Below are 57,671 nucleotides of genomic sequence, written 5' to 3'. Positions count from 1 at the left end.
GCTGCCCGCACCCGAGGCGGCACAGGAGGAGACCGCCGACCACGTCGCGCCGCGCACCCCCACCGAGGAGGTCCTGGCCGCCCTGTGGGAGGAGGTCCTGCACACGCCCGTGGGCGTGACGGACGACTACCTCGCCGTCGGCGGCGACTCCCTGCGCGCCCTGCTCATCGCCTCCCGGGCCAACGACGCCTTCGGCGTGACCCTCACGCCCCGCGACGTCCTGGTCCACCGCACGGTCGCCGCCCTGGCGGACCTGGTGGAGGAACAGGTGCTCAGCGAACTCGAAGCCGCCGCACGCGACGACAGCGACCACGACGAACGGTAAGGACCGCCACGACCATGACGTCCTCGAACGACAAGAGAGACCGCGCCGCGGCCCTGCCGAAGGACCTCCAGGAAGCGCTGCGCCGCCGCCTCGCGGGCCGCGCCCCAGGGGCGGCGGCCGGAAAGCCCGGCCCGTCCGCGGCCCCGGGCGCGCCCGTCGCCCCCCGGGGCATCCCACGCGCGGACCGCACCGCGCCGCTGCCGCTGTCCTTCGCCCAGCAGCGGCTGTGGTTCCTCGACCGGCTGCGGCCCGGCGACGCCCGCTACAACAGCGCGGTCGCGCTGCGGCTCACCGGGCCGCTGGACCACGACGTGCTCTCCCGGGCGATCGACACCGTCGTGGCCCGCCACGAAGCGCTGCGCACCACGTTCGCCGACACCGACGGACGCCCCGTCCAGGTCGTCCACCCGGCCGCGCACGTACCGCTCCAGGTACGGGACGTGACCGCGCCCGACGGCACCCGGGCCGCCGCCAAGGCCGCCCTGGACGCGGCGCTCTCGGCGGAGTACGAACGCCCCTTCGACCTGAGCGCGGGGCCGCTGGTGCGGGCCCTGCTGCTGCGGGAGCCGCACGGGGCCCTTCAGGAGCCGAGCGGACCCTTGGCGGAACCGGATGGTCCCCTTCGGGAGCCTGGGGAGCTTGGAGAGCCTCGGGGCCTTCGGGAGGCGGGCGCCGCCGACACCGCGTACGTCCTGCTCCTGACCGCCCACCACATCGTCACCGACGGCTGGTCGATGGGCGTCGTCCTCGACGAGCTGTGCGCCGCCTACGCCGCCCTGGCCAGGGGTCAGGAACCCGACCTCGCTCCCGTGGCGACGCAGTACCCGGACTTCGCGGCCTGGCAGCGCGAGCAGCTGTCCGGGGCCCGTCTGGAGCGGGACCTCGGCTACTGGACGCGGCAGCTGACCGGTGCCGTGGCGCCACGCCTCCCGCTGGACCGGCCGCGCGGCGGCGAGGAGTCCGGCGCGGGCGCCGTGCACACCTTCACCGTGCCCGCCGCCACCGTGGCCCGGCTGCGCGCCCTCGCCACCGAGCGGCACACCACGCCGTTCACGTCCCTGGTCGCCGGGTGCCAGGCGCTGCTCGCCCGCTGGTCCGGGCAGGACGACATCACCGTCGGCTCCCTGACGCCCGGCCGCTCCCGCACCGACCTGGAGCGGGCCGTCGGCTTCTATGTCAACACCGTGGTGCTGCGCACGCCCGTGGACACCGACGCGTCGTTCCGCGACCTGCTGGGCGCCGCCGCCGACACCGTCAACGGTGCCTTCGCGCACGGCGACACGCCGTTCGAGCGCCTGGTGGAGGCCGTGGGCGCGCCCCGCGAGGCGGGCCGCAACCCGCTGTTCGACGTGATGGTCCTGCTGCACCCGGACCCGCCCGCCGCGTCGTCCCTCGGTGACGTGGCCGTCGCCCCGGCGACCGTGCCACGGCAGGCCGCCACCTTCGACCTGAGCGTGGAGTTCGTCCCCGACGGCGACGGCCTCACCGGACTGCTCGAGTACCGCACCGACCTGTTCGACCAGGCCACCGCCGAGCGCATGGCCGACCAGCTCCTGCGCTTCCTCGACGGTGCCGCCACCGCACCCGACCGCCCCCTGGGCGCGCTGCCCCTGCTCTCCGCGGCCGAGGCACACCGGGTGACCCAGGAGTGGAACGCCACCGACCTGCCGGTCCCCGCCGCCACCTACCCCGAGCTGTTCGCCCGCCAGGCGGCCCGCACCCCGGGCGCCACCGCCCTGGTCGCCGGGGACGAACGTCTCGACTACGCCACGCTCGACGCCCGCGCCGACCGGCTCGCCCGCCACCTCACCGCCCAGGGCGCCGGGCCCGAACGCCTGGTCGCGCTGCGCCTGCCCCGCACCGCCGACATGATCGTGGCGATCCTCGCCGTGTGGAAGTCCGGCGCCGCCTACCTGCCGCTCGACCCGGCGCTGCCCGAGGAACGCGTGCGGTTCCTGCTCGACGACGCCCGGCCCGCCCTGGTCCTGGACGAGGCGGCGCTCGCGGCGGCCCCGCAGAGCGCCCCCGACCCGGCCGCCCCGTCGGCGCCGCCGCTTCCCGACCACATCGCGTACGTCCTCTACACGTCCGGCTCCACCGGCCGCCCCAAGGGCGTCGCCGTGTCCCACCGCTCCGTGGCGCACCTCCTGGCCGGGCACCGCGAGGGCTTCGTCGCCGACGCGGGCGGCGGACCGCTGCGGGTGGCGCTGACCGCGTCGTTCTCCTTCGACACCTCCCTGGAGGGCGTGCTGCTGATGGCCGACGGCCACACGCTGCACCTCGTCGACGAGACGACCCGGCTCGACGCCGCCGCCCTGGTCGAGTACGTCGTCGCCCACCGCGTCGACTTCCTCGACCTCACCCCGTCCTACCTGCGCCAACTGCTGCCCGCCGGGCTGCTCACCGACCCCCGCCACCGCCCCCGCGTGCTGATGCTCGGCGGCGAGGCCATCGGCCCCGGCCTGTGGCGCGACCTCGCCGCCCACCGGGACGTGGCCGCGTACAACTTCTACGGCCCCACCGAGTGCACCGTCGACGCCCTGGCCTGCCGGATCGCGGGCGGGGACCGGCCGCTCGTGGGCCGCCCGCTGCCCAACGTGCGGGCCTACGTCCTCGACCAGCGGCTCCAGCCGGTGCCGCCCGGCGTCGGCGGCGAACTGTACCTGGCGGGCGCCCAGGTGGCCCGCGGCTACGCGGGCCGCCCCGGCCTGACCGGCGCGCGCTTCGTGGCCGACCCGTTCGGGCCGCCCGGCAGCCGCATGTACCGCACCGGGGACCTCGCCCGCTGGACCACCGACGGCCGCCTCGACTACCTCGGCCGCGCCGACGACCAGGTCAAGGTCCGCGGCCACCGCATCGAGCCCGGCGAGATCGAGGCCGCGCTGCTCGACCTGCCGGACGTCTCCGCGGCCGCGGTCGTCGCGGCCCCCGACGCCCACGGCCACCTGCGGCTCGCCGCCTACGTGGTGCCCGCGCCCGCCGCCGCGCCGCCCGCCGCGTCCGCGCTGCGCGCGGCCTGCCGCCGCGTGCTGCCCGACCACATGGTGCCCTCGTCGTTCACCGTCCTGGAGGCCCTGCCGCTGACCACCAGCGGCAAGCTGGACCGCCGCGCCCTGCCCGCGCCGGACCTGGACACCGCGCCGCGCGAGCGGGAGTTCACCGCCCCGCGCACCCCCGACGAGGAGACCCTGGCCCGCATCTGGTCGGAGGTCCTCGGCGTGGCCCGCGTGGGCGTCACCGACAACTTCTTCGAGCTGGGCGGCGACTCCATCCTCAGCATCCAGGCCGTCTCCCGGGCCCGCGCCGCCGGGCTCCGCCTCAGCTCCCAGGACGTCTTCCGCCACCAGACCGTCGCCGACCTGGCCGCCGCCGCGTCCGGCCGCGCCACCGCCGAGCCCGCGCCCCGCGCCCCGCGCGCCGAGGGGCCCGCGCCCCTGACCCCCGTACAGGACTGGTTCTTCACCACCCACGGCCCGCTGCGGCACTTCAGCATGTCGCTCCTGCTCGACCTGCCGTACGACGCCGACGCACCGGCCCTTGAACGGGCACTCGCGGCCCTGGTCGACCACCACCCGGCGCTGCGCACCCGGTTCGTCCGCACGGCGGACGGCTGGGAGCAGCGGCCCGGCGCGGCCCCGGCGGACGGGCCGCTGACCCGGCACGACCTGTCCGGCGCCGCCGACGCCACGGCGGCCCGCGCCGAGGCCGCCGACGCCGCACGGGCCGCCCTCGACCCGGCCACCGGCACCCTGCTGCGCGCCGCCCTGCTGCTGCCCGCGGCCGACGCGCGACCCGTTGCCGACGGGCGGCCCGCGGCTGGGGAGCGGCCCCAACTGTTCCTGACCGTCCACCACTTGGCGGTGGACAGCGTCTCCTGGCGCATCCTCCTCGCCGACCTGGAGCAGGGCTACCGGCAGGCCGCCGCCGGGCAGCCGGTCCGGCTGGAGCCCGCCACCACGCCGTTCACCGCCTGGGCGGCGCACCTGGCCGACCGGGTGCGGGCCGGAGACCTGGACGACGACCTGCCGTACTGGACCGCCGAGGCCGCCCAGGAGCGCACCCCGCTGCCCGTGGACCGGCCCGGCACTCCGCTCGCCGGATCGGTGCGCACCGTCCGCACCCGGGTGGACCGCGCCACCACCGACGCGCTGCTGCGCCGCGTGCCCGGCGTGTACCGCACCCAGGTCAACGACGTGCTGCTGAGCGCCCTCGGCCGGGTCCTCGCCGACTGGGCGGGCAGCGAGCGCATCACCGTCGCCCTGGAGGGGCACGGCCGCGAGGACCTCGGCGACGCGCTCGACGTGTCCCGCACGGTGGGCTGGTTCACCACCCAGTACCCCGTCACGCTCACCCCGGCCGGACCGGCCCACGCACCCGACTGGGGGGCCACGCTCAAGGCGGTCAAGGAGTGCCTGCGGGCCGTGCCCCGGCGCGGCCTCGGCTACGAGGCCCTGGCCCGCCTCGGCTCACCCGACCCGGCCGCCCGCGCACTGCGCGAACTGCCGCTGCCGCAGGTGTCGTTCAACTACCACGGGCAGTGGGACACGGCGGGCGCCGGTGACTTCACCCCGGCCGACGACGTGCCCGGCCGCGACCTGGCCGCCGACGAACCCCTCGACCACCTCCTGGACGTCGCGGCCGTGGTCGCCGACGGCGAGCTGGAGATCACCTGGCACTACAGCGAGCAGGTGCACGACGCCGCCACCGTCGAGGGCCTCGCGGACGCCCTGACGCGGGCGCTCACCGCCGTCACCGAGCACTGCGCCCGCCCGGACGCCGGGGGCCGCACCCCCTCCGACTTCCCGCTGGCCCGCCTCGACCAGGCCGCCGTGGACCGCCTGGTCGGCGACGGCCGCGACGTCACGGACCTGCTGCCGCTGACGCCGCTCCAGGAGGGCATGCTCTTCCACCGCCTGGTCGGCGACGGCGACGACGACGTGTACGTGGACCAGGCCGCCCTGCTCCTGGACGGCGTGGCCGACCCGGTCGCCTTCGCCCGCGCCTGGCAGCGGGTCACGGACCGCACGCCCGCGCTGCGCACCTCGGTGGTCTGGACGGACGTACCCGTACCGCTCCAGGTCGTGCACCAGGACGTCCGCGTGCCGGTCACCCACCTCGACTGGCGCGACCTGGACGCGGACGAGCGCGAGCGGCGCTTCGCCGCACTGCGCGCCGCCGACCTCGCGCGCGGCATCGACCTCACCGCCGCGCCCCCGATGCGGCTCACCCTGGTCCGCCTGCCCGACGCGCGCCTGCACCTGCTGTGGACCTCCCACCATCTGATCCTCGACGGCTGGAGCCTCGCCCAGGTCCTGTCCGAGGTGTGCGAGGAGTACGCGGCGCTCATCCTGGGGCGTGGACGAGCCCGCCGCCGCGCCGCCCCTTCGGCGACTACGTGCGCTGGCTCGCCGAACAGGACGCCGACGCCGCCCGCGCGCACTGGTCCGGCGTCCTCGACGGCTTCGCCACGCCCACGCCGCTGCCCGTGGACCGGCCGCAGCGCGACGCCCACCAGGCCCGCTCCGCCGACGTCCGCACGACCGCCCTCGACGAGGCCGTCTCCGCGCGCCTGGCCCGCACCGCCCGCGCGGCCGGGCTCACCGTCAACACGGTGGTGCAGGGCGCCTGGGCGCTGCTCCTCGCCCGCTACAGCGCCGAACGGGACGTGGTGTTCGGCACCACCGTCTCCGGCCGCCCCGACGACCTGCCCGGCGTCGAGTCGATGGTCGGCATGTTCATCAACACCGTGCCCACCCGCGTCCGCGTCGAGGGCCACCGCACCGCCGCCGACTGGCTGCGTGAACTCCAGGAGGCGCAGGCCGAGTCGCGGCGCTTCGCCGCGGTGTCCCTGGCCGAGCTGACCGGCCTGAGCGACGTGCCGTCCGGCACCCCGCTGTTCCACAGCATGGTCGCCTTCGAGAACTACCCCTTCGACGAGGCCCGCACCGCCGCCTCCGGGGTGCGCCTGCTCGACGTCACCTCCCAGGACGCCACCAACTACCCGCTGGTGCTGCGCGCCTACCTCGGCGACCGCCTCGGCTTCGACCTGGCCTGGGACCCGGACCTGTTCGACACCGGCACCGCCCGGGCGCTCGCCGACCGGCTGTGCCTGCTGCTCGGCGCGCTCGCCGACGGCCTGGACCGGCCGCTGCGCACCCTGGCCTGGACCACCGCCGAGGAACGGCGCTCCCTGGCCGACCACGGCTCGGCCCACGACCGGCCCACCGCCTCCCTGGTGGACCTCTTCGAGGCGCAGGCCGCCCGCACCCCCGACGCCACCGCCGTCACCTGCGGCGGCGACCACCTGGACTACGCCGCCCTCGACGCGGCCGCCGGACGCCTCGCCCACCGCGTCGCCGAGGCGGGCGCCGCACCCGAGCGGTACGTCGCCCTGGCTCTGCCCCGCACCACCGACCTGGTCGTGGCGGTCCTCGCCGTGCTGAAGACGGGCGCCGCCTACCTGCCGATCGACCCCCGGCTGCCCGCCGAACGCGTCGCCCACCTCCTCGACGACGCGGCGCCGGTGCTCCTCGTCACCGTGGGAGAGGACACCGCCGTCGCCGCCGAGAGCGGGGGCGTGCCCGTGCTGCGCCTCGACGACCCCGCCGTCCGCGCCGACCTCGACCACCGCCCGCCCACCGGCCCCGACCCGGCCCGCCGCCCGGGGCCCGAGAGCCCCGCCTACGCCATCTACACCTCCGGCTCCACCGGCCGCCCCAAGGGCGTGGTCGTCCCGCACGCCAACGTGGTGCGCCTGTTCACCCGCACCCAGCAGTGGTTCGGCTTCGACGAGCACGACGTGTGGACGCTGTTCCACTCCTACGCCTTCGACTTCTCCGTGTGGGAGCTGTGGGGGCCGCTGCTGCACGGCGGACGGCTCGTCGTCGTCCCCGACGACACCGCCCGCTCGCCCGAGGACTTCCTGCGCCTGCTCGCCGACGAACGGGTCACCGTCCTCAACCAGACCCCGTCCGCGTTCTACCCGCTGGCCCGCGCCGACGCCGACCTTCCCGACGTCAGCGCCCGCCTCGCCCTGCGCACCGTCGTCTTCGGCGGCGAGGCCCTGGACGTGGGCCGCCTCACCGACTGGTACGCGCGACACGGCGACACCGCGCCGCGGCTGGTCAACATGTACGGCATCACCGAGACCACCGTGCACGTCACCCACGCCCCGCTGACCCGCGCCACGGCCGCCACCGGCGCCGCGAGCCCCATCGGCACCGGCATACCCGACCTGCGCGTGCACCTGCTCGACGACGACCTCGCGCCCGTACCGCCCGGCGCCGTCGGCGAGCTGTACGTGGCGGGCGACGGCGTGGCCCGCGGCTACCTGGGGCGCCCGGCGCTCACCGCGAGCCGCTTCCTCGCCGACCCCTTCGGAGCGCCGGGGGAGCGGATGTACCGCACCGGCGACCGGGCCCGCCGCCGCGCCGACGGCACCCTGGAGTACCTGGGCCGCGCCGACCAGCAGGTGAAGATCCGCGGTTACCGCATCGAACCCGGCGAGGTCGAGGCCGCCCTGCACAGCCATCCGGCCGTGAGCGCCGCCGCCGTCGGCGTCCACGAGGACACCTCCGGGACACGCCGCCTGGTGGCGCACGTCGTCGGCACCGGCGCGGACGCCGAACCGCCCACCGCCGCCGAGCTGCGCGCCCACCTGGAGCGGCTGCTGCCCGCCCACATGGTGCCCGCCGCCTACGTCCCGCTGCCCGCCCTGCCGCTGACCGTCAACGGCAAGCTCGACCGGCGCGCCCTGCCCGCCCCCGGCCCCGACGGCTTCGCCACCGGCACCGCCCGCACCGCCCCGCGCACCGCCGCCGAACGCGCGGTCGCCGCCGCCTGGGCCGACGTCCTGCACACCGGCGGCACTGGCGGCACCGACGGCATCAGCGGCACCGGCGGCGCTGAGAGCACCCACGTCACCGGCATCTGCGTGGAGGACGACTTCTTCGCCCTCGGCGGCGACTCCATCCTCGCCGTCCGCGTCACCTCCCGGCTGCGCGCGGCCTTCGGCACGGACGTCTCCCCGCGCCTGCTGTTCACCCACCCGACCCTCGCCGCCCTGGCCGCCGCCCTCGGCGAACCGGCCGACACCACCGCGGCCGACGTCATCCCCGCCGCCGACCCGGACACCCCGCCACCGCTGTCGTACGCCCAGCAGCGCCTGTGGTTCCTCGACCGCTTCGAGCCGGGCAGCACCGAGTACACGACCCTGTCGGTGCTGCGCCTCGCCGGGCGGCTCGACCGGACGGCCCTGCGAGGCGCCCTGGACGGCCTGGTCGCCCGGCACGAAGCGCTGCGCACCACCTTCGCCGAACAGGACGGCCACGCCCGGCAGGTCGTGCACCCGCCGCACGCCGTGGACCTCCCGGTCACGGACCTCGCCGCCGACCAGCTCGACGCCTTCCTGGAGAGCGTCGCCGCCACCCCCTTCGACCTCGCCGCAGGACCGCTGCTGCGCGCCCGCCTGGCCCGCCTCGCCGACGACGAGCACGTCCTCGTCCTCGCCCTGCACCACATCGTCACCGACGGCTGGTCCCTCGGCGTCCTCGGCCGCGACCTCGCCGAGCTGTACGCGGCAGGCCTCGAAGACCGCCGCCCCGAACTGCCGGAACTGCCCGTCCGGTACGCCGACTACGCCGCCTGGCAGCGCGCCCGCACCGACCAGGCCCGCGCCGACCTCACCTACTGGAAGGACGCGCTGGCGGACCTCCCGCCGCTGGAGCTGCCCACCGACCGGCCCCGCCCCGCCGTGCGCACCCGCGACGGCGCCCTGGTCACCTTCGAGGTGCCCGCCACGCTGACCGAGCGGCTGCGCGAGACGGGCCGCGCCAGCGACGCCACCCTCTACATGACGCTGCTGACCGCCTGCCAGGTGCTGCTGTCCCGCTGGGCGGGCCAGCAGGACATCGCCGTCGGCACCGTCACCGCGGGCCGCGAGCGCCCCGAACTGCACGACGTGGTCGGCATGTTCGTCAACACGCTGGTGCTGCGCGGCCACATCCGCCCCGACCGGCCCTTCCGCGCGCTGCTCGCCGACGCGCGCACCACCGTCCTGGAGGCGTTCGCCCACCAGGAGGCGCCGTTCGAGCAGGTCGTGGACGCCGTGCAGCCCGAGCGCGACACCAGCCGCACCCCGCTGTTCCAGGTGATGGTGGCCCTGCACAACCTGGGCACCGAGGCGCCCCGCCTGCCCGGCCTCGACGTCGAACCGGTGACGACACCGGTCCGCAACGCCACCTTCGACCTCGCCTTCGACTTCGTCGAGCACGACGGCGGCCTCACCGGCCACCTGGAGTACAACACCGGCCTGTTCGACCCCGCCACCGCCGAACGCCTCGCCGGACGCCTGCGGCTGCTCCTCGACGCCGTCGCCGACGACCCGGACCGCGCGGCGGGCGCGCTGCCGCTGATGACGGCCGCCGAGCGCCACCAGGTCCTCCAGCGCTGGCAGGGCGCCCCACTGCCCGCCCCGGAGACCACCTTCCCCGCCCTGTTCGAGGCGCAGGCCGCGCGCACCCCGGACGCCACCGCCCTGGTGGCCCGCGACGCCGCCCTGGACTTCGCGGCCCTCAACGACCGCGCCAACCGCCTGGCCCACCACCTCATCGCCCTGGGCGTGGGACCGGAGCGGACCGTCGCCGTCCGGCTGCCGCGCACCTCGGAGTTGCTGGTCGCCGTGTTCGCCGTCCTCAAGGCGGGCGGCACCCTGCTCTGCCTCGACCCGGAACTCCCCGAGGACCGCGTCACGTTCCTCACCGCCGACGCCGCGCCCCGCACCCACGTGACCGCCGAGACCCTGCGCGCGGTCCCCTGGGAGCGGCTGCCCGCCCACGACCCCACCGACGCCGACCGCCTCCAGGCCCTGCGCCCCGAGCACACCGCGTACGTCATCTACACCTCGGGCTCCACCGGCCGCCCCAAGGGTGTCGCGGTCGAGCACCGCCAGCTCGTCACCCTCTGCCACGACCACCGCGAGGGCCTCGTCGCCCCGCACACCGCCGACGGGCGGCGCCTGAAGGCCGCGCTCAGCGCCTCGTTCTCCTTCGACACCTCCTGGGAGGGGCCGCTCCTGATCGCCCTCGGCCAGGAGGTCCACCTCGTCGACGAGGACACCCGCCGGGACCCGGAGGCCTTCTGCGCCCAGGTCGCCGACCGCGAACTGGACCTCGTCAACGTCACCCCGTCCTTCCTGCGCGAACTCACCGCCGCCGGGCTCCTGGCCCCCGAGCGCCACCGCCTGCGGGTCCTCCTCGTCGGCGGCGAGCCCGTCGGCACCGACACCTGGCGCGACCTGTGCGCGGCCGACGCCGTCGGCGTCACCGCGTACAACGTGTACGGGCCGACCGAGTGCACCGTCGACGCCGTGTACGGCCGCTGCGCCGAGCGGCCCGAGCGCCCCGTCATCGGCCGCCCGGGCCGGGCCCTGCGCGCGTACGTCCTCGACGACGCGCTGCGGCCGGTGCCGCCGGGCACCCCCGGGGAGCTGTACCTGGCCGGAGCCCAGGTGGCCCGCGGCTATCTGAACCGGCCGGGCCTGACCGCCGACCGCTTCCTCGCCGACCCCTTCGGGGCGCCGGGGGAGCGGATGTACCGCACGGGCGACCGGGCCCGCTGGGACGCCGAGGGCCTGCTGGAGTTCCTCGGCCGCGCCGACGAGCAGATCAAGATCCGCGGGTTCCGCATCGAGCCCGGCGAGGTCGAGGCCGCCCTGCTGGCCCACCCGGACGTCGCCGAGGCCGTGGTGACCGCGCGCGAGCACGCCGGGCGCCCGATGCTCGTGGCCCACCTGGTGCCCGCGGCGGACACCGCGCCGACCGCCGACGACCTGCGGGTCGCGCTGCGGCGGACCCTGCCGGACCACATGGTGCCGCAGGCGTTCGTGCCGCTCACCCGCATCCCGCGCACCAGCAGCGGCAAGACCGACCGCCGCGCGCTGCCCGCACCGCCCGCGCAGCCCGACAGCACCACGCCGTACGTGCCGCCACGGCCCGGCACCGAGGAGACCCTGGCCGCCATCTGGGCGCGAGTGCTCGGCGTCGAACGCGTCGGCGCCCGCGACGACTTCTTCGCGCTCGGCGGCGACTCGATCCTCAGCATCCAGATCGTGTCCCGCGCCCGGCAGGCCGGGCTCGCCCTGACCACCAAGGACGTCTTCCGGCACCGCACGGTCGCCGAACTCGCCCTGTGCGCCACCGAAGCGGCGCCCCGCCCGGCCGCCGTCGCCACGGCCCCGCCCGCCGAGGCGCCGCTGGCCCCCATCCAGCGCTGGTACCTCGACGGCCGCCGCCCGGGCGACCCGCTGCGCTTCAGCATGACCCAGCGCCTGGAGCTGGCCCCCGGCACCGACCTCGCCGCGCTGCGCCCAGCCGTCGACGCCGTCGTACGCCACCACGCGGCCCTGCGCACCCGCTTCCGCCCCGGCGCCGATGGCACCTGGCGGCAGGAACTCCTGCCGCAGGCGCCCGCCGAACCGCTCACCCACCACGACGTGACACACCTGGACGGGCCCGCCCTCGAAGCCGAGGTGCAGCGCTCCACGGACGCCGCCCAGGCGGCGCTCGACCCCGCCGCAGGTCGCGTCCTCGCCGTTCTCGTCTTCGACCGGGGGCCGGGCCGGGCGGCCCAACTCGTCGTCACCGTCCACCACTTGGCGATGGACGGCGTGTCCTGGCGCATCCTCCTCGCGGACCTGGACACCGCCCACCGCGCCGCCACCGCCGGACAGCCCGTCGAACTGCCCCCCGTGGGCACCGCGTACGGACACTGGGCGGCCCGCCTCGACGCGCACACCCGCTCCGGTGCCCTGGACGCCGACCTGCCGTACTGGACCCGTACCACCGGCGCCCCGGCCGCGCTGCCCGCCGGGCGGCCCGGGCCCAACACCCACGGCACCGCCGCCACCGTCACCGTCACGCTGGACCCGGACGCCACCGACGCACTGCTGCGGCACGTCCCCGACGTCTACCGCACCCAGGTCAACGACGTGCTGCTCAGCGCCCTGGGCCGGGTGCTCGCCCGCTGGTGCGGGCACGACACCGTCCTCATCGGCGTGGAGGGCCACGGCCGCGAGGACTTCACCGAAGACACCGACGGCACCGGCGGCCCCGGGGACGGCATGGACCTGTCGCGGACCGTCGGCTGGTTCACCGCCGAGTACCCACTCGCCCTCACCGTCGACCCGGACGCGCCCTGGCGCGACACCCTGCGCTCGGTCAAGGAGCAGCTGCGCGCCGTGCCCGGCAACGGCGTGAGCTACGGCGCCCTGCGGCACCTGCTGCCCGAAAGCCCGCTCGCCGACGCCCCCACCCCGCAGGTCGGGTTCAACTACCACGGCCAGTGGGACGCGGGCGGCGGCACCCCGGACGGCCTCTACCGCGCCGCCCTGCCACCGGCGGGCCGCGACACCGACCCCGACGAACCCCGCCCCTACCTGCTCGACATCACCGGCGGCGTCCAGGACGGCCGCCTCGAACTCGGCTTCACCTACCCGGCCGCCGTCTACGACGAGGCCACCGTGCGCGACCTGGCCGAGCGGACGCGCACGGCGCTGCGCGACATCGTGGCGCACTGCGCCGAGCCGGACGCGGGCGGCCGCACCCCGTCCGACTTCCCGCTCGCCGCCCTCACCCAGGACCAGCTCGACCGGCTCGTGGGCGACGGACGGCACGTCGCCGACGTGCTGCCGCTGACGCCCCTGCAGTCCGGCATGCTCTTCCACGGCCTGGTCGACACCGCGGGCGCCTACTTCGACCGCACCGCGGTCCGGCTCTCCGGCGTCGCCGACCCGCGGGCGCTCGCCACGGCCTGGCAGCAGGTCGCCGACCGCACCCCCGCCCTGCGCACCAGCGTCCACTGGCGGGGCCTGCCGCACCCGGTGCAGGTCGTGCACCACCGCGTGGAGCTGCCCGTCACCCACCTGGACTGGCGGGACCTCACCCCCGAGGGGCGGGCCACGGCGACCGAGCGGCTGCTCGCCGAGGACCGCGCCGCGGGCATGGAGCTGACCACCGCCCCGCTCACCCGCCTCACCGTGGCCGCCCTGCCCGGCGACGAGGTGCTGCTGCTGTGGTCGACGCACCACCTGATCCTGGACGGCTGGAGCAGCGGCCAGCTGCTCACCGAGGTGTGCGCGCGCTACGCCGCGCTCACCGGCGGCGCCGACGCCGCCGCGCCCGTGCGGCGGCCGTTCTCCGACTTCCTGCGCTGGCTCACCGACCAGGACGAGGACGCGGCCGAGCGGTACTGGACCGAGACCCTGGCCGGATTCGGCGGGCGCACCCCCCTGCCGTACGACCGGGCCCCCGCCGAGGCGCACCGCGCCCGGTCCGGCGCGGCCGTGCGCCGCGAGCTGACCGAGCCCGTCTCGCGGCGGCTGCGGGAGACCGCGGCGAGCGGCGGCCTGACCGTCAACACCCTGGTGCAGGCGGCCTGGGCGCTGCTGCTCGCCCGCACCAGCGGGCGCCGGGACGTGGTGTTCGGCACGACCGTGTCCGGCCGCCCCGCCGAACTGCCGGGCGTGGACACGATGATCGGCATGTTCATCAACACCGTGCCGACGCGGGTCCGCGTGCCCGACGGCCCCGGCGACGCGAGCGCCGCGGGCGAGGGCGGCGTGGCGGGCTGGCTGCGCGGGCTCCAGGAGCAGCAGGGCGACGCCCGGCGCTTCGACCACCTGGCGCTGCCCCGCATCCAGGCGCTCAGCGAACTCCCGCCGGGCGAGGCCCTGTTCGACAGCATGGTGGTGTTCGAGAACTACCCCGTCGACGAGTCGGCCGTGGCCCGGACGGGCGTGGGCGTGGCGGAGGTGCGCGCCGACGACGCCACCACCTTCCCGCTGTGCCTGCGCGCCCACCTGAGCGACCGGCTCGGCTTCGACCTGGCCTACGACGCCGACCTCTTCGACCGCGCCACCGCCGAGCGCGCCGCGGACCGCCTCACCGCCCTGCTCGCCGCCTTCGCCGACGGCCTCACCGGCGAGGTCGACGACCTCGACCCGCTCACCGCCGACGACCGGGCGCTCCTGGAGCGGTGGAACGCCCCCGCCCGGCAGTCGGCGCCGCACAGCCCGGTCGACCTTTTCGCCGAGCGGGCCCGCCGCACCCCCGACGCGCCCGCGCTGCACGACGGCGACCTGCGGCTCACCTACCGCGAACTCGCCGACTGGTCCGACCGCCTCGCCGCCCACCTGGTCACCCACGGCCTGGCCGCCGAGGACCGGGTCGCGCTGCTCATGGACCGCTCCGCCGCACTCGTCGTCGCCCAGCTCGCCGTGCTCAAGGCGGGCGGCGCCTATGTGCCGCTGGACACCCGCGCCCCCGAGGAGCGACGCCGCGTCCTCCTCGACCAGGCCGGTGTCACGGCACGGCTCACCGCCGAGGACGTCACCGCCGCCCGCACCGCCCCCGCCGAGGGGCCCGCGCTCCCGGCGGCGGCCCCCGACCAGCTCGCCTACGTGATGTTCACCTCCGGCTCCACCGGCCGCCCCAAGGCCGTCGCCGTACGCCACCGCGACGTCGCCGCGCTCGCCACCGACAGCCGCTTCGCCGACGGTGCCTGCGCGCGCGTGCTGCTGCACTCGCCGGTCGCGTTCGACGCCGCCACCTTCGAGGTGTGGGCGCCCCTGCTGACCGGCGGCTGCGTGGTCGTGGCGCCGGGGAGACGGTCGACGCGGCACTGCTGCGCCGCCTGACCGGCCAGGGCGGACACGGCGGCGGCGAAGCCGGTCTGACCGCCCTGTGGCTGACCGCTGGTCTGTTCCGGCTGCTCGCCCAGGACGCGCCGGACTGCTTCGCCGGGCTGCGCCAGGTGTGGACCGGCGGTGACGTGGTGCCCGCCGCGGCCGTCCGCCGGGTCCTCGCCGCCTGCCCCGGCCTGACCGTCGTCGACGGCTACGGCCCCACCGAGGCCACGACCTTCGCGACCTCGTACGCCGTCACCGACCCGGATGCCGTACCCGGCACCGTACCGATCGGGAACCCCCTGGACGACATGCGCGTCCACGTCCTCGACACCCGGCTGCGGCCCGTGCCGCCGGGCTGCGCGGGCGAGCTGTACCTGGCCGGAGAGGGCGTGGCGCGCGGCTACCTCGGCCGCCCCGGAGACACCGCCGCCCGCTTCCTCGCCGACCCTTACGGGCCGCCCGGCACCCGCATGTACCGCACCGGCGACCTGGCGCGCCGGGGGCCCGACGGCGCCGTGGAGTTCCTGGGCCGCGCCGACGACCAGGTGAAGATCCGCGGGTTCCGCGTCGAGCCCGGCGAGGCGGAGGCCGCCCTCGCCGCCCACCCCGGCGTCACCGACGTGACGGTGGTGGCCCGCGAGGACCGGCCCGGCGCCCGCCGCCTGGTGGCCTACCTCGTCGGCCCCGCGGGGAGGACCCCGAGGCGCTGCGGGAGCACGCCCGCCGCACCCTGCCCGACTACCTCGTCCCGTCCGCCTTCGTCGCGCTGCCCGCCCTGCCGCTCAGCGCCAACGGCAAGGTCGACCGGGCCGCCCTCCCCGCCCCGGACCCCGACACCGGCGACGGGCGCGCCCCGTACGCCGCGCCGCGCACCGACGCCGAGCGCCGCACCGCCGCCGTCTTCACCGACGTCCTCGGCGTGGACCGGCCCGGCAGGCACGACGACTTCTTCACCCTCGGCGGCGACTCGATCCTCAGCATCCGCCTCGCCTCCCGCCTGTCCGAGGAGTTCGGCACGGACGTGTCACCGCGCGCGGTGTTCACCCACCCCACCCCGGCCGCGCTCGCCGAACTGCTCGCCGCGCACCCGGCCCAGGGCCGCCCCGCCATCGTCCCGGTCACCCAGGACACGGGCGCCTCCCTGGCCCCCCTCTCCTACGCCCAGCAACGCCTGTGGTTCCTGGAGGAGTTCGCGCCCGGCAGCGCCGAGTACGTCACCGCGCTCGCCCTGCGCCTGCGCGGACACCTCGACACCGGCGCCCTGGCCACCGCCCTGAACGGCCTGGTCGCCCGGCACGCGTCGCTGCGCACCACCTTCGACACCGTCGACGGCCACGGCGTGCAGCGCGTGCACCCGCCGCACGAGGTGCCGCTGCCCCTGCACGACCTGTCCCCCCTGCCCGCGCCGGAGCGCGCGGAGCAGTTGGACGCCCTGCTCACCGCCGAGCGCACCCGCCCCTTCGACCTGCGCGAGGGCCCGCTGCTGCGCACCGCGCTCATCCGCACCGCCGACGACGAGCACGTCCTGGCCCTGACCCTGCACCACATCATCACCGACGGCTGGTCCACGGCCGTCCTCACCGGCGACCTCGCCCACCTCTACCGGGCCGCGGTCGGCGCCACCGGCGAACAGCTGCCGCCGCTGCCGGTGAGCTACGCCGACTACGCGCACTGGCAGCGCACCACGTCCGGCACCGACGGCCAACTCGCCTACTGGAAGGAGCGGCTGGCCGACGTCGAGCCCCTCGACCTGCCCACCGACCGGCCCCGGCCCCCGGTGCGCACCCACAGCGGCGCCACCGCCCGCCTCGCCCTGCCCCCGGGCACGGCCCGCCGCCTCGCCCAGGTCGGCCGGGACCGCGGCGCCACCCTGTTCATGACGCTCGTCGCCGCCACCCAGACGTATCTGGCCCGGCTCTCCGGCGGGCACGACATCGCCGTCGGCACCGTCACGGCGGGCCGCGACCGGGCCGAGGTCCAGCACCTGATCGGGTTCTTCGTCAACACCCTGGTGCTGCGCTCCCGGGTTGACGCCGACCGGCCCTTCCCCGCGTTCCTCACCGACGTACGGCAGACCGTCCTGGACGCCTTCGCCCACCAGGACGTGCCGTTCGAGCAGGTCGTGGACGAGGTCCAGCCGGAGCGCGACACCAGCCGCACCCCGCTGTTCCAGGTCATGGTGGTCCTCCAGAACACCCCGCCCGCCCGCTTCGACCTGCCGGGGCTCGAGGTCACCGACGTCGACGCGGAGCTCCAGCATGCCGCGTTCGACCTCACCGTGGAGTTCGCCGAGACCGACACGGGCGCCCTGCACGGCCTGCTCACCTACAACACCGACCTGTTCGACGCGGCCACCGCCGAGCGGATGGCCGACCAGCTCGGGGCGCTCCTGACCGCCGTCGCCGACGACCCGCACCGCACCCTGGGCGCCCTGCCGCTGGCCTCCGCCGAAGAGCTGAAGGCCCAGCTCGACCAGGGCCGCGGCACCCAGGCACCGGTCGCGGCGGCCACGCTGCCCGAGCTGTTCGAGCGGCAGGCGGCCCGCACCCCCGACGCGGTGGCGCTGTCCCAGGGCGACGAGCGGCTGACGTACGCCGACGTGGAGCGCGCCGCCAACCGGCTCGCCCACCGCCTGATCCGGATGGGCGTCGGCCCCGAGGACACCGTGGCCCTGGCGCTGCCGCGCGCCGCCGAGACCGTGGTGGCCCAGCTCGCCGTCACCAAGGCGGGCGGCGCCTTCCTGCCCGTCGACCCGAACTACCCCGACCAGCGAAGGGAGTTCATGGTGCGCGACGCCGGTGCCCGGCTCGTCCTGGACGACCCGGCGGACGTCTGGGTCGACGAGGGCCCCGACACCGCGCCCACCGACGCCGACCGCACCGCCCCGCTGACCCGCGCCCACCCGGCGTACGTGATCTACACCTCCGGATCCACCGGCACCCCCAAGGGCGTCACCGTCACCCACCAGGGCCTCGCGGGCTTCGCCGCGGGCATGGCCGAGCGCTACGCCGTGGGGCCGGGCGACCGGGTCCTCCAGTTCGCCTCGCCCAGCTTCGACGCCTCCGTCCTCGAACTGTGCGCCTCCCTGCTCAGCGGGGCGACGCTGGTCACCGGCGAGGAAGGGCCCCTGGTCGGCGAGCGCCTCGCCCAGGTGCTCGCCGAGCGGCGCGTCAGCCACACCCTGATCCCGCCGGGCGTCCTGGCCACCGTGCCGCCCGGCGCGCCCGAAGCGCTGCCGGAGCTGCGCACCCTGATCGTCGGCGCGGAGGCCTGCCCGCCCGACCTCGTCGAGCGGTGGGCCCCCGGCCGCCGGATGATCAACTCCTATGGGCCCACGGAGGCCACGGTCGTCGCCACCTGGACCGGACCGCTGCGCCCCGGCTCGGGCGCCCCGCCCATCGGCCGCCCGGCCGCCGCCACCCGCGCCTACGTCCTGGACACCGCCCTGCGGCCGGTCCCGCAGGGCGTCACCGGCGAGCTGTACGTGGCCGGGCCCGGGCTCGCCCGCGGCTATCTCGACCGGCCCGCGCTGACCGCCGCGCGCTTCCCCGCCGACCCGTTCGGCCCGCCGGGGAGCGCATGTACCGCACCGGCGACCTCGTGCGCTGGGGCACCGACGGCGCGCTGCGGTTCGCCGGACGCGCCGACGAGCAGCTCAAACTGCGCGGCCTGCGCATCGAACCCGGCGAGATCGAGAGCGCGCTGCGCCGCGCCCCGCAGGTGCGGGACGCCGCCGTCGCGGTCCGCGCCGACCGGCAGCAGGACCGCGACCACGGCCGCCTCGTGGCGTACGTCGTCCCCGCTGACGGCGCGGACGACGCACTGGACGCCGCCGCGCTGCGCGAGCACCTCGCCGCCTCGCTGCCCCCGCACATGGTGCCCACCGCGTTCGTCCCCCTCCAGGCCCTGCCGCTCACCCCGAACGGCAAGACCGACCGGCGCGCCCTGCCCGACCCCGGGCCCGCGCACACCGCGACGGGCCCGCACGTCCCGCCGCGCACCGACACCGAGCGCCGCATCGCCCGCATCTGGTCCGACGTCCTCGGCGTGGACGACGTGGGCGCGCACGACAACTTCTTCCTGCTCGGCGGCGACTCGATCCTCAGCATGCAGGTGGTGTCGCGGCTGCGCCGCGACGGGCTGCACCTGGCGACGCGCGACCTGTTCACCCACCAGACGGTGGCCGAACTCGCCACCGTCGTCAGCGCCGCCCCGCAGACCACCGGCGACGACGGGCCGGTCACCGGCGACGTGCCGCTCACCCCCATCCAGGAGTGGTTCCTGACCACGCCGCGCACCAGCCACCACCACTTCAACCAGTCGGCGCTGCTCGAACTGAACGCAGCACCCGACCCGGACGCCCTCGCCGCCGCCCTCGACGCGCTCATGGAGCACCACGACGCGCTGCGCATGCGCTTCACCCGCGACGGCGACGCCTGGCACCAGTTCAACCCGCCGCCGTCCGCCACCGACGGGCTGCTCAAGCGGTACGACCTGACGGGCCTCGCGCCCGAGGCGGCCGACGCGGCCATGGAGAAGGCCGCTGACGACCTGCACACCGGCTTCGACCTCGCGCGCGGACCGCTGCTGAGGGCCGCCCTGTTCACCGGGGACGCCGACCGGCCCCCGTACCTGCTGCTCGTCGCCCACCACCTGGTCATCGACGCCGTGTCCTGGCGGATCCTCTCCGACGACCTGCACACCGCCTACGAGCAGGCGCTCCAGGGCGGCCCGGTCACGCTGGGGGAGCGCACCACCTCCTTCCGGGACTGGGCGCGGCGCCTGGCCGCGCACGTCGCCGAGGGCGGCCTGGACCACGAACTGCCGTACTGGGAACAGGCGGTGACGGCCGAGCGCCTCCCGGAGGCCGACGAGCCCGGCACGGACGACGGCGAGACCCGGGCGCTCAGCGTGTCCCTGGACGGGGACGCCACCACGGCCCTGCTGCGCTCCGCCCCCACCGCCTACCGCACCCGCGTCAACGACGTCCTGCTCGCCGCCCTCGCCCTGGCCCTGGCCCGCTGGACGGGCCACGACCGGGTCCGCCTCGACCTGGAAGGACACGGCCGCGAGGACGTCCTCGACGACGTCGACCTGTCGCGCACCGTCGGCTGGTTCACCACCGTCCACCCGGTCGCCCTCCAGGTGCCGGACCCCGGCGACCTCGACCCCGGCCGGGACTGGCGGACCCTGGTGAAGACGGTGCGCCGCCAGCTGCGGGCCGTCCCCGGCAACGGGCTCGGCTTCGGCGCGCTGCGCACCTTCGGCACGCCCGAGGTCCGCGAACGCCTCGGCGCGGCGGCGCACGGACAGGTGGTCTTCAACTACCTGGGCCAGTGGGACGCCCGCCCCGAGGCGCGGGGCAGCGGCCTGGTGCGCGCCGAGCACGGCTCCTTCGGCCAGGACCACGACCCCCGCGACAGCGGCTCGCACCCCATCGAGGTCGTCGGCTCGGTCCAGGACGGGCGGCTCGCCTTCACCTGGCACCACCGCCCCGGCCGCCACGACACGGCGGCCGTGCGCCGCGTCGCCGAGGAGTTCGCCGAGGCGCTGCGCCACATCGCCCAGCACGCCCGGCAGGCCGGGCGGCCCGGGAACCGCCCATGAACCACCCATGCACGTCGCACGAGTTCGAGGAGTACGCCCATGACGCCGACCCTGCGCACCGAACGGCTGGAGTTCAGGCCCTACCGACCCGAGGACGAGGACGCCTTCGTCTCCCTCCTGAGCGATGAGGAGGTGTGCCGCTGGATGGGCCAGGAGCGGGTGCCCGAAGCCGACATCCGCACCCTGTTCCGCGCGCTGCACACCGAGGTCTACCCGAAGGAGATGTTCGACGTGTGGGGCCTGTGGCACGAGGGCGGATACATCGGCCACGCGGAGGTGAAGAAGACCGGCAACGTCGACGGCTACGAGATCATCGCCGCGCTCATCCCGGCGTACTGGGGGCGGGGCTTCGGCGCCGAGACCGTCGGCGGCCTGCTCCGCCACGCCGCCGACCACCTGGGGCTGAAGGAGGTCTACGGCATGGTCGGCTCCGGGAACGCGGCCAGCCTGAAGCTGGCGGAGCGGCTGGGCTTCCGGCACGTGAAGGACGTGGTGGGCGACGACGGCACGGTGACGAAGATGTACGTGGCCTCCACCACCGGCGCGGCCTGAGGCCCCCGGCCGGTTGGCGCGGCGCCGGGACGCGGTGCGGCCCGGCACCCGGGCCGACCGCTGAGGGTCGGCGCGGGCACCGGGCCGGGAGCCGCGTGGGGGACCGGACGCCGAGGTCAGGCGACGTCGAACCGGTCCAGGTCCATCACCTTGCTCCACGCCGCGACGAAGTCCCGCACGAACTTCTCACCGGCGTCGTCGCTCGCGTAGACCTCGGCGAGCGCCCGCAGTTCGGAGTTGGAGCCGAAGACCAGGTCGGCGCGCGTGCCGGTCCACTTGACCGCGCCGCTGGCGTCCCGGGCCTCGAACGCGTCCTGCGCCTCGGACGTGGACTTCCACTGCGTGTCCAGGTCGAGCAGGTTGACGAAGAAGTCGTTCGTCAGCACGCCCGGCCTGTCGGTGAGCACGCCGTGCCTGGACTGGCCGTGGTTGGCGCCCAGGACGCGCAGGCCGCCGACGAGGACGGTCATCTCGGGCGCGCTCAGCGTGAGCAGGTTCGCCTTGTCGATCAGCAGGTACTCGGCGGGCAGGCGGTTGCCCTTGCCGACGTAGTTGCGGAAGCCGTCGTAGGTCGGCTCCAGGGCGGCGAAGGACTCGACGTCCGTCTGGTCCTGGGCGGCGTCCACGCGGCCCGGGGTGAACGGCACCTGAATGTCGTGACCGGCGTCCTTGGCGGCCTTCTCGACCGCCGCGCCGCCCGCGAGCACGATCAGGTCGGCCAGCGAGACCTGCCTGCCGCCCGCGGAGTTGAAGGACTCCTGGACGCCCTCCAGGGTGCGCAGCACCTGCGCCAGCTCGTCCGGGTTGTTGACCTCCCAGTTGCGCTGCGGCTCCAGGCGGATGCGGGCGCCGTTGGCGCCGCCGCGCTTGTCGCTGCCGCGGAAGGAGGAGGCCGAGGCCCACGCGGTGGACACGAGCTGCGAGACGGTGAGGCCCGAGGCGAGGACCCGCTCCTTGAGGGCGGCGATGTCCGCGTCGTCGATGACCTCGCCGGTGCGCTCGGGCAGCGGGTCCTGCCAGATGAGCACCTCGGAGGGGACCTCCGGGCCCAGGTAGCGCACGACCGGGCCCATGTCGCGGTGCGTCAGCTTGTACCACGCGCGGGCGAAGGCGTCGGCGAACTGGTCCGGGTTCTCGTAGAACCGCCGGGAGATCGGCTCGTAGATCGGGTCGAAGCGCAGTGAGAGGTCCGTGGTGAGCATCGTCGGACGGCGCTTCTTCGTGGGGTCGAAGGCGTCCGGGATGATCTCCGGGGCGTCCTTGGCCACCCACTGGTGGGCGCCCGCGGGGCTCTTGGTCAGCTCGTACTCGTACTCGAAGAGGTTCTTGAAGAACAAGTTGCTCCACTGGGTGGGCGTCTCGGTCCAGGTGACCTCCAGGCCCGAGGTGATGGCGTCCTTGCCCACGCCCGTGTTGTACGTGCTCTTCCAGCCGAGGCCCAGCTGCTCCATGGGGGCGGCCTCGGGGTCGTTGCCCACGTGGTCCGCGGGGCCCGCGCCGTGGGTCTTGCCGAAGGTGTGGCCACCGGCGATGAGGGCGACGGTCTCCTCGTCGTTCATCGCCATGCGGCGGAAGGTCTCGCGGATGTCGCGGGCCGCGGCGATCGGGTCCGGGTTGCCGTTGGGGCCCTCGGGGTTGACGTAGATGAGGCCCATCTGGACGGCGCCGAGCGGGTTCTCCAGCTCGCGGTCGCCGGTGTAGCGCTCGTCGTCGAGCCAGGTGGTCTCCGGGCCCCAGTAGACGTCCTCCTCCGGCTCCCAGACGTCCTCGCGGCCACCGGCGAAGCCGAAGGTCTTGAAGCCCATCGTCTCCAGGGCCACGTTGCCCGTGAGGACCATGAGGTCGGCCCAGGAGATGCTCTTGCCGTACTTCTTCTTGACCGGCCAGAGCAGGCGGCGGGCCTTGTCCAGGCTGGCGTTGTCCGGCCAGCTGTTGAGCGGGGCGAAGCGCTGCTGGCCCGCGCCCGCGCCGCCGCGGCCGTCGCTGATGCGGTACGTACCGGCGCTGTGCCAGGCCATGCGGATCATCAGCGGGCCGTAGTTGCCGAAGTCGGCGGGCCACCAGTCCTGCGAGGTGGTCAGGACCTCGGCGATGTCCCGCTTCACGGCGGGCAGGTCGAGGGCGTTGAACGCGGCGGCGTAGTCGAAGTCCTCGCCCATCGGGTTCGCCACGGCGGGGTTCTTCGCGAGGATCTTCAGGTTGAGCCGCTCGGGCCACCACTGGCGGTTGCCGCCGCCCTGCGTGGGGTGCGGGGCGCGGGCGTGCGCGACGGGGCAGCCGCCCTCGCCGTCCGCCTTGGGGTCGGTCACGATGGCATCGGGGTTCTCAGCCATGGGAATCCTTTCGGCCTTGCCGGATCGTGGTGCTCGGGAACTGAGGGTGGTGGAACACGCGGAGCGCTGGCCCGGTGAACGGCCGTGGCTTCGTCGATCGACGGACGGTGCGGTCGTGACATCGGTGATGCCGCCGGTGCCGCTGATGCCGCTGGTGTGCTGGACGTCTACGACGCCTGCGACGGGTGCGCGCGAACGGCGCGGACCACTCCGCGGGGGCGGCGCTCGCGTCCCGCCCGGGTGTGCGCACGGTGGGCGACACGTCCGGTCTGAGGAGATATGCGGCCTGCGCGACAGCGCACCTCGAAGGCAATCGGCTCGACGCTCCCTTGGTCATCGTCGGCAACCGATCCTACGATGGACGGAGTCCAGGTCAAGAAGCTCACCGGATCCATATTTCATCGGAACCCGTACAGCTACCGTAAAGTCCGTGAACTGCCGAGCCTGAATAGGTGAACCGACTATGAGCGACCTGCTGGAGCGACTGCGAGGGCGGGGCTGGCGGGTGACGTCCCAGCGGCGTGTCGTCGCCGAGGTCCTCGACGGCGACCACGTGCACCTCACGGCCGACGAGGTGCACGCCCGCGCGGCGCGGCGGCTGCCCGAGATCTCCCGCGCGACCGTGTACAACACGCTGGGCGAGATGGTCTCCCTCGGGGAGGTCATGGAGGTCTCCACCGACGGCCGCGCCAAGCGCTACGACCCGAACGCCCACCGCCCGCACCAGCACCTGGTCTGCTCCCGCTGCGGCACCATCCGCGACGTGCACCCCACGGGCGACCCGCTGGCCGACCTGCCCCCGGAGCAGCGCTTCGGCTTCACGGTGTCGGACGCGGAGGTCACCTACCGGGGGCTGTGCCCGTCCTGCGCCTAGCGCTCGGCCGGACGCGCGGCGCCGCGCCTGCGTCGGGCCGCGTGTCCGTGACCCGGTGCGCCGTCACCGTGACGCGGCCTCGTCCAGCTCGGAGCGCCAGCGGCCCTGCGCCCGGTCGTAGTGCAGGGGCCCCAGCCGGTACTGGGTGAGGTCCACGGCCAGCAACTGGCGGTAGCCCTCGTCGGGCAGGTCGTGGTCCAGCACGACGCGCAGACCGGTCGCCGGGTCCTGGAGGACCACGGGAGGCGGCGGCGCGGCCGCCGGAGCGGGACGGCGAAACCCCCGTAGCGCCTCGCTGAGCCGACGGTAGCCGTCCTCACCGGCCTTGTCGCCGAGCGTCCTGAGGAACGCGTGCAGCGGCAGGGCGATCAGGACGAGCCAGCTCAGCGGCTCGATCACGCGGCGCGGGGGCAGCACCCGGACGCTCACGGCGAGGCCGAGCGCGGTGAGGGCGCCGCTGAGGTCCCGCTCCTGCTCGGGAGCGACGCGGGAGTCGAGGAGGACGTCGGCGTGCGGGGCGCGGGAGGGCTCAGAGGTCGGCATCGGCGGTGTCTCCGTCCAGGCGCCAGAGGTGTACGGTCCGGTCGCTGCACCCGGTGGCGAGGCGGCGGCCGTCCGGGCTGAACGCCACGCTCCGCGCACCACCGAACTGTTCCAGGTCGAACAGCTCGGTACCGGTGTCGGCGTCGCACACGCGCACGGAGCGGTCCGTGCTGGCGGTGGCCACCCAGCGGCCGTCCGGGCTGAACGCCGCGTCGACCGTGATGCTCTTGTGCGCGATGGCGTACAGCTCCGCGCCGCTGTCGGCATCCCACACGTGCGCGGCGTCGTTCCACTGCGCCGTGACCAGGCGGCCGCCGTCGGGGCTGAACGCCACGCTGAACACGATGCCGCTGTGGGGGAGTTCGAGCAGCCGGGCACCGTTGGCGGCGTCCCACACGCGGGCGGTCTTGTCCCCGCTGGAGGTGGCGAGGCGGCGCCCGTCGGGGCTGAACGCCACGCCGATCACCAGGGATCCGTGGGTGACCTTGAGGATCTCGGCGCCGGTGGCGAGGTCCCAGACGCGCGCGGCGGCGTCCTCGCACGAGGTGGCGAGGTGGCGGCCGTCGGGGCTGAAGTCCACGCCCCGCACGGTCTTGGGGTGGGCGAGTTCCAGGACCTGGGACCCGGTGGCGCTGTCCCAGATCCGCGCCGTCCTGTCGCCGCTGGCCGTGGCGAGCCGGAGGCCGTCGGGAGAGAAGGCCGCGTCCCACACGGAGGCGATCATCCCGCCGTGGGAGAGGCGCACCTGCTCGTCCCCGGCGGGGGTGGTGATCACCGCGACCTTGAAGTCGCAGGCGAGCGCGAGAAGCGAGCCGTCGGGGCTGAAGGAGACGGCGTTCAGGGCGTGGGGCGCGTTGAAGGAGGTGACGCGGACCGGCTCCGCGAGGACCGGCGCGGCCCGCTCGGCCTCCCGCCGCACCCGGGCCAGGAGCCGCTCCGCGTCGCGGTAGTCGGGCCGGACGTCCCGCACCGCGGTGAGGCGCTCCAGCGCCTGCCGCCAGCGCCCGGCGTCGACGTGGTCGAGGGCCTCGCGGTAGTCCCGGGCCAGGGCCCGCTCGCGCTCCGCGGCCTCCAGGGCCTGCCGGGCGGTGCTCACCAGGGACTCCAGCTCGGGGTCGGGCGGCGGGTCGTCGTCGCGGGTCTGCTCGTTCAGCCGGACGGCCGCCGCCAGGACGGCCTCCCACTGCCGGGTGCGGTGCAGCGTGGTGATCTCGTCGCGCAGCCGGGCGCGGACGTGCTCGTGGCGGGCGCGCTCCAGCAGGTCCCGCGCGTCGCGGTGGGCGGGCTCGGTGGCCACGACCGCCTGGAGGTGCTCGATGGCCTCCGCCCAGTCCTGGGCCTCCAGGGCCTTGGTGGCGGCCGCGTACAGCGCGGCGAGGCGCTGCCCGCGCCGCGCCTGGACGAGCTTGGCCTCGCTGTCGCGGAAGTCCCGGTCGTGCGCGATGACCGTGCGGAACGCCTCGACGGCCGCGTCCCACCGGTCGGTGTAGAGGGCGCCGAGGCCGTCGGCGTACAGCTCGTCCAGGTCGGCGCGGGCCTCGGGCGGGCGGGCCTCGGGCGGGCGGGCCTCTTCGGGGGCGGGCGGCGGGGACTCGTCCTCCGATCCCGGCGCGCACGGCGGGGGCTTCGGCGGCTCCTCGGCCGCGCGGGCCAGGTCGAAGAGGTGCCCGTCCCCGTCCAGCGAGCGCAGGTACAGCACCGGTGTGCCCCACTCCAGGGTGTGCGGCCGGGAGATCGCCATCGCCTGGCGGGCCTCCATGACGGCCACGTCGATCGGCAGCTCCCGGGCCAGGGCCTCGTAGAAGGTGCGGGCGCACTCCAGGGCGGCGTCGTCGCTCACCTCGTACTGCATGGCGAGCACGGCGGGCAGGCCCTTGCGCATCAGCGCGCCCGCCACGCTGGAGAACGGGTTGAGGCCGTCCGCGCGGCCGCTCTCGCAGGAGTTGAGCACCGCGAGCCGCAGCGACGGATGGCCGGTCAGGAGCATCGCCAGGTCCCCCGCGCCCAGCAGGTGCGTGCCGCCCCGCTCCCCGGCGAGCGCCAGGGTGCCCTCCCGGGCGCGGGTGTCGAAGCCCCCGTGCCCGACGAAGTGCAGGACGTGCCAGCCGCCCTGGCCCGGCCGCCGCCCGTCCCTGCGGACCGCGTCCCGCAGGTCCCGCCAGGTCTGGCCGGTCACCCAGCCCAGCTCCACGCGGCCCTCGGCGATCAGGTCGGCCAACGCGTCGTGCAGGCGCCGCTGTTCGGCGCGTGTCGCCAGCGGTTCCAGGTCGTCGGGGCGGGCCACCATGCCGAGGATCCGCAGCGGCGGCACCACGCGCAGCGCGGCCACCGGGCGGGCCACCTGCGGATGGCGCACCAGCGGGACCTCCAGGCCCAGATAGGCGTCCTCCCCGGTGTCGTACATGAACTCCCAGGGCAGCCGCGCCAGTTCGGGCGGCCGCACGCGCAGCACCAGACGCACCTGGCCGCCCCGCTGGGCGGCGCGGTTGCGGGCGGCGAGCAGCATCGCCGTGCCGGTGCCGCCGAGCAGCGCGTCGAACAGCATCCGCCCCAGGTCCCGGACCGGCGCCTCCTCGCCGACCACCGCGCGGCGCACCCGGGCCGAGGAGGCGAGCACCGCGTCGGGCACCCGCGCGGCCAGCGACTCCACCTCCCGCGCCGACGGCAGCCGCAGCACCCCGGCGGCCTCCTCGCCCCCGGCCGTACGGAACACCGTCGGGTAGCCCTCCTCGCCGCGGAGCCCGATCTCTACCTGGAAATCGACGTCCACCACAATCCCCCCGTACCCGTGTGCCCAGCCAGTGTGGCCCCACGGCCGCGCCCCGGGCCATGGGCCGGTCGGCTCGAACACGGCCCGAACAGCGTCATCACCGCCGCGAGGGCGGCCCCGCGACGCGGCGGACGGGGCGGGCCACTCCCACACGGGTGCCGCCGCACGCTCTAGGCTCGCCGGATGGCCAAGTACTTCGACGTGCACCCGGACAACCCCCAGCGCCGCGTCATCGGCAACGTGGTGGACCGCCTCCGCTCCGGCGACCTCATCGCCTACCCCACGGACTCCTGCTTCGCCCTGGGCTGCCAGGTCGGCAACCGGGACGGCATCGCCCGCATCCGGTCCATCCGACGGCTCGACGAGCGCCACCACTTCACCCTCGTCTGCCGGGACTTCGCCCAGCTCGGCCAGCTCGTGTACGTCGACAACGACGTGTTCCGCGCGATCAAGGCCGCGACCCCCGGCAGCTACACCTTCATCCTGCCCGCGACGAAGGAGGTGCCGAGGCAACTCCTCCACCCGCGCAAGAAGACCGTGGGCGTCCGCATCCCCGACCACGTCGTCACCCAGGCCCTGCTCGCCGAGCTGGGGGAGCCGATGCTCTCCAGCACGCTGCTGCTGCCCGACGAGGACGAGCCCCTGACGCAGGGCTGGGAGATCAAGGAGCGCCTCGACCACGTGGTGGACGCCGTGGTCGACTCCGGTGACTGCGGCACCGAGCCGACGACGGTCGTCGACTTCTCGGGCGGGGGCCCGGAGGTCGTGCGCAGGGGAGCGGGCGACCCCACGCCCTTCGAGTAGCCCCGGCAGTCCCGCCCGGACGCGGGGGCGGCGGCGCGGGGGGCGGCGGGGCGCCCGGTGAACCTTCGGTGAACACACGCCCGTCGCGCGGATCGCTCGTTCTTTCGGTCGGTGAGTGTCCGTATGCTGCGCCGATGGCGTTCTCAGGGGTGGACACGGCACTCTCCGGGGCGGAGCGGGAAGCGGAGACGGAACAGGGGGAGAACGGTGGAGGCACCGGGTCCCCGGCCGCGGCCCTGAGCGAGCCGCTGATGGGCCGCGACCACGTGGAGCACGTCACGAGGGTCCTGAAGGCGGTCGCCGACCCCACGCGGCTGCAACTGCTGCACCTGATCCGCACGGCACCGGGCGGCGAGGCGTGCGTGGGCAGCCTCACCGACCGCCTCGGGCTGCGCCAGCCCACCATCAGCCACCACCTGAAGCGGATGACGGCGGCGGGCCTGCTCCGGCGCGAGAGGCGCGGCATCTGGGTCTGGTACGCGGTGGATCCGCGGGGCATGGAGGGGGTCCGGGACATCCTGTGGTCCCCGGAGCGCGCCTCGGCCTGAGGGGCGTCCGAGGGGCGTCCGAGGGGCGTGCGGGCCGTGGGGCCGCGAGGGATCGGCGAGTACGGGCAGGGGCACGCGGGTGACGGGGGCGCGGGCGACCGGGAACGCGGGCGGCGGCTTGATCGTTCCCCGGGCGTGTGGCGGCAAGCCGTGCCGACCCGACCCGACGCGTGAGGACCGCAAGGAGAGCCCATGGCACCCGCCCCCCTCGTCCGCCCCCTCGTCGACCAGGACGTGCCCGGCGCCGTCCGCACCCTCAGCCGTGCCTTCGCCGACTATCCCTTCATCCGGCACGTGGTCGACGCCGAGGGGTACGACGAGCGGCTGCGGCGCTTTCAGGAGCTGTTCCTGACCCGCGTGGGCCTGCCGTACGGCCGCGCCTGGGTCACCGACGACGTGCGCGCCGTCGCCGAGTGGACCACCCCCGAGCGCGACCCGGGCCCCGGCTTCGCCGAGCTGAGCGCGGTGACCGCCGAGCTGGCGGGGGATCGCGCGGCGGCCTTCGCCGCCGCCGAGCAGGCGCTCGCGCCGCACCGCCCGACCGAGCCGGTGTGGTTCCTCGCGACGATCGGCGTGGACCCGGACGCGCAGGGCCGGGGCCTCGGCGCCGCGGTGCTCGCGCCGGGCATCGAGGCCGCGGACCGCGCCGGGCACGCCGCGTTCCTGGAGACGTCCACCGAGCGGAACGTGCGCTTCTATGAGCGCCTCGGCTTCGCCGTCACCGCGGAGGTGGAGCTGCCCGACGGCGGCCCGCGCACCTGGTGCATGCGCCGCGAGCCGCGGGGCCAGGGGTGAGGCGGCGGCTCGCGGCGGGGCTCAGCTCAGCGTCCGGACCACCCGGCGCACCTCGGCGGCCACGGACTCCGGCAGCGGCGCGTAGTGGATGCGGGACAGCGGCCGCTGCCCGGCCTCGCTCGCGGTGTACGAGAGGAAGGACTTGAGGGCGGGCAGCGTCTCCGGCTTGTTGCCCCTGTCGCAGACGATCTCGTACGTCACCAGGACGATCGGGTAGGTGCCCTCGGCGGAGGTCCGGTAGTCGAACTCCAGGGTCAGGTCCTTGCCCGTGCCGACGGCCTTGGCGGCGGCGATGCCCGCCGAAGCGGACTTGGTGGTGGGCGCCACGGGCCGGTCGGCCCCGGTGTCGATGCGGACGGTGTCGACGCCGAGCTTGCTGGCGAACGACAGCTCGAAGTAGCCGATCGCCCCGGCCGTGGACCCCACCGTCGCCGCGACCCCGTCGGAGCCGCTAGCGGAGCTGCCGCCGCGCCCCTGCCAGGCCTTCTCCGCGGAGTGCGGCCAGGCGCCGCGGGAGGCGCCCTTGAGGTAGGCCTGGAAGTTCTGCGTGGTGCCGGAGTCGTCGGACCGGTGGACGGCCGTGATGGGCAGCGCGGGCAGTTCGGTGCCGGGGTTGAGCCTGCGGATGGCCGGGTGGTTCCACGTCCTGATCCGCGCGTCGAAGATCTTGGCCAGGGTCGGGGCGTCGAGCACCAAGTCGTCCACCCCGGCCACGTTGTAGCCGAGCGCGATGGTGCCGCCCACCATCGGCAGGTTGACGGCCCGTCCGCCGCTGCACACGCCGTCGGCCGGTGTGGTTTCGGACGAAGCGACGGGGCTGTCGGAGCCGCCGAACGAGGTGGCGCCGCGCAGGAACTGGGCCACCCCGGCGCCAGATCCCAGGGGGGCGTAGGCGATCTGCACGCGCGGACACGCGCGTTGGTACCGCTTGATCCAGTACGTCATCGCGTTCTGCTGGGCCGTCGACCCGGAGGCGGGCACCTGCCCGCCGCTGGCGCACGCGGCTCCCGCGATGGTCGGCGCCGCGGCCGGTCTCGCGGGCTCGCTGCCGGAGTCCTGGAGCCCCCACATCCAGGTCACCGCTCCGCCGGTCGCCGTCACGGCGGCCGCGGCCACCCCGATCGGCAGGCGGACGCTTCGCTTCTTGTGCCGATGGCGCACCCCTGGCCCCTTTCGGACGGCGTACGGGCGGCGGGGCGACACACGTCGCCCGGTCGGGCCTTCGGCTCGCTCCGCGCCGCCTTCGCCCGGCATAGATGGTCGCCTATGCGGTAAGGGAGTTGGGCGACGCACAGGCGAACGTCTGTCGACGGGCAGCCGTCGGGCCGCCGGAGGGGCGCGAGGGGCGCGTGCTGAGGGCCGCGCGGGGGCGAGTATCGGCCGAGGCGGGCCGCGGGGCCTCCGTACCTTCGTCGCGGGCCCGGGACCCGGGTATGTCATAGCCATGAGGATCGTCGTGCTGTGCGGTGGTGAGAGCGTCGAGCGGTACGTCTCGTTGGAGTCCGGGCTCACGGTGGCCCGCGCGCTGGTGGACCTCGGCCACGAGGTCCACGTGATCGATCCGGCGGCCACGGAGCCCACCCTGGCCGGGCCCACCCGCGACGCGGCGGCGCTGCCCCGCTTCACGGCGACGACCCGGCTGCCGGACGTGGACCGGGCGGCGTGCAGACGGCGGATGTTCGCCGCCCTCACGTCGGGGGAGGTGCTGGGCGCCCTGCGCGGTGCGGACCTGGTCTTCCCCGCGCTGCACGGCGGTTGGGGCGGCGACGGGCACGTGCAGGCGCTCCTGGAGATGGCGGGGGTGGCCTTCACCGGTGCGGGCAGCGCCCAGTGCAGCCTCGCCTGGGACAAGCGCCGCACGCTGCGGCTGCTGCCGGACGCCGAGGTGCGGGTCGGGCCGTGGACGGCACACCGGGCCCTCAACGGGCATGTGCCCGAGGAGGCGCTCGGCCTGCTGGCCGAGGGGCCCGTGGTGGTGAAGGCCGCGATGGGCACCGCCCACGAGACGCTCCACCTGGCCCGCGCGGAGGGCGAGTTGGCGGACGCCCTGGCCCGCACGCCGACGGGTGAGGCCGTGGTGGTCAGCCCCTTCCTCCCCGGCCGGGAGTTCTCCGTCGGCGTGCTCGGGGAGCAGGTCCTGCCCGCGGTGGAGTACGAGTTCGGCGGCCCGTTCCTGGACTACCGGGCGAAGTACCGCACGGGCGGCGCGGCCCACAGGTGCCCCGCGGACATCCCGCCGGTCCTGGAGCGGGAGTTGCGCGACCAGGCGGCCCGCGCGCACCGGGCGGTCGGCTTCGGGGCCACGGGCTACTCCCGCAGCGACTTCCGCTGCGACAGGCGGGGCGAGCCGTACTGCCTGGAGGTCAACGGCTGCCCCGGCCTGCGCGGCACCAGTGCCCTGGCCTGCGGGGCGGCGGGCGCCGGATGGTCGTACCGGGACCTGATCGAACGGATCGTCAAGCTGTGCGAGGGACGCGGGGAACTGGCCGGGGCGTAAGCGGGCGTTGGGCGCTGAAGGGTGAAGGGGGCGCAGCCGACGCCGCGTTCAGGAGTCGGTCCGGGCCGCGGGCCGCGCCTCGCGCTGCCCGAAGAGCCACGACGCCACGCGCCGCCTGGCGCCGCCGGAACCACCTGAACCGCCGGGGGACGGCACGGCCCCGGCGGTGCCGTGGGGTGCGTTCCAGCCGTCGGGGAAGGGCGTCCCGCCGGGCACGGTCAGATTGGTCGTCTCGTCGCAGGCGAGGATGGCGATGAGCCACTGTCGCACGAGCCGGTGGAACTCCTTGGACAGCGGCCGCGGCGCGAGCAGCCAGTCGCGGCAGTGGTGGCCGACGTGCGCGCGGTAGGTGTCCGCGTCAAGGCCGGGCCAGGGCAGCTGCGGCTCGATGACGTGCAGCCCGTACCCGTACGACACCAGGGTGGCGAGGACGTCCCGCAGGGCCTCGGGCGCACTGCTGGGCAGCAGTTCGCAGACGATCCACGGGCGGTGGCGCCTGATGGTGGCGAGTCCGCCGCGCAGCACGTCCGCCTCGTACGTCTCGACGTCGACCTTGATGACGTGCGGCGCCGCGCCCCGCTCCGCGGTGAACCCGTCGAGCGTGACCACCGGGACCCGCACCGAGGCGCTGGAGCGCCGGTGGCCCGGATTCAGCGAGTTGGAGCTCTCGGCCTTGTCCGAGAGGAACAGCTCGGCCGTGCCGGGCGCGCTGGACACGGCCGCCTCGACGAGTTCGAAGCCGAGGCCGTTCACGTCCCGGATGGTCCGGCCGATCGCCGCCGTGGCCGGGGTGGGCTCGAACGCGAACACGTCGAGCCCCCGGTTGCCGTGGACGGCGCTGAGCAGGGCGCTGTAGAGGCCGATGTGCGCGCCGACGTCGTAGAAGGCGCTACCGGCGGGGGCCTGCTGGGCGAGTGCGAGCAGCGTCGCCTGCGTCAGCGGCTCGTAGCCCGCGAGCCCCGCCCGGCGCAGCTGGCGCTGGACGGCGGTCTCCTTGCGGCTGAGCACATTGAGGGCGCTGGGGTACGGGCCGGGGGCCGCGGGGGCCTCGGGGTGGGCGGGGAGCTTGATGGCGAGGGGCACGGTGCCTGATCCCGTTCTTCCGGAGGGGGACGTCTCGTGGGGTGCGCGTCAGGGCTGGGGCGCGGGGGCCGGGGCGGAGTCGGTGGCGCGGGGCGGGGCGATCACGGAGGCCGGTGCGGGCGGCTGCGCCGGTGCGGGCGTCTTCTCGAAGGGGCTCGGGACGGGGAAGTACTCCTTGAGGAAGGCGGTCAGGACGGCCGTCTGCTCGGCGGGGTCACCGTCGGGCGAGCCGGTGTCGTTGAGGCAGAACGCCTGGAACTTCCGGAAGTGCAGCCGGTTCCGCAGCTTGCGCAGGGCCCTCGGGTCGCTGATGTCGGCGTAGTCGTAGCGCAGCGTCCCCTCCACGGCCCGGCCGGTTAGCAGCGCGTAGTAGTGGTGCAGCGACGCCGCGACGGACAGGTCCGCCGTGCCCCGGATCCGGCTGGCGGCCGTGGCGCGGTGCTCGGCGGGGAACTCGCGCTCGATCTCCGCGAGGACGCTGCGCCGCAGCGGGTGGGGCACGTGCTTGACCTTCTGCGTGACGGTCGTGCCGAAGCGCGCCTCCAGCAGCGCCCGGTTGTTGAGCCCCGCCACCGCCACCGGGGGGTGCTCGTGCAGCGGGCCGCAGGACGGCAGCAGCGCCCGGGAGAGGAAGTACTTGGTGAGGCCGCTGGCCAGGAAGAAGTGGTTCGGGGTCAGCGGCGCGCTGAGGAAGACGTCGTCGTTGAAGTACAGGAAGTGCTCGGCGAGCCCCGGGATGTGGTGGAGCTGGCTCTCGATGGCGTGCGAGTTGAAGGTGGGCAGCAGCGACGGGTCGCTGAAGATGTCCCGGTGGTCCACGACGGTCAGGCCCGGCTGTGAGGTGTCGAGCCAGGTGGGCACCTGCTGGTCGGTCACCAGGTAGATGTGGCGCACCCAGGGCGCGTAGGCGTGCACCGACCGCAGCGAGTAGCGCAGCTCGTCGCGGTTGAGGTAGCGGGCGGCGTTCGCGGACTCGTCGTGGTACGGCTGGTCGAGCACCGCCCGGCGGCGCCGCTGCCACGCCGGGTCCGTGCCGTCCACCCAGGTGTACACCACGTCGATGGGGAAGCGGATGTCGTCGGGGAGCGCGACGGCCAGCTCCGGGCGGGTGCGCACCCGTGGCAGCGTCTGGGGCGAGAACGGCGAGGCGAGCCGGGTGAGGCGGTGCCCCTCGACCGTGACCGCCGGGCCCGCCAGGGGAAGTGAGGGCGCCGTGCGGTTCGGGCGCGGCGCGATGAGGCGGTCGCCGTCGGGCTCCCAGAACTCGATGTCGCAGCCGTGGTTGATGCCCAGGACGAGCGTCGCGTCGGAATTCGCGCGATAGCAGCTGAGCCGGAACACGGACGCCTGCGCGACGCGCGCCCACACCCGGGAATCGCACCCCAGTTGACGGCCGTCGCGCACCTTTCCCGCATTGGGGTGCGAGACATATCCCGGCACGCGCGCGCAGAGTTCCGCGAGCGCCGCCACCACCGCGTCGCGGTCCGCCGAGCTGACGCCGATGACGGAGGTGTGGGGGCTGTATCCGCGTACGGCGAAATAGTCGACTCCGGCGGCTTCCAGGGCCCGGCACACCATCTCCTGGTTCTCGGCGCGGGCCCGCAGGGGCGAGAGGGCGTCTGACACCAGGACGACGCGCGGCACCCCGTTCACCGTGACGAGCCGGGTGCCGGGCGCGGCCAGCAGGCCGGTGCGGCGCAGCTTGCGGCGGGCCAGGGCGCGGCCTGCCCAGCGGTGGCCCGAAGACCAGCGTTCCAGCAGGTCGTTGAGGCGGTTCCGGGTGCGTACGCTCGTCACGGAGACGATGGCGCGGCGCAGCCGCATGGGCAGCAGACGGCGGTAGCAGCGCAGCAGGACGGGCTGTTCCGTGGACCAGGTGAGCCGTCCGCCGGAGCGGCGTGACGTGGTGGCGGAGGAATGTCCCATACTGCGCTCCCTGGTGCGGAGAAACGGTTCGCCCGCGTCATGTCCCCGCCGGGTCGGCGACATGACGTATCACTTCATCACCCCATGCCAACATCTGCTGAGCGAACCGCCACGCGGCCTTCGGGCGGGACTTTGCTCTTATTGGGGGACCCCTTCCGCCGGAACGGCACCGGTTTCGCCGGAACAGCACCGGAATTCAGGAAGGGGCCGGAAGAAACGCCTCGGAGGAATTCCTGGACACCTTTCCTTCCTGGACACCTTTCCCCGGACAGCGCGTGCGTCGACCCGGGCCGGGCCCGGCCGCGCCCCCCGCCGACGCGGCTGCTGACCTGGCGCGACCACGACGTGTTCCGCCTGGAGCGCGGGGGGGGCGACGGGGGCGCGTCCGGCGCCGAGCGGGACGCGGTGCGCACGGCCCTCCTGCTTCCTGGAGAACCGCTTCCCCGTGCGCGGCGGCTACGAGCTGGCGCCGTGAAGGGCGTCGGCGACGGCGTACGGGCTGTGCATCGTCAGGAACCGGATGTCGAGGTCGGACTCCAGGTAGTCCATGCGCCGCTCCCAGAAGTCCCGCATGTGGGGCAGGGCCAGGTGGGCGTCCAGGTCGGCGGCGGAGCGCCACGCCTCGTAGAAGACGAACACGCCGGGCTCGTCCCGGTCCTCGTGGAAGTGGTACTCCAGGCAGCCCGGCTCCCGCCGGGTCGGCTCCACGAACGACAGCAGCAGCTCCTTGAGCTCCGCCGCGCGCTCGGGCTTGGGCCGTGCGGTGCCTACGAGGGTGAACGGCTGCGGCATGGGGATGCCTCCTTGAGGTAAGACGAAACTCGTACCTATGGCACGCTAGTGAACGCTTAGGTACGATTCAAGTCGAACCTGAGAGGGAGGTGTCGGGGGATGCCTGACGACGAGGGGCACCCGGCCGTCGAGGAGATGGCGCTCGGCCCCGTGCTGGCCGCGCTCGCGGATCCGCTGCGGCGCCGGGTGGTGCGCGAACTCGCGGCCGAGCCGGACGGCACGGCACGCACGTGCAGTTCCTTCCGGCTTCCGGTGTCCAAGGCGACCGTCACGCACCACTTCCGCGCCCTGCGCGAGGCCGGACTGATCCGGCAGGTCTCCCGGGGCAACAGTCGCATGGCCACGCTGCGCCGCGCGGACGTCGAGCGGCGCTTTCCGGGGCTGCTGGACCTGGTGGCGGGCGAAGAGGAGGGCTGACCCGGCGCTGAGGGTCACGCGGGCACTCCGCGCCGGGAGTTACGCGGGTGCGGAGGGGGCGGCGGCTGGGCGGCGCGGGGCGGTGCGCGGGTGAATGGTCCCGCCCGGGGAGTACCAGCCAGGGCCGCCGCCGTCCGGCGCCGGGCGGGTACGGAGTTGGCGACCGGCTCGGCGGCGGATCGTCGTGGCGAAGCCCGGCGCGCAGCGTCCCCCGGGGCGTCCGCGCACCGCCGCGGCAGCTCGTGGAAGGCCGCGACGGCGCGCTGTGGATCGCCCGGGTAGCGCGAGTAGCCCGGGTAGGAGCGCATCGCCCGGGCAGGCGTCAAGGACCTCGATGGCCCGCTCAGGCCGCCCGCGCGGCGAGTTCGAGGATCAGCTCCGTCACCTTCGCGGGGCGGCGCAGCGTGGGGAAGTGGTCGCAGTCGTCGAGGCGGACCAGGCGGCAGCCGGGGATGCGCGCGGCCATCTCCTCGTTGACGGTGACGACGTTGGTCTGGTCGCGCTCGCCGAGGGCGAGCACGCAGGGCGCGGTCACCTCGTGGAGCCGGTCGAAGGTCGGCGCGTCCGCCACGTCGTGGCCGTACGTGGCGAACCACGCCGGGACCGCCCCGCGCAACTGGTCGGCGGCCGGGCCGTCGGGCGAGGGGTCGCACGCGGCCCACACGCCCAGGGCCAGGCGGACCACGCCCTCGATGTCGCCCGCCGTGGCCAGGCGCTCGACCTCGGCGTTGAACTCGGGCGAGGCGAGCCCCGTCGCGCCGGTGGCGCCGGGCCCGAACAGGGCGAGGCCCGCGACCCGCTCCGGCGCGGCCAGGGCCAGCGACAGGGCGGTGGCGCCCCCCATGCTGGAGGCCGCGCACACGGCCCGCTCGACGCCGAAGTGGTCCAGGACCGCGGTCAGGTCCCGCAGCTGGGAGTACGTGGCCGTCGGCGCGGGGGAGCGGCCGAACCCGCGGGCGTCGTAGCGCAGCACCCGGTGGTGCTCCGCGAGCGCGGGCAGCACCGGGTCCCAGACGCGGGAGTCCCCGACGCCCGGGTGCAGCAGCACCAGCGGGGATCCGGTGCCTCCCGAGTCGTCCGCCCAGACCTCGCCGCCGTCGACCTTCACCATCGTGTCCATGTGCGCCAACCTATGCCTGTACGGCGGCGGAGCCGCGGACGAGTTCGAAGGACCGCAGCCGGGCGGCCGGGTCGAAGACGGGCGTGACGAGCATCAGCTCGTCGGCGCCCGTGGCGTCGGCGATCTTCGCCAGGGCGGCGCCGACCGTCGCGGCGGTGCCGCGGGCCTGCTCGGTCACGAACGCGGCCACGGCCTCCTGCTCCCGCGCGCTGAACGCGTGGGCCGCCGCGGCGGCGGGCGTGGGGAACGGCCGCTCGCTGCGCCCGGCCAGCAGGTCCGCCTTGATGACGTCCATGGGCCGGGCGAGTTCGGCGGCCTGCTCCTCGGTGTCCGCGCACACCGTCTCGACGCACACCAGCACCCGCGGGCGCTCGCACCAGCGCGACGGCCGGAACGCGTCGCGGTAACGGCCGAGAGCCTCCAGGGTGTTGGCGGGCCGGATGTGGTGGGCGAAGGCGACCGGCAGGCCGAGGCTCGCGGCCAGCTCGGCGCCCGCGTCGCTGGACGCGAGCAGCCAGGGCTCGGGCAGCTCGCCCAGGGCGACGTCGACCAGGAAGTCGAGGGTGGCGGCGACGTCCCGCCCGTACTCCTCGTCCGTCGCGGGGTCCGCGCCGCGGCGCAGGGCGCGGGCCGTGGGCTCGTGGAAGGTGCCGGGGCCGCGCCCGATGCCGAGGTCCACCCGGCCCGGGTGCAGGGCGGCGAGCGTGGCGAACTGCTCGGCGACGGTGATCGGCGCGTGGTTGGGCGCGAGGACGCCACCCGAGCCGACCCGGATGCCGGGCGTCGTCGCGGCCGTGTGCGCCGCCATGAGGACGGGCGGGAACGCGCCGATGGCGGGGGAGTGGTGGTGCTCGGCGAACCACAGCCGGTGGTAGCCGAGACGGCTCAACCCGGCTGACACGCCAGCGCAGTTGCGCAGCGCGTCGGCGGGCGTGGCGCCGTCCTGGACGATGGAGACCTCTAGGGCGGAGAGCGGCAGTTCGATCACCTGTTCAGGATAGGTGCGGGGAAGGGGCCCGGCTGTGCGGGGCCCGTGTGCCGCCGGGGCGGGGCGCGGCTGCGGCGGGGTGGGGCCGGGGCGCGCGCGACGCGTTGGCCGCCGGGCCGACCGGCGGTGCGGCGTCACCGGACAGGGGCGCACATCGCGTGGTCCAGCAGGCCCTGGAGCACCTTCTCCGCGCGGGCGAACCAGGCGGGATCGCCCTTCCTGCCGGTCGCGTTGAGGACGACCGAGCGTCGGCCGTCCTGGCTGACGGCCGTCCTGACGGTCTGTCCTTCCAGGTCGCCGCCGTGTCCCCAGCGGTAGCCGCCGCAACTGAGCGGCTGCCGCATCGCCCCGAGGCCGTAGTGCAGCCCAGGGAAGTCCTCCTGGAACTCCGCGCTCGCGGGCACGGTGCGGCGCATCTGGTCCAACTGGGCGGCGGGCAGCAGCCGTCCGCCGTGCAGTGCGCTGAGGAACCGGTCGACGTCCTTCTCGTCGGTGACCAGGGCGCCCGCGGGCCCCGCCCAGGACATGTTCCGCACGGTGGTGTCCACCCAGGGCCCTGAGCCCGGGAACCGGTGGTAGGTGTGCGCGGACCCGCGCGGCATGCGGGGGTCGTCGCCTGGCGCGTAGGTGTGCTCCAGACCCAGCGGGCGGGCGAGGCGGTCACGGACCTGCCGGTCCCAGGGCGCCCCGGTGACCCTCTCGATGATCATTCCGAGGACCGCGTAGCCCGGGTTGGAGTAGTTCCAGTCGGGCGCGGGGTCGTTGGGGTCGGCGGGCGGGAAGTCGGGCCTGTGCCGCATGGCCCCGGCGACCAGCTCGGCCGGGTCGTGGTGGTCGAAGCGGGTGCGCTCGAAGGCCTCGGCACTGGAGCCGGTGTCCTCGGCGGGGGCGTAGTCGTGGATGCCGCTGGTGTGCTGGAGCAGATGGCGCACGGTGACGCGTGACCCGTCGTTGCCGTTGCCGGTCACGACGCCGGGCAGCCACCGCTCCACGGTGTCGTCGAGCGACAGCCTCTTCTCCGCGGCCAGTTGGAGGACGACGGTGGCCACGAACGCTTTGGTGAGGCTCGCCGCGCGGAACGGGGCGGCGTGGCGCACCGGGCGCCCGGTGGCGAGGTCCGCCGTCCCGGCGGCGGCGTGCAGCCGACGCCGTCCGTCGCGTACCTGTACGGAGATGCCGACGTACCCGGCGTCCCTGAGGATCCGTTCGGCCTCGTGCTGGAGCTGGCTCCGGGTGACGGGAGCGGGCTCGGCCGGGCGCGCGGGCGCGGCGGCGACCGCACCCGCGGGGAGGACGACGGCCACGGCGGTGGCCAGGGCGGTCAGGGCGGCGACGCGCGGCCGCGTGGGCTGGGAAGTGCTCATGGACTCCAGCCTCCGCGGTGACCCGTGGCAGGGCCATGGGCCAGGCACCCCAGCGCGGGTTCGGGAAAACTGGAAGGGCGGGCGCTTCGGTGTCATGCGGGCACTACGGAGCCGTGCGGCTGGCTCTGCGGAGTCGTACGGCTGGCTCTGCGGAGTCAGTCGGCTGGCTCTACGGAGTCGGGGGAGCGCTACGGAGAGGCGTGCGGGCGGCTATGGGGGCCGTGTGGGCGGCCGCGGAGAGCCCGGGAGGGGGCGGTGCGTCCACGGAGAGCCGTGTGGGCGTCCACGGAGCCGTGTGGGCGTCCACGGAGCCGTGTGGGCGTCCACGGAGTCGCGTCGTGGCCCGAACCGGTCCCTGAAGGACCCCGAAGGAGTCACGCCGGAAGGCTGGCGGAACGCCCGCCGCACCACGAGGATGCTCCCGTCCATGGCACACCACATGAACGCCCCGCCGCACCGGGAGGGCACCCCATGGGTTCACACGCGGCACCGCACCGGCGCGGCCCGGTGGCCTACCTCGCCCTGAGCGGGGCGCTCCTCGCCGCGCTGCTGTTCATCCCCGGTGCCGACGGGGCGCCGCGGTCGGCGGACGCGTGCCGCACCGGCGGCGCCGAGCTGCCGCGCGGCGACTGCGGGCCGTTCTGGCAGGTACTGGCCGAGGACTTCGACGGCGACCGGGTGCCACTGGGGTCGTTCAGCGACTGCGACCACCACACCGACACGTCCGCCGCGTACTGCGGCGGCCTGCGCGGCGAGTACCGCGACAACTGGTGGGCCTACCCCACGGGTTGGCGCGACACCGCCAACGACCGCGGCCGTTCGGTGACCGGCGTCTACCACCCGGAGGACACCCTCAGCGTCGGCCCTGCGGAGAACGGCGACGGCCGGATGCGCATCCGCATGTGGCGGCCCGCCGACGGCGGTCCCGTGCACGCGGCGGCGGTGGTGCCGCGCGCGGTGATGCAGATGAAGTACGGCAAGTACAGCGCCCGCATCAGGGTGACCAAGCTGGCGCCCGGCTACAAGTCGGCGTGGCTGCACTACGGCGGCGGCTGCGAGATGGACCACCCCGAAGGGGAGTGGACGGGCCAGCTCACGGCCTTCCACCACCCGTGCGGAGGCGGCGAGCAGGGCTACTACCCCGGGCACCACGACTGGACCGAATGGCACACGGTGTCCACGGAGTGGACCCCGGGCAGCGTGCGGTTCTTCGTGGACGGCCGCCAGATCGGCCACGACACGCGCGACGTGCCGAACCGGCCCCTGTCCTGGGTGATGCAGAACGAGAGCGCCCTGGAAGGCGCGGGCGCGGCCCCTGGGAGCAGCGCCCAACTCGACGTGACGTGGGTCGCGGCGTACGCGTACGGCTGGAAGTAGCGCACACGCCCGTGCGCTCGTACACCCGCACGCCCGTACATCCACACGCCCGCGGGTCCGGCCCGCGCTCACGCCTGACCGCGGCTCAGAACGGCGGGACCTCCTCGGGCACGAGCCCGGCCTGCCGCAAGGTCCCGTACAGGTCCGTCTCACCCCAGAACTCGACGATTCGCCCCTCGCGGAGACGGTAGGACTTGACGCCCGTCATGGTGAGATCGCGCCCGGTGCGGTCGTGCCGGTAGGTGAGCGTGAAGGCCGCGGTGACGCGGTCACCGGCGGCGAAGAGGTCGTCCACACGCACCCGGCAGTGCGACAACCCCGGTGTCATCACGGCCCCTTCGGGATACCGCCGCCCCCGCACGTGCTGCCCGGCCCCGTGCACCAGCACGTCCTCGTCCACCAGCTCGGCCAGCTCGTCGAGGTCCCGGGTCTCGAAGACGCGCAGGTAGCGGCGGACCACGGTGGCGTTGCGCTCGCTGGTCGTGTCGGGGCTCGCGGTGTCGTGTGAGGCAGGCATAGCAGGACCGTACGCGGGGGTGTCTGCTGTCGCCAGGGCGCCGCTGACTCAGGGGCCGCTCAGGGATTGGTCAGGGGAACGTCGGGGTCGAGTCCGGGGAAACCCCTATGGCTCGCCGGGAGTTGGAGTCCTCACGCTGGAGATAGTCGATGTCGACTAATCGAAGTCGACTATTCATCGAGGCTGACTATGGGCGTGCTGAGGGGAATCTGGATGGATCGCACCAATGGCATCGATCACGCCGATCGCACCGATCGCACCGATCGCATGGACCAGATGGGGCAGTTGGATCAGAGAAGCCAGGTGGAACAGGCAGGCCCGATGGGCCAGTCGCGCCGAGCGGGCCGGTTGGGCCGGTCGAAGGGGGAGGGCCGGGCGGGGAGCCGCGCGGTGCAGCCGGTGGCTGCGAGGTTCCGGCGGTCGCGAGCGCCACGGCGGCCGTCGGCTGGCAGGGCCCCGCGGATCACGCTGTGCTGCTACGCCGTCTTCGCGCTCGTGGTGGGCCTGTTACCGCCGTTGGTGGAGGGCGCGCTCCGGTTCCCGGCGGCGCGGCTGCCGGTGTGGATCGCGGTGGCGCTGGTCTCCGTCGGGCTCGCCCTGCTCCTGGCCTTCCACCCGCGCCCGCCCAGGCGGCCCGTGCTGTCTCTGGGCTGGCTGCTGCTCGTACTGACGGTCGTGCAGGCGTTCGTCGTCGGCGACCTGCCCGCGCTGGCCGGTCTGTACGCGGCGGCGCCGGTGCTCGCCTCACTGGCGGGGCACCTGACGGGCCGCCCGCGCAAGGCCCTGGTCGCGGCGCACATAGTCGCCGCGTCCTGCTGGACCGGCGTCGCGCTGATGATGTCGGCCATCGGCGTCACGGCACTGACCAGTGACGACATCGAGTACGTCGCGGGTGCGTACGGCCTGATGGAGACCTTCGACGTGACCTTACTGGGCTGGCTGAACTTCACCACGACCCTGTCGGGGCTCGGCGTCGCCCTCACCTCCCCGTGGGGCGTGCTGCGCCACCGCTGGGTCGCCGCCAAGCTCACGCTCTCGCTGCTGATCCTGTTCCTGGCCTTCGGCTGGCTGCACGACACCCTGGAGACCGCCGCACAGCGGGCCGAGCACCTGGCCGACACCGGCGGCTCCACCGCAAGCCTCGGCGCCGACCCGGCCCTGGTGGCCGCGGGCTTCGGCTTCGCCTTCCTCCAACTGGTCGCCGCCGTCCTGCTGTCGCTCTACAAGCCGGGCGGCACGACCAGGCGCGGCCGTCGCCACCTGGCGGCGCGGCAAGGCGCGCGACCCGGCGATCTGCCGGTCACCGTCTCCGACGCACGCCACGTCGCGGACGGCGTCGTGGCGCTGACCCTGCGACCGGACCAGGGGCGGAGACTTCCCCCGTGGGAGCCGGGCGCGCACCTCGACGTGGTGCTGCCCTCGGGGAGGGTGCGCCAGTACTCGCTGTACGGGGATCCGGGCGACCCGGACGCCTACCGGATCGCCGTCCTGCGCGAGGAGCGCGGACGCGGTGGCTCGGCCGAGGTCCACCGCCTCACCATCGGAGCGCGCTTGACGGTGCGCGGACCCCGGCAGCACTTCCCCCTCGCGGACGCGCCCGCCCACCTCTTCATCGCCGGTGGCATCGGCATCGTCCCCTTCCTGCCGATGCTGCGCGCGCTGGACGCCGACGGCGCCGACTGGAGTCTTGTGTACCGCGGGCGTTCCCTGTCCCGGATGGCCTTCACCGACGCCCTCACCAGTCAGTACGGCAACCGCGTCACGCTGCTCCCGTCGGACGCCGAGCCCCGCCCGGACCTGACCGCCCTCCTGAGGGCCGCGCCCCCGGGGGTCGCGGTGTACTGCTGCGGGCCGCAGGGGCTCATCGACGCGGTGGCGGCGGCCATGCCCGGCGCCTGCCCGCACGGCACGCTCCGCGTCGAGCGCTTCACCGCACCCGGGCGCGCTGACGACGCCACGGACCGGCCCTTCGAAGCCGAACTCGCCCGCAGCGGACGCATCGTCCGGGTACCCCCGGGCCGAAGCCTGCTCAGCGCCATCCAGGACGTCGACCCCACCGTCGACCACTCCTGCGCCGACGGCATCTGCGGGAGCTGCGCGACCCGCGTCCTCGACGGCGTCCCCGACCACCGCGACCACGTCCTCCAGGCCGACGAACGGGACCGGACCGACGTCATCTACCCGTGCGTGTCCCGCGCCAAAGGCGACCACATCGTGCTCGACGCCTGACGCTCCCGCCCGCCCCCCGTCCTTGTTCCCCCGCCCGCCAGACCTCTGACCCCAACTCTGGCCCCAACCCCGAGAGCCGACCCCGGCACCCGGCCTCATCGCGTCGGCCCGACCCCGAGGGAGAGAACCCCATGCACCAGCACCCCGACCGCCGAGGAATACTCGGCAGGGCCACGGCCACCGCGGCCGGGCTCGCCGCCGTGGGCGTCACTGGCGCCTGGGGGCCCAAGGCCGCCGCAGCCGAGCCCCACGAGGCCCCCGCCTCCGCCCCCGCCTCCGCCCCCGCCTCTGACCCCGGCCCCGTGACCGCCCAGGGCCCCGCCCCTGCCTCCCACCACCTGTTCACGCACCCGGTCCTCGGCACCTGGCGCGGCACCGTCAGCCGCTCCGACGGGGAGGTCGAGCAGACGCTGCTGGCCTTCCACCCGGGAGGCATGTTCACCGCCTTCACGGACGGCATCCACGTGGCCGTGGGGCGATGGGAGGGCCGGGGCGCCCGGCGCGTCCGGTTCGGGCTCTGGCAGGTCCTGCCCGTGGACATCCACGGACTGCCGCACACCTACCAAGGAGAGGTCAGGGCCCTGCACGACGCGACGCTGACCGGGGACACCCTGGTCTCGCGCGGCGTGGGCAAGGGCATCGACCTGGACGGCAACGTCCTGCTCACCGTCGACGTGGAGGTCCGGGCCACCCGGTTCGGCCTGACCCTGCCCGAGGGATGACCCCCACCGGCCCCGGGCAGGGACTCGCCGGTGCCCGGGGCCGCCCGCGGTGATTGAATCGGACCTCGCAGGCGTCCGCCGGGAGGGCCTGGCCACGACCAAGCGCCGCCAAGGCATCGTGAACGGGGAGGACCGGGACCATGGACCAGGAGCGCCGCAAGGTGGGCAACCCGCTCGCGCTCGCCGTGCTGGCCTTCCTGGCCCAGCGGCCGATGCACCCCTACGAGATAGGCAGGCTGCTGAAGGAGCGGAACCTCCAGCAGAGCATCAAGTACCGCAGCAGCTCGCTCTACATGGTCGTGGAGCAACTGCACCGCGACGGCTATGTCACGCAGCTCGACACAACCCGCGAGGGCCGCCGCCCCGAGCGCACCCCATACGCCCTGACCGACGAGGGCAGGGCCGAACTCGCCGCGCGCATCCGGGACCTCCTCGCCACACCGGTCAAGGAGTACCCCCGGTTCCAGGCCGCGCTGTCGCTGGTCGTCGTCGTGCCGCCGGACGAGGTGCCGGACCTGCTCACGCGGCGCGGGGCGGCGCTGACGGAGCGTTCCCGCGAGATCCGCGCCCGCCTCGACGAGGCCCCCGCCAAGGGAGTGGACCGCGTCTTCGTCATAGAGCACGAGTACGAACTCGCCCTCATAGAGGCCGAGTCGCGCTTCATCCAGCAGCTGGCCGACCTGATCAGGGAGGACACCGCCAACCTGGGCGCCTTCTGGCGGGAGTTCCACGCGCAGGGCCACCCGGGCGGCCCGACGGCGGGCTCAGCGACGGCCTGAGGGCAGCCTGAGGACGGCCTGACGACGGACTGAGGAGGGTCTGCGGCAGAAGTCTTCCGGCTGGTCTGGCGGTTTCCCAGCGAGCACCCCGCACCTTCGGCAACACTCAGTAGGTGACCGATTACCAGGACCGGGTGCCCAGCTATCTCACCTTCCGGGTGGCTCCCCAGGAAGGGCCGATCGCCGCCTTCGCCGAACAGGAGGCGTGGCAGGCGCGTGAGCGATATCCCCAGATCATGGGCGTGGGGCTGCCGGAGTTCTTCTACGCGAGAGAGCACGAGGCGGGTGGCTGGGAGCTCTCCGAGTTCGGTGATGGCACCCCGCAGGGCGCGAGGGACTCGATGGGGTCGCAGTTCCGCAGGCGGGCCAAGGCGGCCGAGACCGCGGGAGCGGAGGAGGAGCAGAAGGCCTGGATGGCGGCGGCGCTGCGCATGGACCGCGAGGTGGTCGACGAGATCCGCGTCTGCGGCGAGCGCTACCGGATCGTGCGGGCCTCGCAGTTCATCCGCATGGGGCGCAGCGGCCCGGAGCCGCCACGGCCGTCCGACCCCGACCCGGCGGAGGTCGGCGAGTCCCACCGGCAGCGCTCCCGCACCAAGGGCTTCCTCGTCGACCCGTACGTCAGCGCTGGCCTCTCCGACAGTCTGCTGAAGCTCGACCTCGTGCAGTTCGTCGGCACCACGCCCGACGCGCCCCCGGAAATGCGGGACGACGCGGTGCGCGCCATGGAGCGCTATCCGGGCGGCGTCCTGCTGCCAGCGGTCTTCATGATCTCCGTACGGGAGGACGGACGCTGGAAGGCGCACAACCCCGGGTCGGCGAGCGCCACACCGCAGGGCGCCCGCGACGGCCTGGCGAGTTGGCTGCGGGTCATGGCGCCGTTCACCCTGCAACTCCCGGACGACAAGCGCGCCGAGTACGCGCGGGCGGCCGATGTGCTGGACGAGAAGCGGGGGAACGGGCTGAGCGTCGACGGCCTCCGCTTCCGCGTCACCCGCGTGGAACGGCTGATCCGCATCGGCCCCGACGGCCCCGAGGGCCCGCGCCCCTCCGACTTCGACCCGGAACCGCCCGTGGAGGTCCACACCCGCCAGCTCAAGGAACAGGGCCTGTGGAAGGACGAGAACGAGCCGCTCGAACTCGACGAGCGCACCCTTGAGTTGAAGGAGCTGTGGGAGCAGGAGGAACTGCGCCGGGCGGCGGCCAAGGAACGCAGGGAGAACAAGAAACGCCCCAAGGGCTAGTCGGCCTCCAGCGCCGGGCACTCACCCTGGCGGCGCGGTGGGCGGACCCCGGTGCCCGGCTTCCCGGGGCGGGTGCGCTCGGCCCAGGAAGCCAGCGGCGGTCCCGCCGCGCCCAGGCCCGCGAAGAACACGCCGAGGAGCAGCCACCCCGTGTGCCCGAGGGCGAGAACCGCCCCGGTCAGGACCACGGGGGCGAGGGCCTGGCCCGCGTCGAAGCCGATGCCGAAGAGGCCCTGGTACTGCCCCTGCGCGTGGGCGGGCGCGAGACCGAAGCCGAGCGCGTAGCCGCCGGAGGACTCCCACACCTCCCCGACGCTGTGGACGCACACGGCGAGGACGGCGAGCACCGGCGCGACCCAGGCGGGAACATCGGCGGTCAGCGCCATCAACGGGCAGCTGACGAGGAACAGCAGCCCCGCGACGCGGAAGGCGCGGCCGCCCTGCCGCGGGGTCTCCACCCGGGAGCCGATCCTGCTCTGCAGCAGCACGCAGACACCGCTGTTGATCGCGTAGACCGCCGCCACGGTCCAGCGCGGAGCGTCGGTGTGCGCGGTGAGCCAGATCGGCAGCAGCAAGGAGACGGTCTGGTACTGCAGGCCCATGGCGCTGTAGATCGCCACGAAGGACACATACGGCCGGTCGGCCAGGACGGACCACTGCCGGTGCTCCTCGGGCCGGGGCAGGGGCCGGTAGTCCGGAACGCCCAGGAACACGATCAGTCCGGCGCAGACGAAGCTGGCGGCGTTGGCGAGGATCAGCCCGGTGTAGGCGGCGCGGGTGTCGATCTGGAGGGCGAACGCCGCGCCCAGCGTGCCCACGACGACGCCGAGGTTGACGAACGTACGCAACCTGGCCCGGAACGCGGCCGGGTGTTCACCGCCGACCCTGGCGACGACCGCGCCGCCCGCGGCGCCGCTCGCCGTGGCGGCCAGCCGGTCCAGGGTGGCGACGAGCGTGAACGCGAGCCAGCTGTCGATGACGACGAAGGCCGCCATCGCGGCGGCCTGGAGGGCGAGGGTCACCAGCCAGATCACGCGCGGTCCGCACCGGTCGGCGAGGTTCCCCGCCGGGATACCGGACGCCAGGCCGCAGAGACCGGCGACGGTGAGGCCCACGCCCACCTGCGTGGCGGGCAGGTGCACCACGAGCGTGAAGTAGAGGACGGCAGCGGTGTTGAAGAGCCCGTTGCCCACCCGGTTGACGAAGCTCGCGGCGATCAGGGCCCGTTGTGCCCCGGAGTCCTCCCCGTCGCGCGCTCGTCGCCCTGCCCCCCGCCTGATCATGGAGGTCAGGCTAACAGCGGCCCCTGGACGGCTTCTGCTGTGGGCGGCGCCGGGGCATTGTCAGTGGTGCGGTGCATGATCGGCACGTGAGAGGCGTACGGCGCGTGTGCGCGTGTACGGCAGCGTGCGCCGAGCGGGCGCGTGGAGAGAGGGAAGAGCCATGTCGATCACGAATCCCCAGGTGGCGGAGCACGCGTTTCTGCGGCTGCTGTACGCGAGTTCGTACTTCCCCGATCACGTCGTGGACAAGGGCCGGGCGGTCCTGCTGCGCCTGTGCGAGCGGATGGAGGCCGAGCGGCCGAAGGACCTGGCGGGTCTCTACGCGCTCAGCCATGCGGCGACGGAGGAGTTCAACCTGCTGGAGGCCGAGTTCGCGGCGGCCGGGAGCGAGATCGACACCGTGGCCCGCGAGGAGATCGCCGAGGACTTCTGGTTCATCGCGACGGCGTACGGGTTCGCGGACGCGGACGCGGAGGAACTGATCGCTCCCCGGGAGTGGTGAGCGCGAGGGGATGTCCAGCCGCTGGGTGTCGGGCCCCGCTGTCCCGGGGGAACAGGCCCCGCGCATGACGCGACGCCGCGCCCGGGGGGAGGGGCGGCGTCGCACCCTGATAGAGGGGGCCGGGCGGGGATCGGTGCCGCTGCGCTGGTCAAGAAAGGGCAAAGCGTGCAGCGGAGGCGAACAGCGACGCCGACCGAGTCCGTGGGCCCGGCGGATTCCCCGGAAGGGCCAGCGCAGACGAGGGGAAAGGGAGGCCAGGGAAAAGGGGAGCCAGGGCAAGTCGCTGACCCCGGAAGGCTAGGGTGCCCGGATGTCACACATACGTACGCATGGCGCCTACCGCACGGACGGCCTCTGGGCCGCGACGGCGATCGCCTTCGGCGTCGTGGTCGTCGGCTCGGGCATCGCCCTGTTCGGCATGGTGGAGTTCGACGAGCAGTGCAACCACGGCCTGGTGCGCGGGCCGGGCCGCCTGCTGGACGTGCGGAACCAGTCGTTTCCCCGGCGACGGTCTGTGAGTTCGAGGGCGGAACGGTGTCGTCCGTCGGCGGCTCGGGCGTGCTGAGCGCCGTGCTCTGGGCCGGACTGCTGGTGATGGTCGGCTGCCTGCTCGTGGCCCTGCTCGCGGAGTGCTGCGAACCGCCCCTCGGCAGCGCTCTGGTGATGCCCATGTCCCGGAGCGCGAAGCTGCGGCGCACGGGAGCGGTGTTCTTCGTGATCGGCTCCGCGTTCGCCCTGTGCTACGCGCTGGCCGGGTGGAAGCTGCTCGCGGGCCCCTCGTCGGCCTGCTCCACTGGAGCGGACTGGGGGAGCGAACGGCCGCGCACTTGGGAGTACAGCCTCCTGCCGCCGCAGGCGACATGCCAGTACACCAGCGGCCACACACAGCGGTTGAACCCCGACTGGCTGGCCTCACTCACGGTCGAACTGGCCATTCCGGCGCTGCTCGCCGGGATCGGCTTCGTGCTCGCGTGGCACCGCTGGCGACAGGAGCGCCGAGCGGCACGCCCCGACGACGTACCCGACGGCGCTCCCGGCGATGTCGCCGGTGACGGTCCCGGCGACGCTGGCCACCCGACCGCCAAGCAGGCCGGATCCGGCCGCACCAGCCCCCCAGACCCGGGATGATGGCACACGGCGGAGCGGCCCGGGCGTCCGGCGGAGACCATGAGGGCGTGCGTGAGGGCCGGGGGCAGTGCTCAGGAAGGTGAGGACCGGCCATGGCCGAGGACACGAGCCGTGCACCGTCCGGCGCCCGCTGGGGCCGGGCCGTCGTCATCGGCGGCGCGTACGCCGGGCTGCTCACCGCACGCGTCCTCGCCGACCACTTCAGCGAGGTCCTCGTCCTGGAGCGCGACCCGGTGGACGCGGACACCGGAGTGCACCCGCACATCCCCCAGGGCCACCACGCGCACGTGCTGCTCGCCCGGGGCGGCGAGGTGCTTGAGTACCTCTTTCCGGGGCTGCGGGCCGAACTCGCCGCGCTGGGCGCGCCCGTCTTCGACTACGGCGAGCGGATGAGCTTCCTGCTGCCGACCGGCTACGCGCCCCGCGCCCCGGTCGGCGTGGCCGTCCAGACGTTCACGCGGGACGAGTTGGAGCGACGGCTCCGGCGGCGCGTGGCGGCCCTCGCGCCGGTGCGGCTGCTCGCGGCCACCCGCTGCGAGACGGTGACGGCGAGCGCCCCGGGCCGCCTGGACCGGGTGCGCTACCGCACCGACGGCGCGGGCGCACCCGTCGAGGTCACGGCCGACCTGGTCGTGGACGCCTCGGGCCGCGCCACCGCCGTCGACCGCTGGCTCGGTGACGCGGGCCTGCCGGTGTCCGCCAGATCCGTGGTCAAGGCGAGGATCACGTACGCGTCCGCGAGCTACATCCGCCCGCCGCGAGACGAACAACGGGACTTCGACCTCGCGTACCAGATGGTGTTCGCGCCGGGCGTGCCGCGCGGCGGAGTGGTGCTGAGCGTGGAGGGCGGGCGCTGGATGTGCTCACTGTTCGGCGTCGACACGCACGTCCCGTCCACCGACGAGGAGGCGTACCTCGCCTTCGCCCGCACGCTCGGCAACCCGCGCGTGGCCGAGGAGATCGCACGCGGCACGCGCGACAGCGAGATCCACCGCTACACCAGCCCGGGCAACGAGTGGCGCCTGCACCACGAGAACCCCCGCTGGCCCGAGCGGCTGATCGCGGTCGGCGACGCGGTGTGCGTCTTCAACCCGGTGTACGGGCAGGGCCTCACGGTGGCCGCTCTCCAAGCCGCGGAACTCGGCGGCCTGCTGCGGCGCCACCGCGCCGAGGGGCGCGGCCTCGACGGACTCAGCCGCGCCTACCAGCGCGCCGCCGCCCGCCTCATCAAGGTCCCCTGGACGATGGCCACCAGCGCCGACCTCATGTGGGCCGCCGGTAGGCGCCCGCTGTCCGCCCGCTTCGCGCACTGGTACAACGAGCACGTCTTCGCGCTCGCCGTGCACGACGCGGGCGTCTGGGCGCGGTTCGTGCACGTCCTGAACATGGCGGCGCCGCCGTCGCTGCTCTTCCGCCCGGCGCTGCTCGCCAAGGTGGCCCGCCACGCACTCGCCCGTCACCCCGGCCGCCGCGCCCGTGCCTCCCGAGCCTCGTCCCGCGCCTGTCGCGTGCGCGGCTGACGGCGCCGCCACCACCGTCAGGACTTCTTCAGCTCTGCCAGGGCGTCCCGGGTGTCCGACGTGAGCATGTCCTGCGCCTCCTGCTCCGTCGGCGGCTTCGCGGCGCTGGACGTGGTGCCGCCGTACCAGCTCCACCGCAGCTCGAAGGTGAACCAGCCGTCCCGCACGCCCAGCGTCATGCTGGACAGCTGCTTGGGACCGCTGATGCCCCGCTTCTCGGTCACGAGGTACGCCTCGTCACCGATGCCGTCGACCGGCTTGGTCCGGTAGCTGTACGAGTCGTCCGAGCGGTCCTCGTATCCCTTGTACTGGGCGGCGAACTCGCCCGTGGGGTCGGACTCCTCGTGCCACTGCGCGGTGCCGTTCACGAAGACGCTGGTGTAGTCGGTCGTGGTGCTGCTCTTCTCCTTCAGGCTCCAGGAGCAGTTCCCGGAGTCCAGGCCCTGCTGCCGCGAGGCGTAGTGGGTGTTGGGCTCGCCGGTGCTCCGGGACTCGTAGCGCTCCAGGAAGGCCTTGATGGTCACGGCGTCGCACAGGTTCCGCTGGAAGCGGTAACCGGCGAGGTCCGCCTCGGAGCTGTCGCCCCCGAGCGTGCCGGTGGCGAACAGCGCCCCCGCCCACACCGCGGAGGCCACCACCGCCCCGCCCACCGCCCACAGCCACCCGGGCGTCGGCTTCTTCTGCGCCGACGGCGCACCGGGCGGCCCCAGCGGAGCCGGTGGCTGCCCGGCGCCAGGGGGCTGGGCGTACGCGTAGGGGCCGGGGGGCGGCGCCGCCTGCGGGGGCTGGGCGGGCGCGCCCTGCGGCGGCTGGGCGTAGGGATTGTTCTGGTACGGGTTCGGCGGCTGCTGCGGCGGTATGGACATGACCGGCAACGTACCGGAGAGGGGTCACTCGGCGCTGGGATCCGAACGGCCCCGGGCGTGCGCGGTGACCTGAGCCGCCGCCCGCGCGTAGCCCCGCACCGGCGGACGGGTGTCGTCCGCGCGCCAGGCCAGGGCGAGGCGCGCGGGGGACAGGCCGAGGACGGGGCGGGTGACGACGTCGCCACGGGTGAGCAGCGGGGCGTTGCCCGCGGCGAGCAGGCACACGCCGCGGCCGTCGACCAGCCCCTCGTACGTCTCGTCGGGATGGTGGACGGTGGCGCCGATCCGGACGGGACGGCCCGCGCGGGCCTCCGGGGCGAGCCAGTAGTCGCGCAGCGGCCCCGCGGACTCCGGCAGGGCGAGGAACGGCTCGTCGAGCAGGTCGGCCATCGCCACCGCCTCCCGCGCGGCGAGCGGATGGCGCTGCGGAAGGGCGACGTGCCGGGACTCCTCGGCCACCACCAGATGGCCGTAGCGGTGCTGCTCGGGCAGCGGAAGCCACACGAACGCCACGTCACTGCCCCCGTCCGCGAGGCCCGCCGACGCGTCCTCCCAACCGACTTGACGCAGTATCAGCTCCACGGCGGGGAAGGCCTCGGTGAAGCGCGAGCGGATCGCGGGCAGCAGGCCGCCGCGCCCCGGGCTGGTGCTCATGCCCACCACGAGCCGGGACTCCTCCGCGGCCCTGACCTGCGCCAGCGCGGCCCGCCCCTCGGCCCACGCCTCCAGGACGCGCCGGGCGTGCGGGACCAGCGCCTCCCCCGCGCGCGTGAGCCGTACGGAACGCCGGTCCCGTACGAACAGCGGCGTACCTACCGCCTTCTCCAGCAGACGCACCTGCTTGCTCAGGGCGGGCTGCGAGACGAACAGCCGCTCCGCCGCCCGCGTGAAGTGCAACTCCTCAGCCACCGCGAGGAAGTACCGCAGATCTCTGCCGTGGACATCCATAACCCATGGCTATCACGGAAGATCTTGGACGGGGCAGTGCCCCCGGCGGCAGAGTCGCCTTCGAGAGTCGCCTACCGAGGGCGCAACCATGGCGGAACACTAGGAGTTGGCATGCACAAGGTGTGGCTGATCACCGGGGCGAACAGCGGCTTCGGCCGGGCGTTCACCGAGGCCGCGGTCGCCGCGGGCGATGTCGTGGTGGCCACCGCGCGCCGCCCCGAGGCGCTCGCCGACCTGGTCGCCGCGCACCCGGACCAGGTCGAGGCCGCGGCCCTGGACGTCACCGACCTGGCGGCGGGGCGGGCCGTGGTCGAGGACGTGGTCGCCCGGCACGGACGCATCGACGTCCTGGTCAACAACGCGGGCCGCACCCACGTCGGCGCCACCGAGGAGACCACCGACGCCGAACTGCGCGGCCTGTTCGACGTGCACTTCTTCGGCCCGGCGGAGCTGATCAGGGCGGTCCTGCCGCACATGCGGGCGCGCCGGTCCGGGGCGATCGTGCAACTGAGCAGCGTGGGCGGGCAGTTGTCGTTCGCCGGGTTCTCGGCGTACAGCGCCACCAAGTTCGCCCTGGAGGGCCTGTCGGAGGCGCTGGCGGACGAGGTGCGCCCGCTGGGCATCAAGGTGCTCGTGGTGGAGCCGGGCGCCTTCCGCACCGGCCTCTTCGGCAACGCCAGCGCCAGCGGCCGCATCGAGGCCGAGGACTACGAGGCCACGGTCGGCGCCACCCGCCGCATGGTGGAGGCGGGCGACGGCGACCAGCCCGGCGACCCGGCGAAGGCCGCGGCGGCGGTGCTCGCCGCCCTCGACGCGGAGACCACCCCGCTGCGCCTGCCGCTGGGCGGCGACGCCGTCGACGCCCTGACCGCCCACCTCGACGCCGTGCGCACCGAACTCACGACGTGGGAGAAGACGTCCCGCGCCACGGCCTTCGACAACTGACCCCGCGCTGACCGCCGTTGCGCGGCGGGGCTGGCGCCAGGCCGGTCGCGCGGATGTTCCCCTGGCACTCCGCTGGACCGTGCACCGCACCGGCCCGCCGGGCCACCCGATGGCCCGATCCGTTCGCAAGCTGCGGCGAGCCCGTCCCGGCGCACCAAAGCGCCCTCGACGCACTGAAGCGCCCCCGGCGCACACCTCAAGGCCCCCTCACTGCCGCCAGTGAGGGGGCCTTCGGGCTGCCCCGGAGCAGCGACGGCCCGCGGCAGCCTCCGGAACCCGGCCACGGCACGCGCCGGAATGGCCGAATACCGGCGATCACCGCGGCAAACACGTCACGCCACAAGGTCACCGCATCGAAGGAATGCCGCCCGGATCCAGGGGTGACGGGGGTCTGTCCGCCGTTACAGTTCCCTGAGTTCTGAACGGATTCACCGATTCACAGATTCATCGATTCACCGATATAAGTCCCTGCTTCGACCTCTACTTCTCCGTACTTCTCCGTACTTCTCCGTACTTCTCTGAACTCACCTCTACGTACCTCTACTTACCTCTAGTGACCTCTACGCCCCTGTACTTCTCTGTTTGCACAGGTATGCGCGTACGGTCCCAGTGCTTTTGTGAAGGAGAGCGTGCCCGATGAGCGTTGACGCCGAACCGGAGGCGCAACCGGCGGAGCAGCGGCAGACCAGCCTGAGCACGGCCGGTGCCCGCAACCTCGCCACCACCACCAAGACCGCCCCGCAGATGCAGGAGATCACCTCCCGCTGGCTGCTGCGGATGCTCCCGTGGGTGGAGACCAAGGGCGGCACCTACCGGGTGAACCGCCGACTGACCTGCACCGTCGGTGACGGCCGCATCGAGTTCGTGCAGGAGGGGGCGGACGTGCGCGTCATCCCCCAGGAACTCGGCGAACTCGCCCTGCTGCGCGGGTTCGACCAGCTCGACGTGCTGACCGAGATCGCGGGCCGGTGCGTGCAGCGTGACTTCCGGCCGGGCGAGGTGCTCGTCGAGCGCGGCGCCCCCGCCGAGCAGATCCACCTCATCGCGCACGGCCGGATCGCCCAGACCTCCGAGGGCAAGTACGGCGAGGAGATCCAGCTCGCCGTGCTCGGCGACGGCGACCGCTTCGGCGAGTACGCCCTCCTCGACGCGGACGCCACCTGGGACAGCACGGCCACCGCGGAGACGTCCGGAACGCTGGTGACCCTCTCCCGCGCCGACTTCGCCGCCGTCCTGGAGGCCTCGCCCCAACTGCGCGCCCACATCGACGAGTTCACCGAGCGATCCGGGCGTCGGCAGAACCGTCACGGCGAGGCCGAGATCGCCCTCGCGGCCGGGCACACGGGCGAGCCGCAGCTGCCCGGCACGTTCGTCGACTACGAACTGCGCCCGCGCGAGTACGAACTCTCCATCGCCCAGACCGTCCTGCGGGTCCACACCCGGGTGGCGGACCTCTACAACGGGCCGATGAACCAGACCGAGGAACAGCTCAGGCTCACCATCGAGGCGCTGCGCGAGCGCCAGGAGTACGAGCTGATCAACAACCGCGACTTCGGCCTGCTGCACAACGCCGCCCTCAAGCAGCGGATCCAGCCCCACTCGGGCCCGCCGACCCCGGACGACATGGACGCGCTGCTCTGCCGCCGCCGCGGCACCAAGCTCTTCCTCGCCCACCCCCGCACCATCGCGGCGATCGGACGCGAGCTGAACGCCCACGGCGTCTACCCCGACCACGTCGACCTCGGCGGGCAACTGGTCCCGGCCTGGCGCGGAGTCCCCATCCTGCCCTGCAACAAGATCCCCATCACCCGGCAGAACACGAGCGCGATCCTCGCCATGCGCACCGGCGAGGACAACCAGGGCGTCATCGGCCTGCGGCAGACCGGACTGCCGGACGAGCACGAGCCGGGCCTCTCGGTGCGCTTCATGGGCATCAACGAACAGGCCGTCATGTCCTACCTGGTGACGGCCTACTACTCCGCCGCCATCCTCGTGCCCGACGCGCTGGGCGTCCTGGAGAACGTACAGATCGGTCACTGGCCCGAGTAAGCCGTGGCGCACCTGCCCCCGCGCCCGGCGCCCCGCCGAGCGCGCCCGGCCCCTCGCGGGCCCCGGGGCAGCCCACCCACCGCACCTAGGAGTCACAGATGCCCGATCCCGGGCCCACCCTCACGCCAGCGACCCCGCCGTCGCCCCTGCCCTCGACCCCACCGCCGCCCCTCCCGTCGATGGCGCCGCCGGGCCTGCCCGCCGCCCAGGCCGCCGGAGGCACCGGGGTGGCCGAACCCGAGGTCAACCCCGCCTTCGCCCGCGTCCTGCGCGGCCCCAGCGGACTCGGCACGTCCGGACTGAGCCTGCTGCCGCGCCCGGAGCCGCCCGCGGCGCTCGCGGCGCCCGAACCGGAGCCGCCCGAGCCGCCCGCGCCCGCCGAGGGCCGCCCGGTCCCCGGGCTCTACTACCACCCGGTGCCGGAGCCCGACCCGCTGCGGGTCGAGGAGGTCAGCCGCCGGATCAAGCGCTGGGCGGTGGACGAGGTCGAGGCGTACCCGCCGGAGTGGGAGGACCAGTTCGACGGCTTCTCCGTCGGCCGGTACATGGTCGCCTGCCACCCGGACGCGCCCACCGTCGACCACCTGATGGCCGCCACCCGGCTCATGGTCGCCGAGAACGCCGTCGACGACTGCTACTGCGAGGACCACGGCGGCTCACCGGTGGGCCTCGGCGGCAGGCTGCTGCTCGCGCACACCGCGCTCGACCCGCTGCACACCACGGGGGAGTACGCGCCGGACTGGGCCGAGTCCCTGGAGTCCGACGCCCCCCGGCGCGCCTACCGCTCGGCCATGGCGTACTTCACGCAGCTCGCCACGGCGTCCCAGGCCGACCGGTTCCGGCACGACATGGCGCGCCTGCACATGGGGTACCTCGCGGAGGCGGCCTGGGCCGAGACGCAGTACACGCCGCAGGTGTGGGAGTACCTGGCGATGCGGCAGTTCAACAACTTCCGCCCCTGCCCCACCATCACCGACACCGTCGGCGGCTACGAACTCCCGGCGGACCTGCACGCACAGCCCGCGATGCAACGGGTCATCGCGCTCGCCGGGAACGCCACCACCATCGTCAACGACCTGTACTCGTACACCAAGGAACTGGCCAGCCCCGGCAAGCACCTGAACCTGCCCGTGGTGATCGCCGAACGCGAGGACGTCTCCGAGCGGGAGGGCTACCTGAAGGCGGTCGAGGTCCACAACGACCTCATGCACGAGTTCGAGGAGGCGGCCGCAGAGCTGGCCGCGTCCTGCCCCGACCCGCGCGTGCTGCGCTTCCTCAAGGGCGTGGCCGTCTGGGTCGACGGCAACCACTACTGGCACATGACCAACACCTACCGCTACAGCCTGCCCGACTTCTGGTAAAGGGGGACCTATTCCATGTCCAGCACCGATGTGACCACCCTGAGCACGTCCGTCAGCCCGTCCGTGTTCATCCCCGCCCCGGCGACGCCGTACCAGGGCGACATCGCGCGCTACTGGGACAACGAGGCCCGACCGGTGAACCTGCGCCTCGGCGACGTCGACGGCCTCTACCACCACCAC

General features: G+C 74.5%; 35 protein-coding genes and 1 pseudogene (2 of these 36 only partly in view). 22 read left to right on the top strand and 14 right to left on the bottom strand.

Annotated features, from left to right (window positions below):
• The 3 genes and pseudogenes from ACOBQU_RS02625 to ACOBQU_RS02615 all read left to right on the top strand — a co-directional run.
• Window positions 1–325: the final stretch of a non-ribosomal peptide synthase/polyketide synthase gene (locus tag ACOBQU_RS02625; RefSeq protein ID WP_423624225.1), read on the top strand. Its footprint begins 18,290 nt before the window's first position; the window shows 325 of its 18,615 coding nt (coding positions 18,291–18,615); its start codon lies beyond the left edge, outside the window; the stop codon is at window positions 323–325.
• 14 nt (window positions 326–339) lie between these two features.
• Window positions 340–20,615 (top strand): annotated as a pseudogene (locus tag ACOBQU_RS02620) (non-ribosomal peptide synthase/polyketide synthase).
• 39 nt (window positions 20,616–20,654) lie between these two features.
• Complete coding sequence (locus ACOBQU_RS02615) at window positions 20,655–21,167, top strand: GNAT family N-acetyltransferase (RefSeq protein WP_423624223.1); 513 nt, start codon at window positions 20,655–20,657, stop codon at window positions 21,165–21,167.
• Window positions 21,168–21,283: 116 nt separating this feature from the next.
• Here the strand turns inward: ACOBQU_RS02615 and katG are convergent, their stop codons facing one another.
• Complete coding sequence (katG, locus tag ACOBQU_RS02610; protein ID WP_423624221.1) at window positions 21,284–23,500, bottom strand: catalase/peroxidase HPI; 2,217 nt, start codon at window positions 23,498–23,500, stop codon at window positions 21,284–21,286.
• A 463-nt stretch (window positions 23,501–23,963) separates the two neighbouring features.
• Between katG and ACOBQU_RS02605 the strand changes: the two genes are divergently transcribed.
• Window positions 23,964–24,374: a Fur family transcriptional regulator gene (locus tag ACOBQU_RS02605; protein WP_423624219.1), complete on the top strand. Its 411-nt coding sequence runs from the start codon at window positions 23,964–23,966 to the stop codon at window positions 24,372–24,374.
• 63 nt (window positions 24,375–24,437) lie between these two features.
• Here ACOBQU_RS02605 and ACOBQU_RS02600 read toward each other — a convergent pair whose 3' ends face one another.
• Both ACOBQU_RS02600 and ACOBQU_RS02595 read right to left on the bottom strand, forming a co-directional pair.
• Window positions 24,438–24,917, bottom strand: coding sequence for a hypothetical protein (locus tag ACOBQU_RS02600; RefSeq protein WP_423624217.1), 480 nt, complete (start codon window positions 24,915–24,917; stop codon window positions 24,438–24,440).
• Window positions 24,904–27,690: a CHAT domain-containing protein gene (locus ACOBQU_RS02595; protein ID WP_423624215.1), complete on the bottom strand. Its 2,787-nt coding sequence runs from the start codon at window positions 27,688–27,690 to the stop codon at window positions 24,904–24,906. Before ACOBQU_RS02595 ends, ACOBQU_RS02600 begins: the two co-directional genes overlap by 14 nt.
• Before the next feature lie 180 nt (window positions 27,691–27,870).
• On the opposite strand from ACOBQU_RS02595, the gene ACOBQU_RS02590 reads away from it, so the two are divergent.
• The 3 genes from ACOBQU_RS02590 to ACOBQU_RS02580 all read left to right on the top strand — a co-directional run bounded on the left by ACOBQU_RS02590 (window position 27,871) and on the right by ACOBQU_RS02580 (window position 29,834).
• Window positions 27,871–28,491: an L-threonylcarbamoyladenylate synthase gene (locus ACOBQU_RS02590; protein WP_423624213.1), complete on the top strand. Its 621-nt coding sequence runs from the start codon at window positions 27,871–27,873 to the stop codon at window positions 28,489–28,491.
• Window positions 28,492–28,625: 134 nt separating this feature from the next.
• Window positions 28,626–29,039 (top strand): ArsR/SmtB family transcription factor, encoded by a 414-nt coding sequence (locus ACOBQU_RS02585; RefSeq protein ID WP_423624211.1) that lies wholly within the window; start codon window positions 28,626–28,628, stop codon window positions 29,037–29,039.
• A 192-nt stretch (window positions 29,040–29,231) separates the two neighbouring features.
• Window positions 29,232–29,834 carry a GNAT family N-acetyltransferase gene (locus ACOBQU_RS02580; RefSeq protein WP_423624209.1) on the top strand — a complete coding sequence of 201 codons (603 nt, stop codon included), beginning with the start codon at window positions 29,232–29,234 and terminating at the stop codon, window positions 29,832–29,834.
• A gap of 21 nt (window positions 29,835–29,855) precedes the next feature.
• On the opposite strand, the gene pstS is transcribed toward ACOBQU_RS02580, so the two are convergent.
• Entirely contained in the window at window positions 29,856–30,995 is a 1,140-nt protein-coding gene (gene pstS, locus ACOBQU_RS02575; RefSeq protein ID WP_423624207.1) for a phosphate ABC transporter substrate-binding protein PstS, read from the bottom strand.
• A gap of 283 nt (window positions 30,996–31,278) precedes the next feature.
• Between pstS and ACOBQU_RS02570 the strand changes: the two genes are divergently transcribed.
• Window positions 31,279–32,331, top strand: coding sequence for a D-alanine--D-alanine ligase family protein (locus tag ACOBQU_RS02570; RefSeq protein ID WP_423624205.1), 1,053 nt, complete (start codon window positions 31,279–31,281; stop codon window positions 32,329–32,331).
• A 48-nt stretch (window positions 32,332–32,379) separates the two neighbouring features.
• On the opposite strand, the gene ACOBQU_RS02565 is transcribed toward ACOBQU_RS02570, so the two are convergent.
• From ACOBQU_RS02565 to ACOBQU_RS02555, 3 genes are all read right to left on the bottom strand, one after another.
• Complete coding sequence (locus tag ACOBQU_RS02565) at window positions 32,380–33,414, bottom strand: FkbM family methyltransferase (RefSeq protein WP_423624203.1); 1,035 nt, start codon at window positions 33,412–33,414, stop codon at window positions 32,380–32,382.
• A gap of 48 nt (window positions 33,415–33,462) precedes the next feature.
• Window positions 33,463–35,340 carry a stealth family protein gene (locus ACOBQU_RS02560; RefSeq protein ID WP_423624202.1) on the bottom strand — a complete coding sequence of 626 codons (1,878 nt, stop codon included), beginning with the start codon at window positions 35,338–35,340 and terminating at the stop codon, window positions 33,463–33,465.
• A 456-nt stretch (window positions 35,341–35,796) separates the two neighbouring features.
• Window positions 35,797–36,132, bottom strand: coding sequence for a putative quinol monooxygenase (locus ACOBQU_RS02555; protein WP_423624200.1), 336 nt, complete (start codon window positions 36,130–36,132; stop codon window positions 35,797–35,799).
• A gap of 99 nt (window positions 36,133–36,231) precedes the next feature.
• Between ACOBQU_RS02555 and ACOBQU_RS02550 the strand changes: the two genes are divergently transcribed.
• Window positions 36,232–36,549 (top strand): ArsR/SmtB family transcription factor, encoded by a 318-nt coding sequence (locus ACOBQU_RS02550; RefSeq protein WP_423624198.1) that lies wholly within the window; start codon window positions 36,232–36,234, stop codon window positions 36,547–36,549.
• Between the two features lie 343 nt (window positions 36,550–36,892).
• Here ACOBQU_RS02550 and ACOBQU_RS02545 read toward each other — a convergent pair whose 3' ends face one another.
• The 3 genes from ACOBQU_RS02545 to ACOBQU_RS02535 all read right to left on the bottom strand — a co-directional run bounded on the left by ACOBQU_RS02545 (window position 36,893) and on the right by ACOBQU_RS02535 (window position 40,021).
• On the bottom strand, window positions 36,893–37,669 hold the full coding sequence (locus tag ACOBQU_RS02545) for an alpha/beta fold hydrolase (RefSeq protein ID WP_423624196.1): 777 nt from the start codon (window positions 37,667–37,669) through the stop codon (window positions 36,893–36,895).
• 10 nt (window positions 37,670–37,679) lie between these two features.
• Window positions 37,680–38,657, bottom strand: coding sequence for an MsnO8 family LLM class oxidoreductase (locus tag ACOBQU_RS02540; protein ID WP_423624194.1), 978 nt, complete (start codon window positions 38,655–38,657; stop codon window positions 37,680–37,682).
• Window positions 38,658–38,791: 134 nt separating this feature from the next.
• Window positions 38,792–40,021, bottom strand: coding sequence for a serine hydrolase domain-containing protein (locus ACOBQU_RS02535; protein ID WP_423624193.1), 1,230 nt, complete (start codon window positions 40,019–40,021; stop codon window positions 38,792–38,794).
• A 471-nt stretch (window positions 40,022–40,492) separates the two neighbouring features.
• Here ACOBQU_RS02535 and ACOBQU_RS02530 point away from each other — a divergent pair, with 471 nt between their 5' ends.
• Entirely contained in the window at window positions 40,493–41,398 is a 906-nt protein-coding gene (locus ACOBQU_RS02530; RefSeq protein ID WP_423624192.1) for a glycoside hydrolase family 16 protein, read from the top strand.
• Between the two features lie 85 nt (window positions 41,399–41,483).
• Here ACOBQU_RS02530 and ACOBQU_RS02525 read toward each other — a convergent pair whose 3' ends face one another.
• A complete protein-coding gene (locus ACOBQU_RS02525; RefSeq protein WP_423624190.1) occupies window positions 41,484–41,915 on the bottom strand; it encodes a nuclear transport factor 2 family protein in 432 nt (143 codons plus the stop codon).
• Between the two features lie 495 nt (window positions 41,916–42,410).
• Here ACOBQU_RS02525 and ACOBQU_RS02520 point away from each other — a divergent pair, with 495 nt between their 5' ends.
• The 4 genes from ACOBQU_RS02520 (at window position 42,411) to ACOBQU_RS02505 (ending at window position 46,889) form a co-directional block, all read left to right on the top strand.
• On the top strand, window positions 42,411–44,144 hold the full coding sequence (locus ACOBQU_RS02520; protein ID WP_423624188.1) for a PDR/VanB family oxidoreductase: 1,734 nt from the start codon (window positions 42,411–42,413) through the stop codon (window positions 44,142–44,144).
• A 131-nt stretch (window positions 44,145–44,275) separates the two neighbouring features.
• Window positions 44,276–44,866, top strand: coding sequence for a hypothetical protein (locus ACOBQU_RS02515; RefSeq protein ID WP_423624186.1), 591 nt, complete (start codon window positions 44,276–44,278; stop codon window positions 44,864–44,866).
• A 140-nt stretch (window positions 44,867–45,006) separates the two neighbouring features.
• Entirely contained in the window at window positions 45,007–45,645 is a 639-nt protein-coding gene (locus ACOBQU_RS02510) for a PadR family transcriptional regulator (RefSeq protein ID WP_423624185.1), read from the top strand.
• Window positions 45,646–45,758: 113 nt separating this feature from the next.
• Window positions 45,759–46,889, top strand: a complete 1,131-nt coding sequence (locus tag ACOBQU_RS02505) for a DUF5954 family protein (protein WP_423624183.1) — start codon at window positions 45,759–45,761, stop codon at window positions 46,887–46,889.
• Here ACOBQU_RS02505 and ACOBQU_RS02500 read toward each other — a convergent pair.
• On the bottom strand, window positions 46,886–48,172 hold the full coding sequence (locus ACOBQU_RS02500; RefSeq protein WP_423624181.1) for an MFS transporter: 1,287 nt from the start codon (window positions 48,170–48,172) through the stop codon (window positions 46,886–46,888). The genes ACOBQU_RS02505 and ACOBQU_RS02500 overlap by 4 nt on opposite strands.
• Window positions 48,173–48,332: 160 nt before the next feature.
• Between ACOBQU_RS02500 and ACOBQU_RS02495 the strand changes: the two genes are divergently transcribed.
• From ACOBQU_RS02495 to ACOBQU_RS02480, 4 genes are all read left to right on the top strand, one after another.
• The gene (locus ACOBQU_RS02495; protein WP_423624179.1) at window positions 48,333–48,674 is read left to right on the top strand and encodes a DUF5713 family protein; all 342 of its coding nucleotides are present in this window, start codon (window positions 48,333–48,335) and stop codon (window positions 48,672–48,674) included.
• 310 nt (window positions 48,675–48,984) lie between these two features.
• Window positions 48,985–49,239: a hypothetical protein gene (locus tag ACOBQU_RS02490; protein WP_423624178.1), complete on the top strand. Its 255-nt coding sequence runs from the start codon at window positions 48,985–48,987 to the stop codon at window positions 49,237–49,239.
• Window positions 49,209–49,802: a hypothetical protein gene (locus tag ACOBQU_RS02485; RefSeq protein WP_423624176.1), complete on the top strand. Its 594-nt coding sequence runs from the start codon at window positions 49,209–49,211 to the stop codon at window positions 49,800–49,802. The genes ACOBQU_RS02490 and ACOBQU_RS02485 overlap by 31 nt, the downstream gene beginning before the upstream one ends.
• Before the next feature lie 92 nt (window positions 49,803–49,894).
• On the top strand, window positions 49,895–51,322 hold the full coding sequence (locus ACOBQU_RS02480; protein WP_423624175.1) for an FAD-dependent oxidoreductase: 1,428 nt from the start codon (window positions 49,895–49,897) through the stop codon (window positions 51,320–51,322).
• 17 nt (window positions 51,323–51,339) lie between these two features.
• Here ACOBQU_RS02480 and ACOBQU_RS02475 read toward each other — a convergent pair whose 3' ends face one another.
• Window positions 51,340–52,188 carry a hypothetical protein gene (locus ACOBQU_RS02475; protein ID WP_423624173.1) on the bottom strand — a complete coding sequence of 283 codons (849 nt, stop codon included), beginning with the start codon at window positions 52,186–52,188 and terminating at the stop codon, window positions 51,340–51,342.
• Window positions 52,189–52,212: 24 nt separating this feature from the next.
• Window positions 52,213–53,136, bottom strand: a complete 924-nt coding sequence (locus ACOBQU_RS02470) for a LysR substrate-binding domain-containing protein (RefSeq protein WP_423624171.1) — start codon at window positions 53,134–53,136, stop codon at window positions 52,213–52,215.
• Between the two features lie 111 nt (window positions 53,137–53,247).
• On the opposite strand from ACOBQU_RS02470, the gene ACOBQU_RS02465 reads away from it, so the two are divergent.
• The 4 genes from ACOBQU_RS02465 to ACOBQU_RS02450 all read left to right on the top strand — a co-directional run.
• On the top strand, window positions 53,248–54,081 hold the full coding sequence (locus ACOBQU_RS02465) for an oxidoreductase (protein WP_423624170.1): 834 nt from the start codon (window positions 53,248–53,250) through the stop codon (window positions 54,079–54,081).
• Between the two features lie 636 nt (window positions 54,082–54,717).
• Entirely contained in the window at window positions 54,718–56,130 is a 1,413-nt protein-coding gene (locus ACOBQU_RS02460) for a family 2B encapsulin nanocompartment shell protein (protein ID WP_423624168.1), read from the top strand.
• Between the two features lie 98 nt (window positions 56,131–56,228).
• On the top strand, window positions 56,229–57,491 hold the full coding sequence (locus ACOBQU_RS02455; RefSeq protein ID WP_423624167.1) for a family 2 encapsulin nanocompartment cargo protein terpene cyclase: 1,263 nt from the start codon (window positions 56,229–56,231) through the stop codon (window positions 57,489–57,491).
• 15 nt (window positions 57,492–57,506) lie between these two features.
• Window positions 57,507–57,671: the beginning of a geranyl diphosphate 2-C-methyltransferase gene (locus ACOBQU_RS02450; RefSeq protein WP_423624166.1), read on the top strand. Its footprint extends 729 nt past the window's final position; 165 of the gene's 894 nt are visible here — the first part of the coding sequence; its start codon is at window positions 57,507–57,509; its stop codon lies beyond the right edge, outside the window.

The organism is Streptomyces sp. G45 (assembly GCF_049542095.1).
In the GTDB taxonomy this organism is placed as follows: domain Bacteria; phylum Actinomycetota; class Actinomycetes; order Streptomycetales; family Streptomycetaceae; genus Streptomyces.
This window is presented reverse-complemented; position numbering and strand designations above follow the sequence as displayed.

Bases quoted from the DNA above. Each gene is read 5' to 3' on its own strand.
- ACOBQU_RS02460 (WP_423624168.1), top strand. From the start codon at position 54,718: ATGAGCGTTGACGCCGAACCGGAGGCGCAACCGGCGGAGCAGCGGCAG.
- ACOBQU_RS02535 (WP_423624193.1), bottom strand. From the start codon at position 40,021: ATGAGCACTTCCCAGCCCACGCGGCCGCGCGTCGCCGCCCTGACCGCC.
- ACOBQU_RS02470 (WP_423624171.1), bottom strand. From the start codon at position 53,136: ATGGATGTCCACGGCAGAGATCTGCGGTACTTCCTCGCGGTGGCTGAG.
- ACOBQU_RS02545 (WP_423624196.1), bottom strand. From the start codon at position 37,669: ATGGACACGATGGTGAAGGTCGACGGCGGCGAGGTCTGGGCGGACGAC.
- ACOBQU_RS02550 (WP_423624198.1), top strand. From the start codon at position 36,232: ATGCCTGACGACGAGGGGCACCCGGCCGTCGAGGAGATGGCGCTCGGC.
- ACOBQU_RS02560 (WP_423624202.1), bottom strand. From the start codon at position 35,340: ATGGGACATTCCTCCGCCACCACGTCACGCCGCTCCGGCGGACGGCTC.
- ACOBQU_RS02475 (WP_423624173.1), bottom strand. From the start codon at position 52,188: ATGTCCATACCGCCGCAGCAGCCGCCGAACCCGTACCAGAACAATCCC.
- ACOBQU_RS02615 (WP_423624223.1), top strand. From the start codon at position 20,655: ATGACGCCGACCCTGCGCACCGAACGGCTGGAGTTCAGGCCCTACCGA.
- ACOBQU_RS02555 (WP_423624200.1), bottom strand. From the start codon at position 36,132: ATGCCGCAGCCGTTCACCCTCGTAGGCACCGCACGGCCCAAGCCCGAG.
- ACOBQU_RS02585 (WP_423624211.1), top strand. From the start codon at position 28,626: ATGGCGTTCTCAGGGGTGGACACGGCACTCTCCGGGGCGGAGCGGGAA.
- ACOBQU_RS02490 (WP_423624178.1), top strand. From the start codon at position 48,985: ATGTCACACATACGTACGCATGGCGCCTACCGCACGGACGGCCTCTGG.
- ACOBQU_RS02580 (WP_423624209.1), top strand. From the start codon at position 29,232: ATGGCACCCGCCCCCCTCGTCCGCCCCCTCGTCGACCAGGACGTGCCC.
- ACOBQU_RS02480 (WP_423624175.1), top strand. From the start codon at position 49,895: ATGGCCGAGGACACGAGCCGTGCACCGTCCGGCGCCCGCTGGGGCCGG.
- ACOBQU_RS02525 (WP_423624190.1), bottom strand. From the start codon at position 41,915: ATGCCTGCCTCACACGACACCGCGAGCCCCGACACGACCAGCGAGCGC.
- ACOBQU_RS02530 (WP_423624192.1), top strand. From the start codon at position 40,493: ATGGGTTCACACGCGGCACCGCACCGGCGCGGCCCGGTGGCCTACCTC.
- ACOBQU_RS02570 (WP_423624205.1), top strand. From the start codon at position 31,279: ATGAGGATCGTCGTGCTGTGCGGTGGTGAGAGCGTCGAGCGGTACGTC.
- ACOBQU_RS02500 (WP_423624181.1), bottom strand. From the start codon at position 48,172: ATGATCAGGCGGGGGGCAGGGCGACGAGCGCGCGACGGGGAGGACTCC.
- ACOBQU_RS02510 (WP_423624185.1), top strand. From the start codon at position 45,007: ATGGACCAGGAGCGCCGCAAGGTGGGCAACCCGCTCGCGCTCGCCGTG.
- ACOBQU_RS02515 (WP_423624186.1), top strand. From the start codon at position 44,276: ATGCACCAGCACCCCGACCGCCGAGGAATACTCGGCAGGGCCACGGCC.
- ACOBQU_RS02495 (WP_423624179.1), top strand. From the start codon at position 48,333: ATGTCGATCACGAATCCCCAGGTGGCGGAGCACGCGTTTCTGCGGCTG.
- ACOBQU_RS02465 (WP_423624170.1), top strand. From the start codon at position 53,248: ATGCACAAGGTGTGGCTGATCACCGGGGCGAACAGCGGCTTCGGCCGG.
- ACOBQU_RS02600 (WP_423624217.1), bottom strand. From the start codon at position 24,917: ATGCCGACCTCTGAGCCCTCCCGCGCCCCGCACGCCGACGTCCTCCTC.
- ACOBQU_RS02605 (WP_423624219.1), top strand. From the start codon at position 23,964: ATGAGCGACCTGCTGGAGCGACTGCGAGGGCGGGGCTGGCGGGTGACG.
- ACOBQU_RS02455 (WP_423624167.1), top strand. From the start codon at position 56,229: ATGCCCGATCCCGGGCCCACCCTCACGCCAGCGACCCCGCCGTCGCCC.
- ACOBQU_RS02590 (WP_423624213.1), top strand. From the start codon at position 27,871: ATGGCCAAGTACTTCGACGTGCACCCGGACAACCCCCAGCGCCGCGTC.
- katG (WP_423624221.1), bottom strand. From the start codon at position 23,500: ATGGCTGAGAACCCCGATGCCATCGTGACCGACCCCAAGGCGGACGGC.